Genomic DNA, 55,607 nt, shown 5'->3' with positions numbered 1-55,607 from the left:
CCAGGGGTCGCGCTTCGCCTCGTACTTCGACATCGACTGGGAGTTCGGCCACGGCCGGCTGCGGCTGCCGGTCCTCGGCGACGGCCCGGACGAGGAGGACGCCCTCCGCGTCGAGGACGGCGAACTGCGCTACTACGACCACCGGTTCCCGCTCGCGCCGGGCACCGACGGCGGCACGCCACGCGAGGTGCATGCGCGCCAGCACTACGAGCTCATGTCGTGGCGCCGCGCCGACGCCGAGCTCAACTACCGGCGCTTCTTCGCAGTGACCACCCTCGCCGGCCTGCGCGTCGAGGACCAGCAGGTCTTCGACGACACCCATCGCGAGATCGGCCGCTGGCTGCACGAGGGCCTGGTGGACGGGCTGCGCGTCGACCATCCGGACGGCCTGCGCGACCCCGCGCAGTACCTGGAGCGGCTGCGCGCCCTCGCCGGCGACGCGCCGATCTGGGTCGAGAAGATCATCGAAGGCGACGAGCGGATGCCCGACTGGCCCGTTCAGGGCACGACCGGGTACGACGCGCTTGCTGTCGTGGACCGCGTATTCGTCGACGCGTCCGGCGAGGGCCCGCTGACCGCGTTCGCCGGCGAGATCGACGAGCGCGAGGAGAGCCAGGACTGGGCCGAGCTGACCCACCGCCGGAAGCGGGCCGTCGCCGACGGCATCCTCCGCTCCGAGGTGCTGCGGGTCGTGCGCGAGCTGGGCGAGGGAACCGACGAGGAGACGGCCGACGCCGTCGCCGAGCTCGCCGCGTGGTTCCCGGTGTACCGCAGCTACCTCCCCTACGGCGCGGAGTACCTGGAGGAGGCGCGCCTGGCGGCCGCCGAGTCCCGGCCCGACCTCGTGGAGGTCATCGCCCGCATCACCGACCGCCTCGGCGACCGGTTCGAGCAGACGACCGGCGCCGTGATGGCCAAGGGCGTAGAGGACAACTCCTTCTACCGCTTCACCCGCCTGGTGTCGCTGACCGAGGTCGGCGGCGACCCGTCCGAGTTCGCGATCTCGCCGGAGGAGTTCCACCGCAGGCAGGTCGACCGGCAGCGCCGCCTGCCCGAGTCGATGACCGTGCTCTCGACCCACGACACCAAGCGCGGGGAGGACACGCGAGCGCGCATCCACGTGCTCGCCGAGCTTCCCGGCCGCTGGGAGCGGTTCCTGCGCACGGTGCGCGAGCGCGTCGGCTTCGGCGACGGCTCGCTCGAGAACCTGCTCTGGCAGTCGATCGTCGGCGCCTGGCCCGCGTCGCGCGAGCGGCTGCAGGACTACGCCATCAAGGCGGCGCGGGAGGCCGGCGCCTCGACCACGTGGACCGATCCGGACGAGGAGTTCGAGGCGCGCATGGCCGCCGCCGTCGACGCCGCCTTCGACGACGACCGGGTGCGGGCCGAGGTGGAGGCGCTGTCCGCCGTGATCGACGGACCCGGCGCGAGCAACGGGCTCGGCGCGAAGCTGCTGCAGCTCGCCGCCCCCGGGATCCCGGACGTCTACCAGGGCTCCGAGCGCTGGGAGCGGTCGCTGGTCGACCCGGACAACCGGCGCCCGGTCGAGTTCGACGTGTCGGCCGGGCTGCTCGCCCACATCGACGAGGGATGGCTCCCCGACATCGACTCCTCCGGCGCCGCCAAGGTGCTGGTCACCGCGAAGGCGCTGCGCCTGCGCCGCGACCGGCCCGAGCTCTTCACCGGCTATCGAGCGGTCTACGCGGAGGGCTCGCGCGCCGGGCACCTGGTCGGCTTCGACCGTGGCGGCGCGATCGCGCTGGCCACCCGCCTGCCCGTCGGGCTGTCCGCGACCGGTGGCTGGGCCGACACCACGGTCGACCTCGGGGAGGAACCGATGCGCGACGAGCTGACGGGCCGCGAGTTCCACGGTCGCGTGCGCCTGGCGTCCGTTTTCGAGCGGTACCCGGTCGCGCTGCTGGCGGTCGTCCGATGAGGGCGCGCGACCGCCGGTTCGGCGTCTGGGCGCCGAACGCCAGGAGCGTGGATGTGGTGCTCGGCGACCTCGGCACCTTCCCGCTGACGCCGGTCCCGGCCTCCGACTCCGCCCCCGCCGGCGGCTGGTGGGAGCTCGCCGAGTCCCCTGCGCTGCCCGACGCGCCGCTCGACTACGGCTACGTCGTGGACGGCGACGGGCCGTTCCCCGACCCTCGCTCGCTCCGCCAGCCGGCCGGCGTGCACGAGCTGAGCCGCGAGTTCGACCCGCAGGAGCACGCGTGGACGGACGGCGCCTGGGAGGGACGCGACCTCACCGGCGCGCTCATCTACGAGCTCCACATCGGCACCTTCACCCCGGAGGGCACGCTCGACTCGGCCATCGGCCGGCTCGACCACCTGGTGAAGCTGGGGGTCGAGGCCGTCGAGGTGCTGCCCGTCAACGCGTTCAACGGCACGCACAACTGGGGCTACGACGGCGTGCTCTGGTACGCCGTGCAGGAGCAGTACGGCGGTCCGGCCGCGTACCAGCGGTTCGTGGAGGCCTGCCACGCCCGCGGGCTGGCCGTGATCCAGGACGTCGTCTACAACCACCTCGGCCCCAGCGGCAACTACCTGCCGAAGTTCGGCCCGTACCTCGGGCAGGGCGCGAGCACGTGGGGCGTCAACGTGAACCTCGACGGGCCGCTCTCCGACGAGGTGCGCCGCTACATCCTCGACAACGCGGAGTACTGGCTGCGCGAGCAGCACGTCGACGGCCTGCGGCTGGACGCCGTGCACGCCCTCCAGGACCACGGCGCCACGCACCTGCTCGAGGCCCTCGCCGTGCTCGCCGACGAGCTGGCCGGCGAGACCGGGCGCCCGCGCACGCTGATCGCGGAGAGCGACCTGAACGACCCGAAGCTGATCCGCGCCCGTTCGCACCACGGCTACGGGCTGCACGCGCAGTGGGACGACGACGTGCACCACAGCATCCACGCCAACCTGACCGGCGAGGACACCGGCTACTACGCCGACTTCGCCGACCCGGACGCCCTGGTGAAGGTGTTCCGGCGCGGGTTCTTCCACGACGGCACCTGGTCGAGCTTCCGCGAGCGGTTCCACGGCCGGCCGCTCGACCCCGACATCCCGTTCACCCGCCTCGTCGTCTTCAGCCAGGACCACGATCAGATCGGCAACCGCGCGGTCGGCGACCGCCTGACCGCCACGCTCGACCCCGGCCGGCTCGCCGTCGCTGCCGCGCTGACCCTCCTCGGCCCGTTCACCCCGATGCTGTTCATGGGCGAGGAGTGGGCGGCCTCGACGCCGTGGCAGTTCTTCACCTCGCACCCGGAGCCGGAGCTCGGCAAGGCGACGGCGGAGGGTCGCATCGCCGAGTTCGCCCGGATGGGCTGGGACCCGGCGGTCGTGCCCGACCCTCAGGACCCGGAGACCTTCCAACGCTCGAAGCTCGACTGGTCGGAACTCGACCGCCCCGAGGGCGCCCGGATGCTGGAGTGGTACCGCACGCTGACCGCCGTACGTCGGACGATCCCCGCCGACGTCCCGGCGACGGACGTCGCCTACGCCGAGGGCGTCTTCCGCTTCCGCCGCGGAGACCTGCTCGTCGAGGCGAGTCTGTCGGGCACCGGACTCGGCGAGGCGCCGGCGGGCGCGGTCGCGGCGTTCGGCGAAGCGGTGCGGGTGAGCCGAGACTAGGTGCCACATGGTACAGTCAGGTACCACCTGGTACTAGGAGGCTGGAAATGGCGATGAACCTGCGGTTGGACGCTGCTCATGAGGAGCTGCTCGAGGCGCTTGCGCAGCAGGAGCACCGCACCAAGACAGAGGTCGTGAAGCTCGCACTCGAAGAGCGGGCTGCTCAGCTCGACAAGAGCGCGCGCACTCGAGCGATCATGGACCGCATCCTCGAAGAGGACGCGGCGCTGCTCGACGCTCTCTCCCAGTGACCGAATACCTCGAGCCCCGCGATGTGCTGGGTTTGATCCGACAGCTCGGTTTTCACCTTCGTGACCGGAACCTGCTGCTCTCGGCGCTCGCATCACCGCTGCCCGTCTTCGGCCAGGAAATGTATCCGGGCGACGTCAGTAAGGCAGCGGCACTCTTGATCGCCGTGAACCGGAATCATCCGCTCGCGGACGGCAACAAACGACTCGCGTGGATCGTCGCCAAGACCTTCCTGGCGCTCAATGGCCTCCATCTCGCGAGTGGGCCCGTTGCGGAGGGCGATACGTTCATCCGGAAAGTGGCGGACGGCGGCATCGAACACGATGAGGTTGTCGAGTGGATAGAGGCGCGGATCTCGCTATTGTGACCCGCGCCTAACGGCCGCGCCCCTCCGTGTCAATGCCTGGAGGGGCGCGGCGGATCACAGGTATCGTGGCGGTCTACCGCCGATCGGAGACACCGTGTCCCTGCCCTGTCCCTCGCTCCGCTGCCCGCGTCGCAGCCCCGCCACCGAGGGAGCGGACCGATGACCGCCTCGTCGCCGTACCCGCTCGGGCTGACCCTGAAGGAGGGCGGCGCCAACGTCGCCGTCTACAGCGAGCACGCCGACCGCGTGATCGTCAGCATGTTCGACCACCGCGGCCGCGAGACGCAGACGGCCCTACCGGAGCGCACCGGCCATGTCTTCCACGGCTTCGTGCCCGGCCTCGTCCCCGGCGTCCGCTACGGTCTGCGGGTCGACGGCCCGTGGGATCCCGCGAACGGGCTCCGCTTCTCGCCGGCGAAGGTGCTGCTGCCGCCGCAAGCGCGCGCCGTCACAGGCTCCTGGGACAACACGCAGGCCGTCTTCGGCCACCAGCTCGGCCGCCCCAAGCGACGCAGCGACACGAACGGCGCCCGCCACGTCGCGCTCGGCGTCGTCATCGACCGCCGCGAGTTCGACTGGGGCGACCACGAGCGCCCGCGCACGCCGCTGAGCGAGACGATCATCTACGAGCTCCACGTGAAGGGCTTCACGAAGCTCATGGAGTGGGTGCCGGAGGAGTTCCGCGGCACCTACGCGGGCCTCGCACACCCCGCGGCCATCGAGTACCTCAAGAACCTCGGCGTGACCGCGGTCGAGCTGCTGCCCATCCACCAGTTCGTCCAGGATGCGCACCTCCTTGAGAAGGGGCTCCGCAACTACTGGGGCTACAACTCGATCGGGTTTTTCGCGCCGCACAACGAGTACGCCGCCACCGGCGACACCGGACACCAGGTCGACGAGTTCAAGGGCATGGTGAAGGCGCTCCACGCCGCCGGCATCGAGGTCATCCTCGACGTGGTCTACAACCACACCGCCGAGGGCAACGATCTCGGCCCCACCTACAGCTTCAAGGGCATCGACAACCCGTCGTACTACCGACTGGTGGAAGGCGACGCCGCCCACTACTTCGACACCACCGGCACCGGCAACAGCTGGAACGTCAGCCACCCCGCCGCGCTGCAGGTCATCATGGACTCGCTGCGCTACTGGGTCGAGGACTTCCACATCGACGGCTTCCGGTTCGACCTGGCGACCACGCTGACCCGGCAGGGCGGCGACGCCAGCCTGCACAGCGCGTTCCTGACCCTGATCCAGCAGGACCCGATGCTCGCGCAGGTGAAGATGATCGCAGAGCCGTGGGATGTCGCCGGCTACCAGCTGGGCGGGTTCCCGGCGGACTGGTCCGAGTGGAACGGCAAGTTCCGCGACGACGTGCGCGACTTCTGGCGCGGCGAGCCCGGGGTGCTATCGACGCTGTCGCAGCGCGTGCTCGGCAGCCCCGACATCTACGAGGACTCCCGGCGCGCTCCGCTGTCGAGCGTCAACTTCGTCACCGCGCACGACGGCTTCACCCTGGCCGACCTCACCAGCTACAACGAGAAGCACAACGAGGCGAACGGCGAGGACAACCGCGACGGGGAGTCCGACAACCGCTCCAGCAACTACGGCGTCGAGGGCCCTACCGACGACGAGGGGATCAACGCCTTCCGCACCCGGCAGCGCAAGAACTTCCTCGCCACGGTGCTGCTCTCCGCCGGCGTGCCGATGATCCTCGGCGGTGACGAGATCGGCCGCACCCAGCAGGGCAACAACAACGCCTACTGCCAGGACAACGAGATCTCCTGGTTCGACTGGCAGAACGCCGACTGGGAGCTGCACGAGTTCACGTCGAAGCTCATCCGTCTGCGGCGCAACGAGCCGGCCCTGCGCCCGGAGTGGTACCGGCACGCGCCGGACGTCGGCGGCCCCGACGTCGTGTGCATCGTCCGCGCCGACGGCGAGCCCTTCGCCGACGAGGACTGGTCCGACCCGGAGGCGCGCTCCATCGCGTTCGAGCTGCGGCACGAGGGCGCGGACTCGTTCCTGCTCATGCTGAACGCCGCGGGCAACGGCGTCGAGTTCGTCCTGCCGGACGCCCCGGGCGGCGAGTGGGAGCTGGAGCTCTCCAGCGACCCCGGACTCGCGCTCGGCGACGGCGAGCGCGTCATCCTCGGCGAGTCCGCCTTCGCCCTGCTGCGGTCGCGGAACGGCTGATGCCCGAGTCCACCATCCCGGCGCTGCTCGGTCGCTACCGGCCGCAGCACGTGATCGGCCGCGGCGGCGAGGCGAGCATCTTCCGCGCGACCGACGAGCTGCTCGGCCGCGAGGTCGCGATCAAGCTCTACCGCTCCGGCGGCGAGGAGGAGATGGCGCAGTACCGGACAGAGCAGGCGGCCCTCGCGAGGCTCAGCCATCACGGGATCGTGTCGCTGATCGACGCCGGGATCGACTACACCTCGCCCAAGGACCCGCGGCCCTTCCTCATCGTGGAGCTCGTCTCCGGCACCGACCTCGCGGCCACCCTCGCGCAGCGGGAGCTGTCGCTGGAGGAGATCGCCGAGATCGCCTACGACATCTCCGAAGCGCTGGAGTACGTGCACGCGAACGGGGTCGTGCACCGCGACATCAAGCCGTCGAACATCATGCTGGTCTCCTACGGCACCACCACGTTCCGTGCCAGGGCACGGCTGACCGACTTCGGCATCGCGAGCGGCATCGCCTCGGTGCCGTCGCAGCCGGACGAGGGCAAGACGACCGGCACGGCCGCCTACCTCTCCCCTGAGCAGGCGATGCGGCAGCCGGCGACCTCCGCCAGCGACATCTACTCGCTCGGGCTGGTGCTGCTGGAGTGCTTCACCCGAACCGTGGCCTTCCCGGGCGCCGCGGTCGAGTCCGCGATGGCCCGCCTCGAGCACGAGCCGCCGGTTCCGGACGGGCTCCCCGACGAGTGGACGCGCATCCTCCACGCCATGACCTCGAGCGACCCCGCCGCGCGACCGACAGCGGCGCAACTGACCCCGGTGTTCCGCGAGGCGGTCATCGCGGCGGCCGGCCTTCAGCAGAGGGTATGACGACGAGCGAGACGCAGAGCGCGGAGAGCGCCGCCATCGAGGATCACGCCGCACTGGGCGACGGGCGCACGGTCGCCCTGATCGACCGCTCCGGCACCGTGGACTGGCTGCCGGTGCCCAGTCTCGACTCCCCTCCGGTGTTCGCCGCGCTGCTCGACCTGGACCGGGGCGGGCGGATGGTGCTGCGTCCGGTCGCCGACTTCACCACGCGCCGGCACTACCTGCCGGGCACGAACGTCCTCGAGACCACCTTCACCACCGCGAACGGCGCCGTCCGGGTCACGGATGCGCTCGTCACCGGCGTGGCCGGCCGGCTGCCGTGGCTGGAGTTCGCCCGGCGCATCGAGGGCGTCTCCGGCACCGTGGTCATGGACTGGTCGGTCGAGCCGGGCTCGATGCTCGGGACCTCGAGCCCGTGGGCCGAGCACGTCGACGGCAGCCGCATCCTGCGCATCGGGACCGTCAACATTGGCGTCACCGGCCTCGCGGACGCGGAGGAGGACGCCGACGCGCCTCGGTTCGGCGGCCGCATCCGGGTCGTCGAGGGCAGCAGGCGCACCCTCACGGTGGTCGCGACCGACGACGAGCCGCTTCACCTCCCGCAGCCTCACAACGTCGACATCGGCATCGACCGGACCGTGGGCAATTGGGAGCTCTGGTCGCGCACCTTCTCGTACGACGGCCCCTGGGCGGACGCCGTCCAGCGCAGCGCACTCGCGCTCAAGCTCCTGCTCTACGCGCCGACCGGAGCGATCGCCGCAGCCGCGACGACCTCGCTCCCGGAGACTCCGCGCGGCGGCAAGAACTGGGACTACCGCTTCGCCTGGGTGCGCGACACCGCGTACACGCTGCGCTCCCTCGCGCGGTTCGGGCTGCGCGAGGAGACGCACGCCGCGGTCTCCTGGCTGCTGCGGGCGGTGAAGGGCGACCCCGGGGGCCTGCGCATCCTCTACGGGCTGCGGGAGGCGTCGTCGGCCGAGCCGCAGGCGCACGACGTGCCCGGCTGGCGCGGCATCGGGCCGGTGGTGACAGGCAACCGCGCCGCCGATCAGCTGCAACTCGGCGTCTACGGCGACCTGCTCAGTGTCGCGCTCGCCTACGCGTCGGCCGGCAACGTGCTCGACGTACCCACAAGGCGCCTGGTGTCGGACGTCGCCGACCACGTGTGCGACGTCTGGCGGCAGCCGGACTCCGGGATGTGGGAGCTCACCGAGCTCCGCCACCACACCTCGTCGAAGATGGGATGCTGGCAGGCGCTCCAGGCCGCACAGCAGCTCGCCGCCCTTGGCCAGGCCGACGGCAACCCGGAGCGCTGGCGGCGGGAGGCGGACCTCATCCACGACTGGGTGGAGGAGCACTGCTGGTCGGAGCGCCTGGGCGCCTACACCATGGTGGCGGGGGAGGACGAGCTGGACGCGTCGGTGCTGCTGCACGCGCCCAGCGGGTTCGACCGCGGCGAGCGCATGCGGTCGACGATCGAAGCGCTGCGGCGCGAGCTCGGCCGTGGTTCGCTGCTCTACCGCTTCACGGGCGCGGAAGCCGAGGGCGAGCGTCCGTTCGTGGCGTGCTCGTTCTGGCTGGCGTCGGCGCTCGCCTGCATCGGCGACATCCCGGCCGCCGCGGAGCTGATGGACGACCTGGTCGCCCGCGCCAACGACGTCGGGCTCTACGCCGAGATGATGGACGAGGACGGCACCTTCTGGGGCAACTTCCCGCAGGCGCTCTCGCACCTCGGGCTCATCGACGCCGCCCTGACGATCGCCGACCTCCGCCGCTGACCCGCCGCGCCTCGTGACGAACGGGCCCGATTCGTGGCGAACGGCGACGATTCGTGACGAACGGGCGACGATTCGTGACGACCGGCGGGTCAGCGCGAGCGGGTCTCGAGCGTCGCGGCGATGGCGTGCGGGACGGTCTCGTCCTGCAGGGAGGTCGTGTCGCCCAGCGGACGGCCGTCGAAGAGGTCGACCAGCAGGCGGCGCATGATCTTGCCCGAGCGCGTCTTCGGGAGGTCGCCCACCACCACGACGTGCCGCGGCTTCGCGATCGCGCCGATCTCGCGGGTGACCTGCTCGCGCAGCTCCGCCTCCCCCGGCGCCACGCCCGACGGCACGACGAACGCCGCCACCGCCTGCCCGGTCGTCGCGTCGCCCACGCCGACCACGGCCGCCTCGGAGACACGGGGATGCGCGACGAGCGCCGACTCGATCTCGATCGTGGAGAGGCGGTGGCCCGAGACGTTGATCACGTCGTCGAGCCGGCCGAGCAGCCAGAGGTAGCCGTCCTCGTCCACAGCCGCGCCGTCGCCGGCGAGGAAGTAGCCGCGGTCGGCGAACGGCCGCCAGTACGAGTCGCGGTAGCGCTCCGGGTCGCCCCACACCGTGCGCGACATGGCCGGCCACGTCCCGTCGATCACGATGGAGCCGCCGGACCCGCGCGCCACATCGTCGCCGCGCTCGTCGACCACCCGCACCGTCACTCCCGGGATGGCGTTGGTCGCTGAGCCCGGCTTCAGCGCGGTCACGCCGGGCAGCGGCGCGACGATGGCGGCGCCCGACTCCGACTGCCACCAGGTGTCGACCACCGGCGCGCGTCCGGCGCCCAGCTGCTCGCGGAACCAGACCCAGGCCTCCGGGTTGATCGCCTCGCCGACGGTGCCGAGCAGGCGGATGCTGGACAAGTCCCACCCGTCTCCCACACCCTCCGGGAACCACGTCATCAGCGTCCGGATCAGGGTCGGCGCGGTGTAGTACGTCGTCACCCCGTAGCGCTCGATGATCTCGAAGTGCCGCCCGGTGTGCGGGGTGTTCGGGGTCCCCTCGTAGATGACGGAGGTGGCGCCGTTCGAGAGCGGGCCGTAGAGCACGTAGGTGTGCGCGGTCACCCAGGCGAGGTCGGCAGTGCACCAGTAGACGTCGTCGTCCTTCGCGTCGAACAGCGCCCAGTGGCTCCACGACGCCTGCGTCAGGTAACCGCCGGTGGTGTGCACGACGCCCTTCGGCCGGCCGGTCGTGCCCGAGGTGTAGATGATGAACAGCGGGGTCTCGGCGTCGAAGAACTCGGGCTCGTGGACGCTGGACGCGGTGTCCACCACGTCGTGCCACCAGACGTCGCGGCCGGGCGTCCACGGGATGTCGGGGGTCAGCTCGCCGGTGCGCCGCACCACCAGCACGTGCTCGATGGCGTTGTCGCCCGCGACGGCGGCATCCGCGTTCGCCTTCACCGGCACGGCGGCGCCGCGACGGAACTGCCCGTCGGAGGTGACCAGCAGCTTCGCTCCGGTGTCCTCGACGCGGAAGCGCAGCGCCTCCGCCGAGAAGCCGCCGAAGACGAGCGAGTGGATGGCGCCGACGCGCGCGATCGCGAGGGTGATGACGACGGTCTCCGGGATGACGGGGAGGTACACGACGACACGGTCGCCCTTCCCGATCCCGAGCGCCGTGAGCGCGTTCGCAGCCCGCGCCACCCGCCGCTGGAGGTCCGCGAAGGTGATCGTCTCGCGGTCGCCCGGCTCGCCCTCGAAGTGCAGCGCCACCCGGTGGCCGCGGCCCGCCGCGACGTGCCGGTCGACGCAGTTCACGGCGGCGTTCAGCCTTCCGCCCGCGAACCACTCGGCGCGCGGGATGCTGAGCTCGCCGTCCGCCCCGACGGTCGCCGGCTCCCAGGTGTGCGCGGTGTGCCACGGCTCGGCCCAGTCGAGCCGCGCCGCCTGCCGCTCCCAGAACGCGACCGGGTCGGCGGCCGCCTCGGCGTACACCGACGCATCCACGTTCGCCTGCGCGGCGAACTCGGGCGGCGGCGCGTACAGCCGGTTCTCGCGGCCGAGGTTCTGGATGGGCGTGCTCACCCTCCGACGCTACCCAGCCTCGTGCGCGTGCTCCTCCCGTCGCGCAACGATCCGTAACTCAGCCATCGACTCCGCGAAGACTTCACGCGACACGCCGCTGGGCCGTTCAGTTTTGGTGGACTCGACGGTTGCGGGAGCTCAGGCGCCGACGTAACGAGCGAGGTGCTCGCCGGTGAGGGTGGAGCGGGCGGCGACGAGGTCGGCGGGCGTGCCCTCGAAGACGATGCGGCCGCCGTCGTGGCCGGCTCCGGGGCCCAGGTCGATGATCCAGTCGGCGTGGGCCATCACGGCCTGGTGGTGCTCGATGACGATCACGGACTTGCCGGAGTCGACCAGGCGGTCGAGCAGGCCGAGCAGCTGCTCGACGTCGGCGAGGTGCAGGCCGGTCGTCGGCTCGTCGAGCACGTAGACACCGCCCTTCTCGCCCATGTGCGTCGCCAGCTTGAGCCGCTGCCGCTCGCCGCCGGACAGCGTGGTGAGCGGCTGGCCGATCGTCAGGTAGCCGAGCCCGACATCCGACAGCCGCTCCAGGATGGCGTGCGCGGCGGGCTGCTTCGCCTCCCCGGCGGCGAAGAACTCGACCGCCTCGGAGACCGGCATGGCCAGCACCTGGCTGATGTCGCGGCCGCCGAGCGTGTACTCGAGCACGGAGTCGTCGAAGCGGCGGCCCTCGCAGACCTCGCACACGGTCGAGACGCCGGCCATCACACCGAGGTCGGTGTAGATGACGCCCGCGCCGTTGCAGTTCGGGCAGGCGCCCTCGGAGTTCGCGCTGAACAGGGCCGGTTTGACGCCGTTGACCTTCGCGAACGCCTTGCGGATCGGCTCCAGCATCCCGGTGTACGTCGCCGGGTTGCTACGCCGCGACCCGCGGATCGCGGCCTGGTCGACGGCGACGACGCCCTCGCGCGGTGCGACGGAGCCGTGGATGAGCGAGCTCTTGCCCGACCCGGCCACCCCGGTGACCACCACCAGCACGCCGAGCGGGATGTCGACGTCCACCCCCTGCAGGTTGTGCTCGTCGGCGCCGCGCACCTCGAGGGCGCCGGTCGGCGTCCGCACCGCGTTCTTCACCCGCGCGCGGTCGTCGAGGTGCCGCCCGGTGAGGGTGCCGCTCGCGCGCAGCCCGTCGACCGTGCCCTGGAAGACGACCTCTCCTCCGCCGGCGCCCGCCCGCGGCCCGAGGTCGACCACGTAGTCGGCGATCGCGATCGCCTCCGGCTTGTGCTCGACGACCAGCACGGTGTTCCCCTTGTCGCGCAGCTGCTGCAGCAGGCCGTTCATCCGCTGGATGTCGTGCGGGTGCAGCCCGACCGTCGGCTCGTCGAACACGTAGGTGATGTCGGTGAGCGACGACCCGAGGTGGCGGATCATCTTGGTGCGCTGGGCCTCCCCGCCCGAGAGCGTGCCGGAGGGCCGGTCGAGCGACAGGTAGCCGAGCCCGATCTCGACGAACGAATCGAGCAGGTGCTGCAGGTTGCGCAGCAGCGGCGCCACGGACGGCTCGTCGAGCGACCGCATCCAGTCGGAGAGGTCGGTGATCTGCATCGCGCAGGCGTCGGCGATGCTCACGCCGCCGATCTTCGACGAGCGCGCGGCCTCGCTGAGCCGGGTGCCGCCGCACTCCGGGCAGGCCGTGAAGGTGACGGCCCGCTCGACGAAGGCGCGGATGTGCGGCTGCATCGCGTCGACGTCCTTCGAGAGCATCGACTTCTGCACCTTGGGCACCAGGCCCTCGTAGGTGAGATTGATGCCGTTGATCTTCACCTTCACCGGCTCGCGGTAGAGGAAGTCGTGTCGCTCGGTCTCGGAGAACTCCCGGATCGGCTTGTCTGCAGGCAGGAAGCCGGACTCCGAGAACATCCGCACGGACCAGCCGTCGGCGGTGTAGCCCGGGATGGTGATGGCCCCCTCGGTCAGCGACTTGCTGTCGTCGAACAGCTGGCCCAGGTCGATGTCGCTCACCGTGCCCATGCCCTCGCAGCGCGGGCACATGCCGCCCAGCTGGGAGAACTCCCGCTTCTCCGTCTTGCCCCCGACCGTGATCGCGCCGGCCCCGGTGACCGACGGGATGTTGAACGAGAAGGCCCGCGGCGAGCCGATGTGCGGCTGCCCCAGGCGGCTGAACAGGATGCGCAGCATCGCGTTCGCGTCGGTGACCGTGCCGACGGTGGAGCGCGCGTTGGCGCCCATCCGCTCCTGGTCGACGATGATGGCGGTGGTCAGCCCCTCCAGCACGTCGACGTCGGGACGCGCCAGCGAGGGCATGAACCCCTGCACGAACGCGCTGTAGGTCTCGTTGATCATGCGCTGCGACTCGGCGGCGATGGTGCTGAACACGAGCGAGCTCTTGCCCGACCCGGAGACTCCGGTGAACACGGTGAGCCGCCGCTTCGGAAGCTCGACGCTCACATTCTTCAGGTTGTTCTCGCGCGCCCCCTCGACGCGGATCAGGTCGTGGCTGTCGGCCGCTGCCGTCATGTCGATTCCCTCCCTCGGGCGCTGACCACGCTATCTCAGGAGGAGGACGCTGCGGGGCGGACGCTGTACCGCAGCCGGGCGAACTGGCCGACCGCCGACGCCTCCTCGAGCCGGAGCCGGTCGGACTCGACCCGCCGCGGGAAGAGCGGTGCGCCCGCTGTGAGCGCCACGGGCGCGAGGGAGATCGCCAGCTCGTCGAGCGCGTCGGCATCGAGGAACTGACCCGCCAGATCGCCGCCGCCGACCACCCAGATGTCGCCGTCGCCCGCCGCCTCGCGAATCGCCGGAAGGCTGTCCGCAACCGAGCCCGACACGAACCGGATGTCCGCGCCCTCCGGCGCCGGCAGCTCCCGGTGGGTGAAGACGAACGTCGGCCGGTCGCCATGGAACTCCCGCCATTTCTCCGGCTGCTCCAGGATGCCGGTCTCGCGCAGCACCCACTCGTAGGTCGTGCGCCCCTCCACCATCACCGACGCGTTCGCCGGGACCAGCCCCTCGGCCGGCTCCTCGCCTCCCTCCACCGCGAAGAGCCAGGCGAGCGAGTCGTGCTCGTCCGCGATGAATCCGTTGATGGTCGCCGCCGTGTCGAAGATGATCCGCCCCATGCCCAGGACGGTACCGGGCACCACCGACACGGTGGGAGCATGGGGCGCATGGATGCCGTCGACGCCCTGAACGAGATCGCCTTCTGGCTGGAGCGGGAGCTCGCTCCGAGTTTCAAGGTGCAGGCCTTCCGCCGCGCCGCCGCCACCATCGACGGCCTCGGCCAGGAGGAGCTCGTCGCCCGCGTCGCCGACGGGCGCCTCAAGCGGACCAAGGGGATCGGCGACCGCACCTTCCAGGTGATCGCGCAGGCCGTCGACGGCGAGGTCCCGAGCTACCTCGCCGATCTCCGCGAGCGCAACGCCGCGCCGCTCGACACCGGCGGCACGGAGCTGCTCGCCCTGCTGCGCGGCGACCTGCACAGCCACACCGAGTGGTCGGACGGCACGGTCCCGATCGAGGTGATGGCCGCAGCGGCCGCCACGCTCGGCCGCGAGTACCAGGCGATCACCGACCACTCCCCCACCCTCACGGTGGCGAGCGGCCTCAGCGCCGAGCGGCTGGAGGAGCAGCTGGACGTCATCGCGGGCCTCGACACCGGCGAGCTGACCCTGCTCACGGGCATCGAGGTCGACATCCTGGAGGACGGAACGCTCGACCAGACGCCGGAGCTGCTCGACCGGCTCGACGTCGTCGTGGGCAGCGTCCACTCGAAGCTCCGCTCCGACCGCCGCACGATGACCAAGCGGATGCTCGGCGGCATCCGCGACCCGCGCACCAACGTGCTCGGGCACTGCACCGGCCGTCTGGTGCAGGGGTCACGCGGCACCCGGCCGCCGTCCGAGTTCGACGCGAACGCCGTGTTCGCCGCGTGCGTCGAGAACCAGGTCGCGGTCGAGATCAACTCGCGGCCGGAGCGGCAGGACCCGCCGGACGACCTCATCCAGCGCGCCCTCGACGCCGGATGCTTCTTCTCGATCGACACCGACGCGCACGCCCCCGGCCAGCTCGACTTCCTCGCCTACGGTGCCGCGCGCGCCGCCGCCAACGGCGTCCCCGCCGACCGCATCATCACCACCTTCCCCCTCCCCCGCCTCCAAACCTGGCTAACCAAGTCCTGACCCGGCCGCCGAGTTGCACCTTGTGGCGAAAAAAGGGCGGAAATAGCCGCCACGACGTGCAACTCGGAGGGGGTCAGAAGCCCCAGGCGGAGGCCGGGGCCTGCACGATCTCGACCGGACGCGTGCTCCAGTGCGTGCCGTTGCCATAGTGGCTCGTGGCCCACGGGCTCGCCCAGATGGCCGCGGCGGTGGTGTCGGCGGAGGTGCCCGCCTGCAGGCCGGCGACGATGCCGGGGTAGCCGCGCTGCAGGTTCTTGGCGCAGTACTCCGCAGCCGTGATGAGGTCGGGGTAGCTGCCGAGGCCGGCTCCGCCGCCGGATCCGTAGCCGTTGTTCAGCGGGTTGTTGCGGTTCCACCAGTCGGGCGGGCCGTTCTCCTGCCGCATCCAGCGCAGCATCACGGTCACGTTCGCGTCGGTCTGCGGCCAGCCGCCGAACTTCAGCACGAGCTTCGCCCAGGACTCGTTCGTCCCGATCCGGGCGAGAGACTGGATCCCGTCCGTCGCCCCGATGTTCTCCCGGCTCACGACCGGCGCGGCGATCGTCGCGTCCACCAGCAGGTGCTGGTCCGGCGGGGAGACCTCGGCGGGCGCGACCGTCGTGGACGGGGCGACCAGCAGCGTCGAGGCGAGCGCTTCGTCCGTCGGCACGATCGAGAAGCCGCACACCAGGCCGATGACCGCGAGCGTCACGCCGACCCGGTGATGCAGCGGCAGCAACGGCCGCCGAGGGCGCCTCGGCAGCCGGATGCGCACCCGCTGCGTCGGCACGGCGGCACGACGGCCTGCCGAGCGGCGGCCGCGGGGGCGGAGGGGGGCGGATGCGGGCTGCATACCCGAGGAAGGGTACCAGCGTCCCGCTGAATCGCCACCCTGAGGCCGGCTACCTGGCGACCTCGTTCAGCCGCTCCAGGAGCTCGGCGAGCCGCCGGACGTCGTCCTCGCCCCAGCGCCGCAGGCTGCGGTACAGGTTGGCCTGGTCGGCCGCGCGCACCTCGTTCACCCGCTCGATCGCCTCCGGCGTCGCCGCAAGGAAGCTCGCGCGCCGGTCGGCCGGATCGGCCTTCCGCTCGACGAAGCCCATGTCTTCGAGGATCTTCACCTGCCGGCTGATCACGCTCTTGTCCGTGTACAGCATCGCCGCGAGCGCACCGGCGTGGATGGGGCCGCTGCGCACGATCGTGCTGAGCAGCTTGTAGCCGACCGGCTGCAGGTCGGGGTGGATGCGCGACGCGCGCTCCCGCATCGAGGTGCCGACCTGGTTGAACAGCCGGGTGAACTGCTCCTCCACCTCGGCGATGGCCGCGTCGGTGCCCGCACCCGCGGGCGGAAGGGTGGCGGCGTCGGCCGCCGCCACCCGTCCCGTGTTGTCCATGGCCGCGATCATAACGCGATCGGCTAGCGGCCGTTCTCAGGGGCGGTGGCGTCGCCGCCCGCCCGGATCGCGGCGACCGAGCCGGTCGCGGGCGCGCCGATCAAGGCCTCGGCGACCTCGACCGCGTTCTCCTCCGCGGCCTCCAGCCGGCCCTCGCCCGCCTCCTTCTCCTTCATCCGCTCGATCGCGGTCTTCGTGCCGAGCTTCACGTTCGGCAGGAAGGCGATCGCGATGATGCTGACGATCGCGAGCGGAACGGCGATCAGGAAGATGTCCGCGACCGCCTGGCCGTACACCGACTCGACGATGGTGCGGATGCCGGCCGGCAGGTGGTTCACCTGGGGCAGCTGGCCGCTCTGCAGCGACTTGAGCGCCTCGATCCCCTTCGCGCCGTACTTGGCCGCGGCGGTGAGCAGGTCGCCCTTGCGGTCGCCCATCGAGTTCACGACGGTCGTGCCGAGCACGCTTCCCATCACGGAGACGCCGATGGTGCCGCCGAGGCTGCGGAAGAAGGCGACGTTGGAGCTGGCCGCGCCGAGCTGCTCGGGCTGGACCGTGTTCTGCACGATCAGCACGAGGTTCTGCATGACCATGCCGACGCCCGCGCCGAGGATCAGCATGTAGACGGAGACGAGGACGTAGTTCGTGTCGAACTCGATCGTGCTCATCAGGTACAGACCGACGGCCAGCAGCACCGAGCCGGCGATCATGTAGCCCTTCCACCGGCCGAACCGGCTGATCAGGTTACCGACCACCATCGACGACAGCAGCAGCCCGAAGATCATCGGCAGCGTCAGCAGACCCGACTCGGTCGGGGTCGCCCCACGCGCCAGCTGCATGTACTGGCCGAGGTAGACCGACGTGCCGAACATCGCGACGCCCACCGAGATGGAGGCGATCACCGCGAGCGTGAAGGTGCGGTTCTTGAACATCCCGAGCGGGATGATCGGCTCCTTCACCACGAGCTCGGTGATGACCATGCCGATCAGCAGCGCGACGGCGATGCCGACCATCCAGAACGTCTGCGCGCTCCACCAGTCGAAGTCCTTGCCCGCGAGCGACACCCAGATGAGCAGCAGCGAGACGCCGCCGGCCAGCAGGACCGCGCCGAGGTAGTCGATGCGCACCGTGCGTGCGGGGCGCTTCGGCAGCTTCAGGGTGAACTGGAGCAGGATGATCGCGATGATCGCGACAGGCACGCCGACGAAGAAGTTCCAGCGCCAGCCGATGGAGTCGGTGAGCAGGCCGCCGATGAGCGGCCCGCCGACGGTTCCGACCGCCATGATGCCGCCGAAGAGGCCCATGTAGCGGCCTCGCTCGCGCGGGCTGATGATGTCGGCCATGATGATCTGGCTCAGCGCCGTGAGCCCTCCGGCGCCGAGGCCCTGGACCACGCGGAAGCCGATGAGCATGTTGGTGTCCTGCGAGAACCCGGCGAGCGCCGAGCCGAGGACGAAGAGCACGAGCGCGAGCTGGATGAGCAGCTTGCGGTTGAGCAGGTCGGCGAGCTTGCCCCAGATCGGGGTGGAGACGGTGGTGGCGAGCAGCGTGCTCGTCACAACCCAGGTGTAGGCGGTCTGGTCGCCGTGCAGTTCGGAGATGATCCGCGGCATCGAGGTCGAGACGACCGTGCCCGCGAGGATCGAGACGAACATGCCGAGCAGGAGCCCGGAGAGGGATTCGAGCACCTGGCGATGCGACATCGCCGCGGGTGCTTCGTCTCTGGTGAGAGTGGTGGACATATGGATCCTTCGCGCAATTGGTTGACGATGATCAACCATATATAATTAGGTGACCATAGTCAACTAACAGAGTGCGTCGCTGCAAAATTTCCGATCATGCAAACTTTTCTCTCCCCCTCTGAAAGCCTCCGCGACCGCAAGAAGGCGCAGGTCAGAGCCGACCTCGAACGCGCCGCGCTGGAGCTCGCCCTCGAGCGCGACCTCGACGAGGTGACCGTCGATGAGATCTGCGCCCGCATCCCGGTCTCGCACCGCACCTTCTTCAACTACTTCGACACCAAGGAGGACGCGCTCTTCGACGTCCGACGCGCCTGGGGCGACCCGGAGTGGTTCGCCCGGCGCCTGGCCGAGGCGTATGAGGGCAGCGTCGTCGGCGCCGTCGTCGCCGCGCTGTTCCCCCACGAGGAGACGGGAGGCGACCAGAGGATGCGCGAGGCGCGCATGCTCATCGCCGCGCGGCATCCTGGTCTGATCCGGCGCAAGGCGGGCCGGCTCGAGGAGTTGCGCGCCGGCCTCGTCGAGGTCGTCGCCGCGTTCGTCGCCGAGCGCGACCCCGCCTCGGCGGAGGCCGCGGCGGCTCTGGGCATCGACCCCGACGCCCAGGCGGAACTGCTCGTCGTCGCGTGCGTCGGCGCCGTCCGCATCGCGGTCCGCGAGTGGGCGGAACAGGGCGCGAACGCCACGGAGGAGCAGGTGAAGACGCGCGCGGTGGCCGTCGCCCGCGCGCTCGCCCCGGCGCTGGGCTGAGCATCCTCACACCCGAAACGGGTTCATCTCCAGGCTGACGGGCCCGGTGTTCCGTACTCTCGGAGGATGCAGACCCGTCGTGACCGAGCCTGGGCACTCAGCCGACCCGTCCACTGGATCATCTGGACCGTCGTGCTCTTCGCACTGACGATCGCCCTCGGGTTCGCGGCGAAGGCACTGCCGGCGCTCCGCTTCGCCGGCCTCGACGCCGCGGTCAACCGGGTCAACTCCCCGCTGCTCGACACGGCGGCCCTCCTGCTCGACCGGCTGGACCACCCCGTGGTGGTCGCCGTCATCCTGGTGGTCGTGTTCGTCGTGCTCCTGCCGCTGGCGGGCTGGCGCAGGGCGCTCGGGGTCTGCGTCGTCACCGGCGCCGCGTGGCTCACCACCCTCGTCGTCAAGTACGTCGTGGCGCAGCCGCGGCCGTCGACGGGCGACCTGACCCACCTGCTGCACGTCTCCCCCGCCACGCTGAGCTATCCGAGCGGCCACGTCGTCTTCGCGACCGCTCTGGTCGCCGCGCTCGCAGCGGTGTGCCGCACGACCACCGCGCGGGCTCTCGTGCTCGTGATCGGCGGCCTCCTCGTCGTGGCGGTCGCGTGGTCGCGGCTGTACGTCGGCGTGCACTACGGCACCGACGTCGTGGGCGGCGTGCTGAACGGCGTCGCGGGCGCCGTGCTCATGGCCGGGCTCTGGGACCTGGCCACGCGGCGCCTGGCGCCGGGCCGCGCCGCCTGAGGCAGGCGGCGCACGCGCTGACCAGCCCCGGCGGGGCGCAGCGCAAGGACTACGCAGTGCGTAGGTAGTCCGACGGTCTTCGTCGGCATGTTCGGGACGGGATCGTGGTCGCACACGATCCCGTGCGTCGTTTTTTCTCCGGAACGCGTCATGATCCGCGATCGCGTTCGTCCACGTAGTTAAAACGCCCGCACTGCCGTAAGGACCCGAAACCTTATGAACTGTCGACTCGACGACCTCTCCGACGCCGAACTCCTCGCGCTCGCACGCGAGGGGGACGGCCCCGCCTACGGGGTCCTGTTCAAGCGCCATTGGCACGCCGGCCGCGCCATGGCGGCCTCCGTCACCAGCCGGTTCGAGGCCGACGACCTCGCCTCCGAGGCCTTCGCCCGCATCCTCAAGGCGGTCGAGAAGGGCAACGGACCGAAGACCGGCTTCCGCTCCTACCTCGCGACCACCATCCGCAACGTGGCCATCGACTGGTCGCGCCGCAAGAGCACGCCAAACATCGAAGACGCCGACGTCATCGAGGACTGGACCTACAGCGAGGTCACGGCGCTCGAGCGCATGGAGCGCGAGACGATGGCGAAGGCCTTCTACGCGCTGCCCGACAGCTGGCAGGAGGTGCTCTGGTACACCGAGGTCGAGGACATGGCCCCGCGCGAGGTCGCGCCGCTGCTCGGCCTCACACCCAACGCGGTCTCGGCCCTCGCCGTCCGTGCCCGCGAGGGCCTCCGGCAGTCGTGGATCAATGCGCACCTCGCCGAGGTCTCCGACGAGGAGCCGGAGCACGCATGGGTGCTCTCCAAGCTCGGCTCGCACGTGCGGGGCAAGCTCTCCCGCACCGACCGCGCGAAGGTCGAGGAGCATCTCGACGCGTGCCCCTCCTGTGCCGACGCGGCCGAGGAGGCCGGCCGGGTGGGGTCGCGGCTCGCCATGGGCATCCTGCCGCTGTTCCTCGGGATCGCCGGAGCCGTCGCCTACTCGGCGTGGACGAGCGAGCGCTCCGGCAGCGCCGTCGCCGCGACGCTGTCCGGCACGCACGCCGCCCATGCCCCGGCCGCGCACGCAGTGAGCGCAGGCCCGTCGGGCGTCGTCCACGCCGTGCGCGGAGCCGGCCGCCTGCGCACCCTGCTCAGCGCCGGGGCCTCCGCCTCGAGCTCGGGCGCCGCCGCCGTCGCCGCGGTCGTCGCCGCCGCGGTGCTGACGACCGGCGCCGTCATGGCCGCGCCCCAGTCGAGCATCGCGGGCGGGCAGACCACGAGCGAGCCGGTCTCGAAGACGGCGGACCGGCCCGCGGAGAAGCGGCACGGCTCCGGCACCCCCGAGGCCCCGGTCGCCCAGGAGGCGCCTGCCGATGAGGAGAACCAGCAGGGCAGCGTCACCACTCCGTCGTCGCCGGTTCCGGCACCGACGGCGGAGGCCTCCCCTGCCCCTGCCCCTGCGGTCCCGACGCTCCCGGCGGTCGAGGCTTCCTCGCCCACCGCCACGCCCCCCGCCGAGCCGGAGCCGCCGGCCGCCCCGGAGACGCCGGGACCGTCGCCGTCCGCCACGCCCGCGCCGCCGGAACCTCGAGAAGACGCGTGCGAGGCGGCGATCCGTCTCGTGCCCGCCGATCAGACGGTGCTCGGGTACCGGCTCGACGACCCGGCTGGCTCCGCCTCGGCGGTCGACCTCATCCACGGCGCCGTCGGCCGCTATGCGGGCTCGCCGGGTCAGCCGGGCTGGACCCTGGCCGACTCGACCCTCCGTCCGTCGACAGACGAGTTCACCATCCAGATCCGCTTCAAGACCGCCGTCGGCGGCGGCCGCCTGATCGGCTTCAGCTCGGCCATGGAGGGGGACTCGCCCAGCTTCGACCGGCATCTCTTCCTGACCGACGACGGCCGGATGGCGTTCGGCGTCTGGCCGGGCACCGTCCACGTCATCTCGTCGCCGCAGAGCTACCTCGACGACTCCTGGCACCAGGCCACGGCGACCCTGTCGGCCGACGGCATGAAGCTGTACGTCGACGGCGCCCTGGTCGCTCACGATCCGTCGGTGACGCGGGCGCAGCAGTTCTCCGGGTACTGGCGCATCGGCTACGAGAGCATGTTCAACTGGGGCCCGCTGGAGCCGACCAACTGGGTCTTCGGCGGGACGCTCACCCACGCCGCCGTCTACAGCACCGCCCTGACGCCGGAGCAGATCTCCGCGCAGTGGCGGCGCTGCTCCGCGTCATAGCGGGGGCCGAGCCTCGTCTATCTCAGTAGGAACGCATTTTCGGGTTTCGCGTTTCCCCGGAGCAACTCCTTATCTCTAGTTGTCTCCCGAGTGGCCCGGCCGGCTCGTCCACATCCAGCCGCCGGGTCACTCCCTCCCGCACCGCCGCCGCAGAGGCGGCCGCCACATCCGACGATCGAGAGGACGAGATGAGGGCCACCTGGAATCCCCGCGAACGCGCGATCGGGCTCGTCAGCGCGACCACCGACGGCTGGCGCGGCGAGCTCGTCACCCCCCTCATCCCGCGCGACCCGTCCTCTCCCCTGAGGTCGGCGCTGCTCAACGAGCGGGCCGAACGGCTCGGGGAACTCCGCGCCCTCGACTTCCGCGTCTACGACACGGTGCGCATCGAGGAGGTCGGCTCCGGCGACACGTACCGCATCATCGACCGCTTCAAGGCGGCGGTGGAGGCCGTGAACCGTTCCGCCTGATCAGCCGTTCCCCAGCGTGACCGTCGTCCTGTCGGTCTTGCCGTCGCGCACGTAGGTGATCCTGACCGTGTCACCCGGCTTGCTGGTGAGCTGCTTCGCCGTCAGGTCGTCCACGCTCGCCACCGGCCGGCCGTCGACCTTCGTGATGATGTCGCCGGCCTGCAGCCCCGCCTGCTCGGCCGGACCGCCCGGCACCACCGCCTGGACGTACAGCCCGGGCTCGCCCTCACCGTTCTGACCGGGCACGACGGGGCTCACCGAGAGCCCGAAGGTCGGGTAGACGACCTTGCCCGTCCGGATGATCTGCTGCGCGATGGGCATTGCGACCGCCTGCGGAACCGCGAATCCGATGCCGACGCTTCCGCTGCTCGCGGCCCCCGAGGCCCCCGGAACGGTCGCGATGGCCGAGTTGACGCCGACCAGCCGGCCGTCGCAGTCCACGAGCGCCCCGCCCGAGTTGCCGGGATTGATGGACGCGTCGGTCTGGATGGCGTCGGCGAGCACGGCGTTGCGGTCGCTGTCGCTCTGCACCGGCACCGTCCGCCCGAGCGCACTCACCACGCCGGTCGTCACCGTGCTGGAGAGCCCGAGCGGTGCGCCGAGGGCCACGACCGGCTGCCCGACCTTGAGCTCGGTGGAGTCGCCCTGCCGGATCACCGGGAGGCCCGATCCCTCGACCTTGATGACGGCGATGTCGGCCCGCGGCGAGCGACCGACGAGCTTAGCCGGGTGCGTGCTGCCGTCGTTGTAGAGCACCACGACCTCGGCACCGTCCGCGGCGGGGGCGATCACGTGGTTGTTGGTCAGGATGTAGCCGTCGGCGGTGATGATCTCGCCACTGCCCGTCCCGCCGGAGCCGTCGCCTGCATGGACGCCGATGGTGACGATCGACGGCAGCACATCCTCTGCGACCTTCTCCGCGTCGCACACCGAGCGGGAGTCGGCCGACACCGACCCCGACAGCCCGCTGCCGGACGCCGAGGTCGCGTTGCGCAGGGTCAGCCCGCCCAGCACGCCCGCCCCGGCCAGGACGACCGCGCCGAGGACCGCGAGGACCACGATCGCCCAGGCCGGGAACCTCCCGGCGCGTCCCCCTGTGTGCCCGCCCGTTGACGACATCGAATCCCCCTCCACGCAGTGCTGCGACAAGGGTGGGGGCTGTCGGCCGCCGTTGGCTAGACACTTGAGCGCTCCGTCGTGGATGACGGGAAAAGCGGCGGATGGACGTGCCGATGTGACCGGGCCTCACTAATGTGAACGCATGGATTCCGGCATGGGAGTGTTCACCGCATATCTCGTGCACACCGATCCAGGCGCGGAGGACCGCACCGTCGAGCTCCCGCTGGTCACCCCCTTGCCGCCGTCGCGCGTGCGGCTTCCCGACCCCGAGGACCCGGGCAGGGTGCTGGTCTACGAGCTCGTGACTGCCGAGGACTGGCCGCGCGAGGCGACGTACCGGTTCCGAGGCCCGGAACAGCGCTGACACACTCGCCGACGGCTGCCTAGCCAGCGCGGCCTCCCGGACGACAAGCTGAGCCGGAGACTGAGCTCTCGACGGCTGGGGGAAGAGGTGCTGCGTGGTGACAGAAGACGACGCGACGCCCCCGGAGCCGCGGAGGGGTCCTGAGCAGGAGTGGTGGAGGAACGCCCTCAGCCACCCGGACGTCGAAGGCGTCGACATCGTGGAAGACCTCGTGCGCGTCCGGCTGCGGTCGGGGATCGAACTGGAGTGGTCGCGCGACGACGGCTGGTGCCGGCCGCATCTGTAGCGGCTGTCTTTCGCTGACCGGCGCGCACTGCGAGCATCGCAGCGCAACACAAAAGGGGTGCCGGCCTGAAACAACCTGACGACGACCAGGGCCGGCGCCCCGCCCGCACCCGGGCCGGCGCTCGGGGGACGAGGTGGAGGGCCCGCCTGCGCGAAACCCGAAACGCGGTCGCGGCCCTCCACCCCAATGGGAGGGAAGCTCTCGCCCGAAGAGCTTCCACTAGAAGAGACGCGGGGGCTCCTGCTTTCGTGATGCGACAGGCGGAGGAATGAGCGGGACGGTCGGACACGGCGGGGGCGCATCCCACGGTCTCCCCGTGCGCTTCGACGTGCTGGTGGGTCGCCGCGAGGAGGTGTCGCTCATCCGCCGGCTGCTGCTGTCGTCCGCACGTCTGGTCACGGTCACCGGTGCGGCCGGGGTGGGCAAGAGCAGGGTGGCGATCGCGGCGGCGGAGGGCCTGGCCCGCTCGGTGCACGGCATCTGGTACGTGGACGCGCGGGGCCGCGGCGACGACGTCGCGGCGACGATCGCGTCCGAGCTCAAGGTCGACGCCGGCACCGATCCTCTCTCCGCCGTGGTCGCCGCGCTCTCCGGGGCGGACGCGCTGCTGCTGCTCGACGACGTCGACGAGGTGGTCGGGGAGACCTCCGCGGCGGTGGATGCGCTGCTCGCCGCCTGCCCGGGCGTCAAGGTCCTCGCCACCACCCGGGAGCCGCTGAGCTCGACGGCGCAGACCCTCGTCGCGATCGGCCCGTTCGCCGACCGCGGGCTGACGGCGGCGAGCGATGCCGTGCGTCTCTTCGCCGAGCGCGCCGCGTCCGGGGACGCGCACTTCTCGGTCGACGGCGCCACTCTCCCCGAGGTGGTCCGGATCTGCGAGGCGACCTCCGGCGTCCCGCTCGCGATCGAGCTGGCCGCAGCCCAGCTGCAGTTCATGGATGCGGGGACGCTCGCGCGCCGCATCGACGACCAGCTCGCCGCGCTCGAGCCCGCGGATTCCGCATCCCGTTCGCTGAGGGCCGCCGTCGAGGACAGCTGGGCCCGCTGCGGGCCGGTGGAGCGGAGGGTGTGGTGCGACCTGTCGGTGCTGGCACCCGGCTGGGACCTGGACCTGGGCGAGGCTGTGGCCGCCCTCGCCGCGCCGGACCCCCGCGAGGCGACCGCAGCGGTGAAGCAGCTGATCCGGCGGTCGGTGGTGCATCGCCGCCGGGTGGGCGAGACCGTGCGCTACGAACTGCTGCCCGCGCTCCGCGAGTTCGGCGCCGAGCATCAGCAGCATCCCGACGACACGCGTCGGCACTTCGTCGGCTGCATGATCGCGCGGCTGCACGACGCAGAGGACGGCTGGTTCTCGGCGCGGCAGCGCGAGATCATGCTCCGCCTCGGGGGCGACCTCCCCAACCTCCGCCGCGCGGTGGCCATGGCGGCCGGGCTCGGCGACGCTGACCGGGCGGTCGAGACGGCGGTGACGGCCTGGCGTCAGGCCTGGACCATCCACGGAAGCACGGACGAACTGGCGCGGTGGCTCGGCCGTGCGCTCGAGTCGGGGACGCCGTCCCCGCTCTGGGAGACCCTCGGCCGGTCCCTCCGGGCGGCGGTCTACAGCCAGACCGTCAAACCGGGTCTCGCCCGCCTTGAGCTGTCGCAGGCTCTCCTCGCGCGGGCTGCCACGGTCGCGGCCGGCGATCCGGGCGCGGCCCGCGAGGCCGACATCGCCGTGAGGAGCGCTGAGGAGACGCTCGAACCGGACGACGCGGTGGCGGTGGCGATCCTCCGCGCGCTGATGGACGACCTCGGCGAGGAGGCCTACCGCTTCGGCCGGATCAACACACCTCAGCGCCTGGCCGCCCGGCTCCGGGCACTGGGCGAGAACGAGGAGGCCGCGGGGGTGGAGGCCGCGATCACGGAGCGGGCGCTCGTGGCGGGCGACCGCTATGAACGGTCGTTCCTGCGGACCGCCCGGGCGACGGCCGCCGCCGCGGCCGGCGACTACGACGCGTGCGAGCTCGACGCGCGCGACGCACTGGTGCTCAAGCGCGGCCTCGGCAACGGCCTCGGCGTCGCCCAGGCGCTGGAGCTGCTCGCCGACGTGGCACGTGAGCGGGCGGAGGCTGCGCGCGGGGCGACCCTGCTCGGCGCGGCTGCCCGCGCGGTGGCGCGACGCGGGGGCCGTCCGGGCGAACTATCCGCCGTACTTCCGCGACTCCGCCTCCACCGAGCGGGCGCTGCGCCGCAGGCTCGGCGACGCGGCGTTCGGCCGGGCGTTCGACTACGGCGCCGCCCTGACCGAGGACGAGAGCATCGGCTTCGCGCTCCATGGGATCGTCGAGACGCGCACCCGCACCGCCGTGCCCCTCGCCGCCCGCTCGATCCTGACGCCACGGGAGACCGAGGTCGCGTCGCTCGTCGCCGACGGCGAGACCAACCGCTCGATCGCCCGGCGGCTGTTCGTCTCCATCCGCACGGTCGAGACGCACGTGCAGAACGCCCTCGTGAAGCTGGGACTGCGTTCGCGGACGGAGTTGGCGGTGTGGTTCCGGGAGCAGCCGGAGACCGCTCGCCCGGAGGGCGCGGCCTGAGCGCGCGCCCTCCGGGGCGGACACTCAGGCGGCGAGCGCCAGCCGCAGCCCTGCCCTCGCGCGGGCGGCCAGCGCCGTCGCGCCGCCCACGGTCACCCCGAGCTGCTGGGACACCGTCGTGAGCGGCAGCTGCTGCAGCACGGTCAGAACGAGCACCTTCTGCCAGCGCTCCGGCAGGCTCCGGAACGGGCGCTCGAGGTCGCCGAGGTCGTTCAACTCGAACCGGTAGCTGCCCACCGCGCTGTCCTCCGGCAGCGGCACCAGGGTGGCCCTGCCCTCGCGGGCGCCCCAGGTGGCGGCGACGGTGCGGATGGCCGTCCGGAGGTAGTGGGCGAAGCCCTCGGTCGGGCCTTTGCCGTTCCGAAGCGAGGCGAGGACTTTGGCGAACGCCTCCTGCACGATGTCGTCCGCGTCGAAACGCGACGTGGTGCGGCGGGCGACGTGGTGCGCCCAGCCCTGGTAGCGCGTCCACAGGTCGCCGAGCGCGGCCCGATCTCCCGCGCGCACGCGGTCCAGGAGCTCCAGATCGGTGGGGCGGGTGGCGCTGGCGGTCATTCTCACTCCTCGGCTGGTGGATGACCTCAGGCTCTTTCTCATGCCCGCCCCGCCTGATCCGCGCGACTACCGAGCCGCTACCGGTTCCCGCCGGAGCGGCGTCACGAAGTCCGGCAGCCGCGTCCCGCAGCCGAGCAGCTCGGCCAGGGCCGCGACGACGCGCTCGGCGGCGCGCCCGTCGCCGAAGGGGCTCGGCGCGCCGGCCATGGACGCGTGCCGCACCGGATCCGCCAGCAGGCCGGACGCCTCCTCGACCATCCGCTCCACCCGGGTGCCCATGACCGCGGACGTGCCGGCGAGCACCCCCTCAGGCCGCGCCGTGGTGTCGCCGAGGACCAGGACAGGCACGTCGCAGCTGGGCGCGACCTCCTCGATCCGGGTGCAGTCGGTCAGCACCAGCGCCGAGCGCCCGATCAGCTCCAGAAGCACCTCGAACCGCGGCTGCGCGAGCGAGTGGATGTTCGCAGCGCGCCCGAGCTCCGACCCGAGCCCGGCGTGCACGGCGAGGTCCGGGTCCGCCGAGAGGACGAACGCGTGGCCGGGGAAGCGGGCCGCGAGGATGCGGACCGCAGCTCCCAGCCGGCGCACCGGCGCACCGGCGTGCTGCGGCCGGTGCGCGACCACGAGCACGATCGGCTGGGCTCCGGCGGGCGACGGGACACGCGGGTGGGAGAGCACGGTGTCGATCAGCGGGTCGCCGGTCACGACGATCCTGTGCTCCGGCACGGAAGCGGCGAGCAGCACCCTCGCGGCGTGCTCCGTCGGCGCCAGGTGGAGCCGCGAGAGCCGGTCGAGCTCCCGGCGGCCGGGCTCCTCCGCGACGCCGTCCGCCCGGTCGCCCGCGCGCCGACCGGCCGAGAGGTGGGCGACGGGCAGGCCGAGCCGGGAAGCCGCGCGCGCGGCGGCGAGCGCACGCGGCGACGCCGACTCCACCAGCACCGCATCCGGGCGCAGCGCCTCGACCAGCGACTCCACGTCGTCTCGCGGCTCGGCCCCCGTGCCGCGGACGGGCCGGAGCAGAGCCGACGCGTGCAGGGCGCGGACGACGGGCTCCATCCTGATCCAGTCGTCGGGCGATTCGTGGACGGTCATGACGGTGGGCATGGGCGGGCTCCTCTCGGCGAGAGCGACGACGCCCTCACCAGTAGAGACGTGCGTCTACCCCTCGACCTGACGCGACCGGCATCCGGGGTAGCGTTGCGGCATGAGCCTGAGCGTCGAGAACCAGCCGGACCAGTCCCGCTACGCCCTCCTCCAGGACGGCGAGGTGATCGGCATCGCGGAGTACGACCTGCGCGACGACGCCATCGTCTTCACCCACACCGAGGTCGACGAGGCGAAGCGCGAGAAGGGCATGGCGTCGACCCTCGTGCAGACAGCGCTCGACGACGTGCGCGACCACTCGGACCGGCGGGTGATCGCCTCCTGCCCCTACGTGCGGAGCTGGCTCAGCGAGCACCCCGACTACGCGGGGCTGCAGAAGCGGTAGCGCGCCCGTCCTCGCTCGGCGCCCGGCCCTCGACGCGCCGGCCGTTGCCCTCGCCGCCGAGGTCGAGCGTGATCTTGCCGCCCTGCCAGCCCTCGTCGCCGCGGTCGCCGGGCAACGGAGCGGGCGCCGGGAGGAGGGACTGGCGGTCCATCTCCTGCTGCGCCTCGTGACGGGCTGGTGCGAAGATCTCGTCGAACGAGCCGCCGATCGCCCCGCTCATCGTGCCCGAGCCGCGCTGCGCCTTGTTGGAGAGGTCGATCCAGCCGAGCTTCACCGCCACGACGATGGCGGCGATGAACGCCGCCACGATCCCCACGACCCACCAATTCACGCCCTCCAGGGTACCGGAGGGCCTGTGGAGTGGCTGAGTGCCGCTGGCGAACTGCCCCTCAGGGCACCCGGTAGAGCCACTCCTCGGTGTCGAACTTCTCGGCGACCAGCTTCTCGGCGGCCGCGTACTCGGCGTCGGTGAGGTCGCCCTCCGTCGCGCCGTACAGGTTCTTGAAGGTGAGCTTCATCTGCTCGATGATCTCTGCGCGGCTGAGGCCGGTCTGGCTGCGCAACGGGTCCACGCGCTTTGCCGCGCTGGTGATGCCCTTGTCGCTGATCTTCTCGCGGCCGATGCGGAGCACCTCGGTCATCTTCTGGCCGTCCATGTCGTAGCTCATGGTGACGTGGTGCAGCACGGCGCCGGAGCCCAGCCGCTTCTGAGCGGCCCCGCCGATCTTGCCCGACGGGCTCGTGATGTCGTTGAGGGGCTGGTAGACGGCGTCGATGCCCAGCGACTTGAGCGCCACGATCGCCCACTCGTCGAGGAACGCGTAGCTGTCGGCGAAGCTCATGCCCTGCACGAGGTCGGCCGGCGCGTAGATCGAGTAGGTGACGACCGATCCGGCCTCCATGAACATGGCGCCGCCGCCGGAGATGCGGCGGACGACCTGGATGCCGTACTTGGCGGCGTTCTCCGGGTCGACCTCGTTCTTGACCGACTGGAAGCTGCCGATCACCACGGCCGGCTCGTCCCACTCCCAGATGCGCAGGGTCGGCCCGCGGCGTCCCTCCCCCACCTCGGTCGCGAGCACCTCGTCGAGGGCCAGGTGCATCTGCGGGGAGACGGCCTTCGCGTGCACGATCTGCCAGTCGTAGTCGCGCCAGCTGGTCGCCTTCGCCAGCGCCCGGCGCACGGTCACGGCGACCGCCTCAGGCGAGAAGCCGAGCAGGCTGGCGCCTTCCGGCAGCGCGTCCTTGACGGCCGCGGCGATCGTCTTGGCGTCCGCCTCGGCGGGCAGACCGTTCACGGCGCTGTTGATCGCCTCGAGCGCCGTGTCCGGCTCGAGGAAGAAGTCGCCCGCGAGCTGGAAGTCCGCGATCCGGCCGTCGACCACCTCGAGGTCGACGACGACGAGCTTGCCACCGGGGACCTTGTACTCACCATGCATACGCCCACCCTACGTCCGCCGGCGGGCGCGGTGCTCAGTGCGGAGGCGGGCTCCCCTTGTCGTCGCCGAACTCGTCGATCATCTTGTCGGGCCGGTGCGCGAGGGTCACCCCGAACCCGATGAGCAGGATGACGAGGATGAGGCCGACGATGAAGATGAGGCCGGTGAGCAGGTTCGCGTTCCCGCCGACGGTGGCCGGGTTGTCGATCGGCGCGAAGCGCGACAGCCCGAGCAGGATGGTGATGTCCATGACGATCCTCCCGACCCCAGTGTCCGCGCCCCGACCCGGCCGCGCTAGACAGCTTCCGCCACGGCGACTGCGGCCTCCCGGAACATTTGCGCCCGCTCGCGCACCCGCAGTCGTTCCGGGAGGCCGCAGTCGCAGAGCCGGCGACCGTCAGTCGCGGGCGGGGAAGCGCTCTGCGAGCCAGGCCGTGAGGTCGGCGAAGACCTCCTCGCGGTTGGTCTCGTTGAAGATCTCGTGACGCGCTCCGTCGTAGACGATGGTGGTCACGTCGCTCAGCTTCGACCGCGTCCGGTACGAGTGCTCCAGCTTGCGGGCGCTCGCGGGGCCCCCGAGCGGGTCCTCCGAGCCGACCTGGATGAGCAGCGGCAGGTCGTTCGGGAGGTCACGGGCCGGGCGCCCGAGCAGGCGCGCGGCGTCCGCCATCCCGAACAGCTTCTGCAGCGGCGTGAGCGTGGTCAGCGGGTCGTCCATGAAGGCCTGCGCCACCGCGGTGTCGCGGCTGAGCCACTCGGCGCCGGTCGTGCCCAGGTGGGCGTGACGCTTGTTGAGGTCGCCGCCGTTCATGGAGCCGAGGACGCGGTAGGCCGTGCCCGAGAGGACCGCGGCGTCGTAGTCCTCGCTGTGGTGGTTGAGCAGCATCTGGCCGATCAGCGAGCCCCAGCTGTGGCCGACGTAGACGAGCGGCAGGTCGGGGTTCTCGTCGCGGATGAGCGCCGTGAAGGCGTGGACGTCGCGCACGGCGGCGCGCAGCCCTCCCGGCCCGAGCCTCCCGAGCTTCGTCGCGTCGCCGTTCCACTGCTCGAGGCCGGTGCGGCCGTGCCCGAGGTGGTCGTCCGCGTAGACGGCGTAGCCGTTCGCCGCGAGGTGCTCGGCGAGCGGCCGGTAGCGCCCGGCGTGCTCCCCCACCCCGTGCGCGAGCTGCACGACGGCCGCCGGCCTTGTGCCGTCCGGGGTGGGCGCGTACACATCGAAGTAGATGCGGGTGCCGTTCTCGTCGTCGAAGGTCCGGCCCTGCTGAGTCTGCACGGGCTCATTCTGGCGTACGCGCTGAGCGAAGGGGGTTTAGTTAGCAAGGCTAATTTGTTAGGCTAACTATGTATGACTGCACGACTGTCGACCCATGACCTCAGCGGCGCGCTGCGCATCGCTGTGGCGCGCCTCTCCCGGCGCCTGCGCGCCGAGAAGGAGGACCACGAGCTCAGCGACGCGCAGACCGCCATCCTCGGCTTCCTCGCCCGTGAGGGGTCCGCGACCATCGGCGGCCTCAGCGAGTTCGAGCGGGTCAAGCCGCCGTCGATGAACCGCACGGTCAACCGGCTGGAGGAGGCCGGCTACGTCGCACGCACGGCCGACGACGCCGACGGCCGCAAGGTCGTCGTGGTGCCCACCGAGCGCGGGCTGGAGCTGGTCGCCGAGACGCGCAGGCGGCGCGACGCCTGGCTGCACCAGCGCCTGCGCACGCTCACGGCCGAGGAGCGCGCCACGCTCGCCGAGGCCGCACGGATCATGCGGGAGCTCGCCGACTCGTGAGTTCCATGTTCCGCTCCCTCGCCGGCGTCAACTACCGCATCTGGGCCGCGGGCGCGATCGTCTCCAACGTCGGCACGTGGATGCAGCGCACCGCCCAGGACTGGATCGTCCTGACCCAGCTCACCCACAACAACGCGTCCGCGGTCGGCCTGGTCATGGCGCTGCAGTTCGCTCCGCAGCTGATCCTGCTGCCGGTCACGGGATGGGCGGCCGACCACCTGGACCGCCGCAAGCTCCTGATGGCCACGCAGGGCGCGATGGGGGCGCTCGGTCTGGGGCTCGGCATCCTGACCGTCACCGGCGCCGTGCAGCTCTGGCAGGTCTACCTGTTCGCCCTGCTGCTCGGCATCGTGGCCGCCTTCGACGCACCGGCACGGCAGACCTTCGTCTCCGAGCTCGTCGCCGGGCCCAACCTGTCGAATGCCGTCGCCCTCAACTCCGCCTCCTTCAACGCGGCCCGCCTGATCGGCCCGGCGGTCGCTGGACTGCTCACGGCGGCCGTGGGCGCAGGCTGGGTGTTCCTCATCAACGCGGCGACCTTCGGCGCCGTGCTGATCTCCCTCTCACTGCTGCGGCGCGAGAAGCTGTACCGCACCGAGCGGGCGAAGCGCTCCCGCGGCAGCCTGGTGGACGGCTTCCGCTACGTGAGGCGGCGTCCCGACATCCTCGTCATCCTGATCATGGTCTTCCTGATCGGGACGTTCGGCCTCAACTTCCCGATCTTCATCTCGACCATGTCGGTGAGCGTCTTCCATCAGGGCGCCGGCGAGTACGGCATCCTGTCGTCGATCATGGCGATCGGCTCCGTGATCGGCGCGCTGCTCTCAGCACGCCGCGACCGGCCGCGCATCTCGCTGCTGTTCGCGGGCGCCGCGTTCTTCGGCTTCGGCTGCGCGCTGGCGGCCGTGATGCCGACGTACTGGCTGTTCGCGATCGCGCTGATCGTCATCGGGGTCTCGTCGCAGACGCTGATGACCACGGCGAACGGGACCGTGCAGCTGACCACGGACCCGAAGCTGCGAGGCCGCGTCATGGCCATCTACATGGCGATCTTCATGGGCGGCACCCCGATCGGCGCGCCGATCGTCGGCTGGGTGGCCGACGCCTTCGGCCCGCGCTGGGCGCTGGGCGTGGGAGCGGCGAGCGGGTTCGCCGCGGCCCTCGTCGGCGTGTTCTACCTCGTGAAGTACCGCGGGATGCGCGTCCGCTTCACCGGTCTCCGGCCGCGTGTCACCCTCGCGCCGCGGGAGACCGTGCGCGAGGAGCTGGAGGAGACCGAAGTGACCGCGACCCGCACGTCCTGACCGCCGTGCGATACGGTTCCGGGATGTTCCCCGTGACCCCGCCCTACGCGCACGGCTTCGTGCGGAACCCCGACGGCGACCGCATCTACTGGGAGACCAGCGGCGCACCGGATGGCCTTCCCGCGCTCTGGCTGCACGGCGGCCCCGGCTCGGGTCTGAAGACGGGCAACTACCGCAAGCGCTACGACCCCGAGGTCTTCCGCATCGTCGGCATCGACCAGCGCGGCTGCGGGCGCAGCACCCCGCTCGTCGTGGACGCCCTTGACCGGTTGCCCGCCAACACGACAGACGGCCTGATCGCCGACATCGAGCTCGTCCGGGAGGAGCTGGGCATCGACCGCTGGCTCGTCACCGGCGGCTCGTGGGGCTCGACGCTCGCGCTGGCGTACGCGTTGGAGCATCCGGAGCGGGTGGCCGGCATCGTGCTCGGCGCGGTGACGACCACCGGCCGCGACGAGGTGGACTGGATCACCGAGACGATGGGCCGCGTGTTCCCCGAGGCGTGGGAGGCCCTGGAGCGCGCATCCCAGCGCCGCCCTGGCGAGCGGGTCGTGGAGGCGTACGCGCGCGTCCTCGCCACCGGCACACCCGAGGAGCGCACGCGCGCCGCCGAGGCGTGGGAGGCCTGGGAGACGACCCACGTCTCCCTCGACCCGAACTTCGTGCCCGGCCCGATGTTCGACGACCCCGTGGAGCGCGAGGTCTTCGCCACCCTCGTGACGCACTACTGGGCGAACCTCGCCTTCCTCCCCGGCGAGCGCGCCATCCTGAACCGGGTGGACGAGCTGGCCCACATCCCCGCCGTCCTCATCCACGGCCGCCACGACGTCAGCGGGCCGGTGATCACGCCGTGGCTGCTGCACCGGCGCTGGCCCGCCAGCCGGCTCGTCGTCGTCGAGGGCGAGGGCCACGGCGGCCCGGAGTCGATGCGGATCATGGCGGAGGCGATCAGCGGGTTCGCGCGGCAGGGACAATGGGAGGCGTGACCTCCTCCCCCGGCCTGACCCCGCTCGCCGAGCGCGCCCTCGCGCTCATCCCGGAGGGCGGTCGCGCGATCGTCGGCGTCGCCGGGAGCCCTGGCTCGGGCAAGACGACGCTGGCGCGCTCGGTGGCGCACCGCGTGAACGAGCTCGCGGACGCGGGCACCGCCGTGCACCTGCCGATGGACGGCTTCCACCTCGCGAACGCCACCCTCGACGCACTCGGCCGCCACGACCGCAAGGGCGCGATCGACACGTTCGACGGCTGGGGCTTCGCTGCGCTGCTGCAGCGGGTGCTCGCCGAGACGGCGAACCCGGTGTACGCCCCCGCGTTCGAGCGCACCGTCGACGAGCCCGTCGCCGGATCCATCGCGGTCGAGCCGGGGACGCGCCTGGTCGTCGTGGAGGGCAACTACCTGCTCGTCGACGCCGACCCGTGGACGCGCATCCCGCCGCTCCTCGCCGAGTCCTGGTTCGTGGCGACGCCGGAGGAGGAGCGGATGCGCCGCCTCGTCGACCGGCACACCCGCCACGGCCGCACACCGGAGGCCGCGGCCGCCTGGGCCAGGGACGTCGACGGCGCGAACGCGGTGCTCATCGAGGCGTCGCGCTCCCGCGCCGACCTGGTCGTCGACGGCACCACCGGACTCCCAGCCGGCGACGCCTAGCCTGGAGGGATGACCTCCCCGACCCCCACGTTCGACCGCGTCACCGTGTTCGGCGCCGACTGGTGCCGCGACTGCATCCGCTCAAAGTCCCTCCTCGACCGCCTCGGCGCCGACTACGAGTACATCGACCTCGTGGCCCGCCCCGACGAGGCGGACCGGGCGCGCGAGATCAGCGGCCGCACCAACATCCCGGTGATCGTCTTCCCCGACGGCCGCCACCTGGTCGAGCCGACCGACCCGGAGCTGGAGGCCGCGCTCCGCGGCTGAGGGAGGCTACCGGTCGTCTTCCGGCCGTTCGGGCAGCACGCGAACCCGGTCCGCCTGCACCCGGCTCGACGCTCCGCGGCGCGTGGCCGCGCACCTCTCGTCGTTGCCGAGCTGCTCCCGCACCCGGTACGGGCACCGACGCAGGTGGGTCACGCTCACGACGCGAACGGGCGGCGACTCCTCGGACATGAGCGCGATCGTAGCCAGCGTGCGCTCGGCCGACGTACCGCCTGACCGCTATTCGAGCCGCCCCGGCGCCCCGTGGCCGGGCAGCACCAGACGTGGACGCGATGCGGCGATCGCGGTCAGCGTCGCGTCGGCCTGCGCTCGGTCGGAGATGAGGAAGCCCGGGAAGTGCACGAGACGCCCGTGCGAGAGCCGGGCGGCGTCGCCGATGAACGCGACCCCGCGCCAGCGCACCAGGTGGTGCCCGGGCGTGTGACCCGGCGCCGGCACCGCGACGACCCCAGGGACCACCTCGGTCTCCGCGTCGTCCGGGAGCTCCGTCAGCTGCGGCAGGTCGGCCCGTCCCAGCCAGCCGACCCGCATCATGGCGCGGCGCGTCCGCGTCGGCGGGGGCACCTCGCCGCGCAGGATCCGCGCGTCCGCAGCACCCAGCCACACGGTCGCGCCGGTCGCGCGCTGAACGGCGGCCGCCGCGCCCACGTGGTCGGGGTCGTAGTGCGTGAGCACCACGTCCGTCAGCCGCGGGATGCGCGCCCCGGACAACTCCGCGACCACCTTCGCCGCGCCCGACGCCAGGCCGCTGTCGACGAGCACCGACCGGTCGCCGCCCTCGAACAGATAGGCGTTCCCGGCCCGCGCCGCCTCCACCCGGTACAGCCCCTCGATGACCTCGCGCATGGTGGGATGCTAGTCCCGCCGCCGCGCCCCAGGAAGCTGAGGCGATTCATCGTCGGCTCCGCGTAATCCCATCCACATCCCCTGTTGGACTTCCGCCGGATCACGGCGGAGAGTGACGAGCATGGAGTACACACATCTGGGCCGGTCCGGCCTGAAGGTCTCGCGCATCGTCCTCGGCACCATGAACTTCGGGCCGCAGACGAGCGAAGAGGATTCCCACCGGATCATGGACGCGGCGCACGAGGCCGGCGTCAACTACTTCGACACGGCGAACGTCTACGGACAGCACCGCGGCCGCGGCGCGACCGAGACGATCGTCGGCAACTGGTTCGCGCAGGGCGACGGGCGCCGCGAGCGCACCGTGCTCGCGACCAAGCTGTACGGCGACATGGGCGACTGGCCGAACGAGGGCAGGCTCTCGGCGCTCAACATCAGGCGCGCACTCGACGCGAGCCTGAAGCGGCTGCAGACCGACTACATCGACGTCTACCAGTTCCACCACATCGACCGGGACACCCCCTGGGACGAGATCTGGCAGGGCATCGAGACCGCGATCGCGCAGGGCAAGATCCTTTACGCCGGCTCCAGCAACTTCGCCGGCTGGCACATCGCCACCGCGCAGGCGGAGGCCCGCAGGCGCAACCTGCTCGGGCTGGTCAGCGAGCAGTCCATCTACAACCTGCTCACCCGCCAGGTCGAGCTGGAGGTGCTGCCCGCCGCCCAGGCGAACGGCGTCGGCGTGATCGCCTGGTCGCCGCTGCAGGGCGGCCTGCTCGGCGGCGTCATCCGGAAGCAGAACGAGGGCAAGCGCCGCCTGGAGGGTCGCGCTGCGGAGACCCTGGAGAAGCACCGCGATGCGATCGAGGCGTACGAGGCGTTCGCCGACGAGCTCGGTCACGAGCCGGGCGACCTCGCGCTCGCCTGGCTGCTGACCCGCCCGGGCGTGACCGGACCGATCATCGGGCCGCGCACGCACGAGCAGCTGGAGGGCGGCCTGCGCGCTCTCGACATCCACCTCGACGAGGCGGCGCTCGCCCGGCTCGACGAGATCTTCCCTGGCCACAAGCCGGCCCCCGAGGACTACGCCTGGTGACCCCGGGCACACGGAACGCGAAAGGACACGCATGAGGACACGCACCATCGGCGACATCGAGGTCTCGGCGATCGGACTCGGCGGGATGCCGATGTCGATCGAGGGGCGCCCCGACCGGGAGCGCTCGATCAAGACCATCCACGCCGCCCTGGACGAGGGCGTCACGTTCATCGACACGGCGGACGCGTACCACCTGCACGCCGACGAGGTCGGCCACAACGAGGAGCTCATCGCGGAGGCGCTGCGCACCTGGGACGGCGACGCATCGGCGGTGCTCGTGGCGACGAAGGGCGGCCACCTGCGGCCGGGCGACGGCTCGTGGACCCTGAACGGCCGTCCCGAGTACCTGAAGGAGGCCGCGAAGGCGTCGCTGCGCCGGCTCGGCGGTGACGCGATCGGCCTCTACCAGTTCCATCGACCCGACCCGGAGGTGCCGTACGCGGAGTCGGTCGGCGCGATCCGCGACCTGCTCGACGAGGGCGTCATCCGGATGGCCGGGATCTCCAACGCGAACCCCGACCAGATCCGGGAGGCGAACGACGTGCTCGGCGGCCGCCTGGTGTCGGTGCAGAACCAGTTCTCGCCGGCGTTCCGCTCCAGCGAGCCGGAGCTGCGCCTCGCCGACGAGCTCGGCATCGCGTTCCTGCCGTGGAGCCCGCTCGGCGGCATCACCTCGGCGGGCGATCTCGGCAGCCGGTTCGAGCCGTTCAAGGACGTCGCCGACGCCCGCGGGATCAGCCCGCAGGTGGTGGCGCTGGCCTGGCACCTCGCGCAGAGCCCGCACGTGATCCCGATCCCCGGCTCGTCGCGTCCGGAGACGATCCGCGACTCGGTGACCGCCGTCGACGTCGAACTCACCGCGGAGGAGCTCGCCGCCCTCAACGCCGCCTGACCCGGCCGCCCCCAGCCATCAGCTCCTGAGTTCTTCGCCCGTTTCCCGGCGATTCGGTCGAAGAACTCAGGAGCTCTTGGCCTGGGGGCGCAGCTGCGCGAGGAACGCGGAGGCGGCCGGACTGGGCTGGTCGGAGACCGCGACGGCGACGGTCCAGTCCGGAGCGCCCTGCAGCGGCACGGCCCGGAGCGCGTCCGGCCGCTTGCGCGCGAAGCTCGTGGGAACGACCGCGACACCGAGGTTGTAGCCGACCAGGTCCAGGAGCGGATGGACGTCGTTGACCTCCATCGCCGCCCGGTAGTCGAACCCGGCGGCCGCGAACGCCCGCCGCGCCAGCGCCTGCGCGCCCCAGCCCTCCTGGAAGCCGACCAGCGGCTCGCCGCGCAGGCTCTCCAGCGGGATGCTCTCCCTGCTCGCGAAGCGGTGCTCGGGATGGCAGAGCACGAGCATCTCCTGCGTGCTCAGCCGGCGCAGCCGGACGCCGGGCGGCGTGTGCCCGGTGTCGACCACCAGCGCGACGTCGATGCGCCCGCCCGCCACATCGTCCACCAGCTCTTCGGAACCCGAGTAGCGCAGCCGCACCTCCACTCCGGGATTCGCGGTGCGGAAGGACGCCAGCTCGGCCGGAAGGTCCACCGAGCCGAGGCACGGCTCCGCGCCGATCGTCAGGCGCCCGCGCAGCAGGCCGCGCACGGCGGCGACGGCGTCGCGCGCGGCCGCCGCGCTGGCGAGCGTGCGCACCGAGTCGGCGAGCAGTGCCTGGCCCGCGGCGGTCAGCTCGACCCGGCGCGTGCTGCGGACGAAGAGCGAGGTGCCCAGCTCCTGCTCGAGCGAGCGGATGGAGGCCGACAGCCCGGACTGGGAGATGCGCAGCAGCTCGGCGGCGCGGGTGAAGTGGCGCTCCTCGGCGACGGCGACGAAGTGCTGCAGTTGACGCAGTTCCATTGAGTGATCGTACTGCTCAATGGCCGCTCGACGATAAGCGGGACCTCTCAGGCCGCATGGGCTGCAGGCGAGGACTCGACGCCGGGCAGCGGCTCGATGTGGAACGTTCGGCGGAAGCGGTCGACCAGCTCGTGCCTCCCGGCCAGCACGACGACCGCCGGCTCGCCTGCGCCGAGCAGGTCGGCGAGGCTCTCCAGCGGGATCTGGAACTCGACGACGTCCTCCGGCGCACCGATGTCGAGCCGGCGCTGCGGCTGGGGAAGAGCGTCCGCGCCGATGTCCATCACATCCAGCGCCCGGCCGACGACCAGCGCGCTGACGGAGGTGCCGCCGGCGTGGACGACGTACTCGGTGGGCGGCAGCCGCTCGGCTTCGTGCCCGCGGAAGGCCGCGCGGAGCGTCACCCCCAGGGCGTCGGCCGTGAGCACCTCCCCCTCGGCGGGCTCGGCCGAGGCCGCCCAGCCCCAGCGCTCCAGCTCCAGCACGACGGGCTCGAGCGCGCGCCCGAGCGGGGTGAGCTCGTAGCCGCCGCGCACCGCCGGTACGCGGCGGATGACGCCCGCCGCCTGCAGCTCCTTCAGCCGGTCACTGAGGATGTTGGTCGGGATGCGCGGCAGCCCCGTCTTGAGGTCGCTGTATCGGCGCGCGCCGCCGAGAAGGTCTCGGACGATGAGCAGGGCCCACCGCTCGCCGACCTTCTCGACGGCGCGGGCCAGTCCGCCGTACTGACCGAAGCCGCGGGGAGTGCGCGTCGCCATCCGGGTCAGGCCGTCGCCTGAGCGCCGGCCCCCTGCTCGGTCATGAACGCCTCCGGCCCCTTCTCGACGGCGGCGGGCTCCATGAAGAGGAAGGAGAGGAGGTTGCCGTCCGGGTCCTCCAGGTCGCGCGAGTACATGAAGCCGTAGTCCTGCGCCGGCCGCGGCTCGGAGCCGCCGGCCTCGAGGCCGCGGGCGACGATGGCGTCGACGGCCTCGCGCGAGTCCTGGCTCAGCGCGACGGAGGCGCCGGCCTGGGTGTGCGGGTCGATGATCTGCTTGTCGGTGAAGGTCGCGTAGAACTCGCGCGTCTGCACCATGAAGTAGATGGTGTCGCTGAGGACGACGCAGGCCGCGTTGTCGTCGGTGAACATCGGGTTGATGCTGTAGCCGAGGGCCTCGTAGAAGGCCTTCGAGCGGTCCAGGTCGTCGGTCGTGAAGTTGACGAAGATGTTGAGTGACATGGTCTGCTCCCGTAGTCGAGCGGTTCGAATACGCTTAGCTTGCTCTTTGCAAGTTCACTTGTCAAGAACAAGTAATCGACGTTTGCGGATCTTCGCGATCACCTCGTGGATCTCCGGCGCGAGCCGCAGCGCCCCCTCCCGTTCCGCCGCTTCGAGCGCGTCGGCCTGCGCTGCGTCGGCCCCGGTGAAGAACGACTCGACCGTGACGCCGTGGCCGGGACGCGACAGGACGCGGACCTCGTCCCCGGCCCCCACGCCGCCCGACTTCACGACCGAGAGGTATGCGCCCGTCCGGCCCTCAGCGGCGAACCGCTTCACCCACTGCGGCTCCCGCATCCTCCGCTGGAACGTCGCGCACGGCGTCCGCGGGCAGGTCACCTCGACCACGAGTTCGTCGCCGATGGCCCACCGCTCGCCGATCTCGGCGCCGTTCACATCGAGCCCCGAGGTGCGCAGATTCTCGCCGAACAGGCCGGGCGGGATGTCGCGACCCAGTTCCGCCGCCCAGAACGCCGCATCTTCGTCGGCGTACGCGTAGAGCGCCTTCGTTGCGCCGCCGTGGTGCTTGCGGTCGGCCTGGACGTCGCCGTACAGCCCGAGCGGACGCACGTGGAGCCGCCGCTCCACCGGACGCTTGTCGATCGCCGTGACGCCGATGCCGCCCGCGTCCTTCAGCAACTGCTCGACCCGGCACACCGCGAGAATCTCTGCCATCGGCCCAGTATCTCAGCGCACGCCGCGCATCATCCGCAGCACCCACGGGCTGATGAGTGCCAGCAGCAGCCCGATGACGACCGCGACCCCGCCGATGACGCTGAAGTACACCGCCTCGGTCTCGGGCGTGTACAGCTTCGCCAGCTGCCCGGCCATCGCGGTGCCGAGCGCGACCGACAGGAAGTACAGCGCCACCATCTGTGCCTGGAACGGACCCGGCGCGAGCTTGGTCGCCGCCGACAGACCGGGCGGGGAGATCAGGAGCTCGGCGACCGTGAACACGAACAGGATGCCGACGACCCCGAGCAGCGGCGTGCTGTTGCGGCCGCCACCGGCCCAGATCAGGAACAAGAAGAACGCCAGCCCCATCAGCACCGTGCCGGCTGCGAACTTGATCGGCGTCGAGGGCTGCTTCTCACCCCACTTCGTCCAGATCGCCGCGAAGGCGCCCGACAGCACGATGATGAAGATCGGGTTGATCGACTGAACCCACGAGACCGGGAACTCCCAGCCGAACAGGTTGCGGTTCAGGCGCTCGTCGGAGTAGATCGTCACCACGGTGAACTGCTGCTGGTACAGCGACCAGAACGCCGCGTTAGTGATGAACAGCGGGATGAACGCCACCAGCCGACTCCGCTCCACCCCGTTGACCAGCCGCGACGAGAACATCACGACGAAGTACACGATGGCGGCGACGATGGTGACGCCGATCACCCACAGCGCGAGGTTGAATGCGTTGATGACGTTCGTCAGCACCAGTGCGAGGATGACCACCACTCCGGCGATTCCGATGCCGATCACCAGTGGATACCGCGAGCGCTCCAGCGGGTGCGGAACGTGCCGCGCCTCATCGGGCAGCCGCTTGCGCCCGAGCGAGTACTGGATGAGGCCGATCGCCATGCCGACGGCGGCCAGCGCGAACCCCCAGTGGAATCCGAGGGTCGACTGCAGCAGACCGGTGAGCAGCGGCCCGAACAGCCCGCCCAGGTTGATGCCGAGATAGAAGAGGGAGAAGCCGGCGTCGCGACGCGGGTCCTTCTCCGAGTACAGCGTGCCGACGATGCGGGTCGCGTTCGCCTTCAACCCGCCGCTGCCGAGCGCGACCAGCAGCAGGCCGACCAGCACGCCGCCGACGCCCGGGATGAGCGCGAGCGAGATGTGGCCCGCCATGATGACGACCGCGCTCCAGAACAGCACCCTCTCCGAGCCGAACAGCCGGTCGGCCAGCCACGCGCCGAGGATCGTCGAGAGGTAGACGGCGCCGCCGTACGCCCCCACGATGCCGGCGGCCGTCGGCTGGTCGATGCCCAGGCCGCCCTGCTCCACCGAGTAATAGAGGTAGATGAGCAGGATGCCCTGCATGCCGTAGAACGAGAACCGCTCCCACATCTCGACGCCGAAGATGTTGGCGAGCGCCCGCGGCTGACCGAAGAAGCCGTGACTGCTCTCGTCGTCGCGTGGTTGACGCACGTCGGTTTGGCTCATGCGGACCATGCTCCCACCGGGCCGGCGCGAGGTGAACGACGATCGCGAATCTGTGGACAACCTCGCCAGACGCCAGGTTTGTGCAAAACCGCGCACGATTCGGCCGGTTGTCTCGCTTCGACGCAACGATCCACCGTAAGCTCGCAGCGTGGACAACCTCGATCGCAGCATCCTCGACCTGCTCCGCCAGAACGCGCGCGCCGGCTACGGCGACATCGGCTCGGTGGTCGGCCTGTCGGCGTCCGCGGTGAAGCGCCGCGTCGACCGGCTCGTCGCCGACGGCGTGATCCGCGGGTTCACCATCCAGGTCGACCCGGCGATCGACGGCATGAGCACCGAGGCGTACGTGGAGTTGTTCTGCCGCGGCACCGTCTCGCCGGAGGAGCTGCTGCGCATCCTGTCGGCCGTGCCGGAGGTCGTCGACGCCGGAACCGTCACGGGCAGCGCCGACGCGATCGTCCACATCCGCTCGCGCGACATCCCGAGCCTGGAGGCGGCGCTCGAGAAGGTGCGCCTGGCGCCGAATGTCGACCACACACGCAGCGCCATCGTGCTCTCGCGCCTCATCACCCGCGGCAGCTGAGCGTCGCGAATCTTCAAGACCGCACCCACGGCACCGGCGAGACTGGCCGCATGACCACGACAGCACGAGCCGAACTCCGCGTCGACGCGTCCCGCGAGCGCCTCTGGCACGCCCTGACCGATCCCGAGACGATCAGCCGCTACCTGTTCGGCAGTCGCGTCGAGACGGACTGGCGGGAGGGGAGCCCCATCCTCTACCGAGGCGAGTGGGACGGCCGGCCGTACGAGGACAAGGGGACCATCCTCGAGATCGTGCCGGGCGACCGCCTCGTCACGAGCTACTACAGCCCGCTCAGCGGGAAGCCGGACGAGCCGGCGAGCTACCAGACCGTCTCGTACCTGCTCGCCGAGGAGGGCGACGGAACCCTCGTCACCATCACCCAGGACGGCTGCGCCGACGATGCGGAGGCGGAGCGGTTGAGCGGCAACTGGGCCGCAGTGCTGGAGTCGCTGAAGCGCGTCGTCGAAGAAGGCTGACCCTCTCCTGCGAGAACGTTCAGCGATCCCTGGGCGCGCGAGGGCCCGGTCCGAGCGCCGGCACGGCCAACAGTGGCACGATGGGCGCATGAAGCTGCTGGTTGTCGAAGACGATCCGGACATGGGGGGCCTCGTCGAGCGAGGGCTCGCAGCCGAGGGATACGACGTGACGCTGGTCACGAACGGCGTGGATGCGCTCATCGCGCTCCGCAGCGACGCCTACTCGGCGGCCGCGATCGACGTGATGCTGCCCGGGATGAGCGGGTTCGAGCTGTGCCGGCACATCCGCGAGGCCGCCAACCCGATGCCGATCCTGCTGCTGACCGCGCGGGACGCGATCGAGGACCGCGTGCACGGCCTCGACTCCGGTGCCGACGATTACCTCACGAAGCCGTTCGCGTTCGCCGAGCTGGCCGCGCGCGTCCGCGCGCTGCTGCGCCGGGAGCCCACCGGGATGCGCCCCCAGGTGACCGTCGGCCGTCTCACGATCGACTCGCACGAGCACCAGGCGCTCGTCGCCGGGCACGAGATGCCGCTCAGCCGCCGGGAGTTCACGCTGCTGCGGCTGTTCGCGACCAACCCGGACAAGACGCTGTCCCGCTCCGACATCCTCGAGTCAGTCTGGGGCACCACCGAGAACATCGGCACCAACGTCATCGACCAGTACGTCTCCTACCTGCGCAAGAAGCTGGACGCCGCCGGCGCCGGCCTGTCGATCGTCACCGAGCGCGGGCGCGGCTACCGGCTCGACGCCCGCAACGCCGCAGACGCCAAGCGGTCGGGCACGGCCGACGAGACGGCGCAGAGCACCCCCGACACCGCATCCGCCCCGTGAACGCGCTGCGGCGTCTGTCGATCACGGCGCGCATCACGATCGGCAGCCTGATCGTCGCGGCCCTGTTCGCCCTCGTCGCCGTCGTCATCATCCGCATCGGCGTCTCGTCGATCCTGCACAACGCCACCCTCACGCTCCTCAGCAACGACGTCGCCGCACCGGCGCAGTCGCTCGCGACCAAGCCGACCGGACCGTTCGACCTTCCCGGCGGCGGGCAGGAGCTGGCGATCGTCGACGATCAGGGCGCCATCCTCGCGTCGACCATGCCGGAGGGGCTCGAGGACCGGATGCCGTCGCTCGTCGACCGCGGACCCGGCGTGCGCGATGTCCAGGTCGGCGACGAGCACTACGTGGTGCTCACCCGTGACGTCGAGACCCCGAACGGGACCATGCACGTGGTCGCGGCCCGCAACGAGGAGACCACCGCCCTGCTGCTCGACCGGCTGACCGCGGCCCTGCTCGCGGGGGCCGGCGTGCTGATCTTCGCGTTCGGCGGCGCGTCGTGGCTACTGACCCGCACAGCGCTGCGGCCGGTGAGCCGGATGCGCGAGCAGGCGGACCGCATCGCGGCGTCGACACCGGACGAGGCGGGCCTGCTGCCGGTCGGGCCGGCCCAGGACGAGCTCTCGGAGCTCGCGACGACCCTCAACGACCTCATCCTGCGTTTGCGCGCCTCGGCGGACCGCGAGCGCCAGATGGTGTCGGATGCCAGCCACGAGCTGCGGACGCCGCTGGCGGTGCTGCGCGGACAGCTGGAGCTGGCCGAGCTGGACGCGGGAGATCCGGAGGCGCTGCTGCACGACATCCGCTCGTCGCACTCGACCGCGATCCGCCTCGCCCAGCTGGCCAACAACCTCCTCGAGCTGTCCCGCATCGAGGCCGGCCCGTCGAGCGGACGCATCGACTGGCGCACGCTCGTCGACGAGCTCACCGACGCCATCGACCGCGCGCGGCTGCTGGTGAGCAGCGACGACGAGGCGACCGGCATCTCGGTGGATTTCGACTACGACCCGCGCCGACGCCCCGACGCGGGCTCGCGCGTCGCGCTGTCGCCGACCGACTTCGGCCGCATCCTGGACAACCTGCTCGGCAACGCGATCACCGCGATCCGCACCTCACCCGAGAGCCACCCGGAGGACACGGTCACGGCCACCCTCGCCCTGGCGGACCGCGAGGGCGAGGGCGGCGAGGGCGGCCAGGAGGTCGTGCTCACCGTCCGCGACACCGGCCCTGGCATGCCGGAGGAGTTCATCCCGGTCGCCCTCGACCGTTTCACGCGCGCGGACGGCGCGCGCACGACCGGACGGTCCGGTGGCGGGCTGGGGCTCGCCATCGTCGCGGCGCTGGCCGGTGCGGCCGGCGGCCGGGTGATCCTTGCGAACGCGAAACCGTCGGGCCTCACGGTGACGGTGAGGCTGCCCCTGCGCCACGACTGACGGGCTCAGCCGGCGGTCGGTCGAGGTCGGCTGAGCGTTCTGCGGGTCAGTGCCCGCTGCGGTCGGAGTCGACGCCCGCGTCCGGTCCCTGGTCGAGTGTGTCGAACGCGGCGAGGTCGTCGGCGTCGAGCGCGAAGTCGAACACGGCGAGGTTCTGCGCCATCCGCTCGGGGTCGCGCGACTTCGGGATGGCGACCAGGCCGTTCTGCACGTGCCAGCGCAGCACGACCTGCGCGGGCGTGCGGCCGTGCTTGTCGGCGACCCGGACGACCTCCGGCTGCGCCAGTAGGTCGCTCCCGGCGCCGATGGGGCTCCACGACTCGGTGACGATGCCGTGCTCTGCGTCGTACTCGCGCTGGGCCCGTCGCGGGATCGCCGGGCTCAGCTGGACCTGGTTGACCGCGGGAACGACCCCGGTCTCGGCGATCAGCCGGTCGATGTGGGCCGGCTTGAAGTTCGAGACGCCGATCGCGCGCGCCTTGCCCGCCTCGCGGAGGCGGATGAACGTCTCCCAGGTGGACACGTACTGGTCGCGCTGCGGGAGCGGCCAGTGGATGAGCAGCAGGTCGACGTAGTCGAGCCCGAGTCGCGCCAGGCTGTCATCGAGGCCGCCGACCGCCCGCTCGTCGCCCTGGTAGGTGCCGTCCAGCTTGGTGGTGACGAACCACTCCTCGCGCGGCACCCCGCTCGCGGCGAGTCCGCGCCCGACGCCGGTCTCGTTGCCGTACTTCACCGCGGTGTCCACGTGCCGGTATCCCGCCTCCGCGGCCGCCACGACGGCTCGCTGCACCTCGGCGTCATCGAGGGGCCACGTGCCCAGGCCGAGCTGCGGGATGCTGCCCCCGCCGGTGAGCGGAAGCGAGGGGATGGAGGTCGTCATGGGTCTCACAGTACGCGTGCCGGGATCGGCGCGGGGCGGCTCGGCGGCGTCAGATGACGCCGTCGGAGAGCTTCGTCGGGTTGCCGAACCGGTGGTTGGTGATCGAGATGGCCTGCTCGCGCACGAAGGTCAGCACCTCGACCCGCCCCGAGGGCGTGACCGGCCCGTGGTGGATCGCCACGTCGGGGCTCCCGCCGAGTGCGGCCGCGAGCGCCGCCGGGTCGCCGCCGATGAGGCGGATGCGATGCGCCGCGATCCTCCTGGCGCGCACGCGCGAGAGCCAGTGGGCGTCGGACTCGACCGTCACCTCGACCTCCCGCTCGCGGAGCAGCGCCTGCATGGCGCGCGGCAGCTTCACCGGGGTGCTCACCGTGAACGGCGAGCGCGCGACGGTGCCGGCGGCCATCACCCGGAGGAGCTCCGGCAGCGAGCTACCCTCGGAGAGCCGGATGGCGACGGGGACCGGGCGGTAACGGAACAGATTGCGCTCGACGCCGAGCCCGGAGACGTCGGTCACGCGGTGGTACTCGGTGGCGACCGCGATCGCATCGCTCAGTGCGGACCGGCGCACGAGGTCGAAGGACGGGTAGTCCATCGACGACTGTCCGGACTCGATGAGGTCGGACACGCGCTGCTCGAGGCCGCGCAGATGGAGGCTCGAGCTGGAGTGCCCGGCCTCAGGCTCCCACGAGCCGAGTCCGAGCAGGTAGTTGGGACCGCCCGCCTTGGTCCCGGCTCCGACCGAGGAGCGCTTCCAACCACCGAACGGCTGACGGCGGACGATCGCCCCGGTGATCCCTCGATTGACGTAGAGGTTGCCCGCCTCGACGGTGTCGAGCCACAGCGCGAGCTCGTCCGAGTCGAGCGAGTGCAGGCCCGCGGTGAGGCCGTACTCGACGGCGTTCTGGAAGCGGATGGCCTCCTCCAGGTCGCGCGCCGTCATGATGCCGAGCACCGGCCCGAAGAACTCGGTGAGGTGGAAGTAGGAGCCGGGCTGGACTCCCGTGCGCACGCCGGGAGACCAGAGCCGCCCCGTGTCGTCGAGGGGCTTCGGCTGCACGAGCCACTCCTCGTCGGCGCCGAGGGTCGTCAGAGCATGCAGCAGCTTGCCCGAGGCGGGCTCGATCAGGGGACCCATCTGACTGGTCGGATCCCACGGGTAGCCGACCCGGAGACTCGCCACGGCGTCCAGAAGCTGATTGCGGAACCGCTCGGACTTCGCCACCGACCCGACCAGGATGACGAGGCTCGCCGCGGAGCACTTCTGGCCTGCGTGCCCGAACGCGCTCTTCACGATGTCCGAGACGGCCAGGTCGTAGTCGGCGCTCGGTGTGACGATGATCGCGTTCTTGCCGCTGGTCTCGGCGAGCAGGGGAAGGTCGGGTCGCCAGGAGCGGAACAGCTTCGCCGTCTCGTACGAACCGGTGAGGATGACCCGGTCGACCCGCGGATCGGAGATCAGCTGCTGTCCGAGCTCGTTCTCCGCGACGTCGACGAGCGCGAGCAGGTCGCGCGGGATCCCCGCCTCCCACAGCGACTCCACCATGACCGCCGCCGAGCGCCGTGCCTGCGGCGCCGGCTTGATCACGACGCCGCTTCCCGCGGCGAGCGCAGCCAGCACCGAACCGGCCGGGATCGCGACCGGGAAGTTCCACGGCGGCGCGACGACCGTGAGGGCGGAGGGCACGAAGCGAGCACCCTGCACCACGTCGAGCTCGCGGGCACGCGTCGCGTAGTAGTGGGCGAAGTCGACGGCCTCGCTCACCTCGGGGTCGGCCTCTGCGATGGTCTTGCCGGTCTCCGCCGCCATCACCTCGATGAGTCGGTCGCGGTTGGCCTCCAGCGCATGACCGGCCCGGTCGAGCACCGCGGCTCGGTCGTGACCGGTCCGGGCTCCCCAGGCGGCGCCGGCCTGGGCGACTCCGGTGATGATCTCGTCGAGGCGCTCGGCATCGGTGATGACCGACGCAGCGATGGTCTCGACGCCGAGGGCCGAGCCCTGCGACCTCGCGAGGATGCGCCGGCCCCAGAGCCGGTTCGCCGCACGCGACGGGTCGGTGTCGGGCGCGTTGCGGAACCCCTCCTCCTGCGCTGCGATCGCCGGCGCGGCCGCCGCCGGCCCGGGTGCCGCCTCCGGCATCAGATCGATGCCGCCCGAACCGCGGGTGAGCCCGAGCACGACGCTCGTCAGGCCCTGATCCTCCTCGGCCGGGACGGCGGCCGGCGCAGGCGGCCGGGTGAATGCGGGCGCCGACGCCTCCTCCCACTCGCGCGTGCGGTCCTGCTGACGGTTGGGCAGCGGAGCGGCCCCGCGCGGCCCGGAGTCGGCCTCGAACTCGGCCACGGACGCCAGGAACCGCTCCCGCTCGCGCTCGAACAGCTCAGGGTCGCTGTCGAGCCGGAACACCGCCGACATGAAGTTCTCGTGGCTCGCGTTCTCCTCCAGGCGCCGGATGAGGTACGAGATCGCGACGTCGAACTCGCGCGGATCGACGACCGGCGTGTACAGGAGCAGCTGCCCGACGGTGCCCTTGACCGCCTCCGCCTGTCGGGTCGCCATGCCGAGCAGCATCTCGAAGTCGATGCGGTCGGTGACACCGCGGCGCGAGGCGAGCAGCCAGGCGAACGCGATGTCGAACAGGTTGTGTCCGGCGACGCCGATCTTGACGGCGTCGGTGTGCTCGGGCGTCAGCGCCCAGTCGAGCACTCGCTTGTAGTTGGCGTCGGTCGCCTGCTTGCTGCCGTAGGTGGCGAGCGGCCAGTCGTGGATGGTCGCATCCACCCGCTCCATCGCGAGGTTGGCGCCCTTCACCACCCGGATCTTGATCGCCGCACCGCCCTGGATGCGCCTCTGCGTCGCCCACTCAGTGAGCGTCTGCAGCGCGTCGAGCGCATCCGGAAGGTACGCCTGCAGGACGATCCCCGCCTCGAGGTTCAGCAGCCGCGGCTGTTCCAGGATGCGCATGAAGACCGCCATCGTGAGGTCGAGGTCGCGGTACTCCTCCATGTCGAGGTTGATGAACTTAGGGGTAGGCGACGCCGCCGCCAGCTCGTACAGCGGCGTGAGCCGCTCCACCACGCGATCGACCGTCTCGTCGAACGCCCACATCGACAGCTGCGACGCGATCGACGAGACCTTGATCGACACGTAGTCCACGTCGTCGCGGGCGAGCAGCGCACGCGTGCCCTCGAGGCGGCGCAGCGCCTCCTTCTCGCCGAGCACGGCCTCGCCGAGCAGGTTGAGGTTGAGCCGGGCACCGTGCCCCTCAGGGTCATCGGACCGGCGCAGGCGCTCGATCGCGGGGCCGAGCTTCTCGGGCGTCGCATCGACGACCAGGTGACCGACCATGCGCCGCAGCACCAGTCGTGCGATGGGGATCACCACCCACGGAAGCACCGGGCCGAACACGCCGCCGAGCCAGATGGCGATGCGCTGATACCAGGGCAGGAAACGCGGGATGCGGCGCGCGAGCCGCTGCAGGTTGTACCCGGCGACGAACAGGTCTTGCGGACGTGCGACTCCGTCGACGAACCCGACCGCGAAGTCGAGGCCGCCGGGGTCGCTGAGCACGCCCGCCAGCCTCCGCGCCGCGGGGTCTTCCTTCGGCGCGTCTCCGTCGCCGCTCTGCGCGCTCTCGGCCAGCCAGCGCTGCACCAGCTCGACCGCCTCGTGAGCGATCTGCGCCGGGCGCACCTCGGCGCCGTCCTTGGTGTTGTCGACCATGGAACGACACTATTACCCGAGGCCGGGCGGCCACCGGCACGACCTGAGATTGTGGATAACTCCCCGGCTAGAGTCGAGACATGACCGACCGCGCCGCCTCGTCCTCCGCCGCAACTCACGACGTCGTCATCGTGGGAGGGGGACACAACGGCCTCACCGCCGCCGCGTACCTGGCGCGCGCAGGGAAGTCGGTCATCCTGCTCGAACGGCTCGACGACGTGGGAGGCGCGGCCGTCAGCGCCCAGGCGTTCCCCGGCGTCGAGGCCCGGCTGTCCCGCTACTCGTACCTCGTCAGCCTGCTCCCGCAGCGCATCATCGACGAGCTCGGTCTCGACATCCGGCTCGCACGCCGCCGCTACTCCTCCTACACCCCCGTCCCGGGCGACCCCGCCGGCGCCGGACTGCTCGTCGACAACACCGACGCGACGGCCACCGCGGCCTCCTTCGCCCGCATCGGCGCGGCGGCCGACGCCGACGGGTTCGACTCGGTCTACCGAAGCACCGGCGAGCTCGCCCGTGCCCTCTGGCCGACCGTGACCGAACCGCTCCTCACCCGCTCGGAGGCGAAATCGCTGGTCGCCGACGACGAGCTGTGGGACGCGATCGTCGAGCGCCCGATCGGCGAGTTCATCGAGTCGCGCGTCGAGAACGACCTCGTCCGCGGCGTGGTCGCCACAGACGCGCTGATCGGCACGTTCGCGAGCGTCTCCGACCCGGGGCTCGCCCAGAACCGCTGCTTCCTGTACCACGTGATCGGACAGGGCACCGGCGAGTGGGATGTCCCCGTCGGCGGCATGGGCGCGGTCACCGGAGAGCTCGCGCGCGTCGCCCGCGAGGCCGGCGCCCGCATCGTCACCGGCGCCGAGGTGACCCGCATCGACCCCGACGGCACCGTGGAGTACCGCCGCAACGGTCACGAGCGGCGGGTCGAGGGAGCGCACGTGCTCGCCAACGTCGCCCCGGAGGTGCTCGACCGCCTGCTCGGCGAGACCCCGGAGCCACCGCGCGAGAAGGCGGAGGGAGCACAGGTCAAGGTGAACCTGCTCCTGAAGCGGCTGCCCCGCCTGCGCGACGAGAGCATCGACCCGAAGGCCGCGTTCGGCGGCACCTTCCACATCAACGAGACCTACACGCAGCTCGAAGAGGCCTACGCGGGGATGAGCCGCGGCGTCATGCCCGAACTGCTGCCGTGCGAGATCTACTGCCACACGCTCGCCGACCCGAGCATCCTCGACCCCGAGCTCGCCGAATCGGGGGCCCAGACCATCACCGTCTTCGGCTTGCACACCCCCGACCGCTGGCTCACCGACGAGAACAACGACGAGACGCGCCGGCGCCTCCAGGATGCGGTGCTCGCCTCCCTGAACTCGGTGCTGGCGGAGCCGGTGGAGGACCTGCTGCTGACCGACGGCGACGGCAACCCGTGCATCGAGACCAAGACGACGCGCGACCTGGAGCAGGCGCTCAACATGCCGGGCGGCAACATCTTCCACGGCCCGCTCTCCTGGCCGTTCGCCGAAGACGGCGACGCGCTAGACACGCCGGCGCAAAGGTGGGGAGTCGCGACCGCGCACCCGCGCATCCTGCTCTGCGGCTCCGGCGCGCGGCGCGGCGGCGCTGTCAGCGGCCTCGGAGGGCACAACGCCGCCATGGCCGTGCTCGAGGGCTGAGAGCACTCGCAGAGGCCTACTGCCGATTCCGGGCGGGCGTGACTAAGGTGTGGATCACCAGAGGCTGAGCCGACGGAGGTCACCATGATGCCGCAGCCGTCAGGAAGACTGGTCCGCAAGGACGACGGGGTCTACCTCGTCCTCGACCGGATGTTCAAGGCGCCCATCGAGGAGGTGTGGACGTACTTCAGCCGGTCGCCGCGGCTCAGCTCATGGCTGGGCGAGTACACCGGGACGGGCTCGACCGGTGCCGTCCGGTTCCGGATGACCGCCGACCGGGACGACGCGAACTGGGAGGACGTCTCGATCCTGGAGTGCTCCCCGCCCCATCGGCTGCACGCCGACGTCGGGCCGGCGGGCGGTTCCCACCGGATGTTCGTGCACCTGACCGAGGCGAGCGGCCACACCACAGTGACGGTGGGCCGACGGCTGCGCTCGCTGGTCGAGGAGGCGGACGAGGGACCCCGGTGGGACTACTACCTCGACCGGCTGGTCGCGGCCCACGACCACAAGCAGCCTCCCGAGCCGGCCGCGTACGGACCCTCGATGACGGAGCACTACCGGATGCTGTGCCGCGAGCTCGACCGCGATCTGCGCTCGGAGGCCGCCGCCGCACGGACGGCGGCCGCCGAGGGCTGAGACCGGATCAGGCGCGGGGCAGCTTGCGCGCCTTGACCTCGCGGAAGTACTCGTTGGCCGGCTTCAGGAAGATGAGCACGGTGGCGATGACCCCGACCACGAGGCGGGCGGCACCGAGGCCGAAGCCGTCCAGGATGCCGAAGAGCGACAGCACCGTCACGACGAGCAGCACGATGCGCGCCCAGTTCGCTCCGCGGCGCATGAACACCGCGAAGAGCACGTAGGCGGCGATGTAGAGGATGCCGAAGACGATGGCGATCGTCACGGACACCGCCAGCGTGGCGTTCAGCGCGCTGTCGGACAGCTGCTGGCCCTGTGCGGCGAGCTGGCGCTGCAGCGTGTCCTTGAGCGAGCCGATGGTGACCAGGGACACGATCAGCGAGATGAGGCTCAGCGCCGCTCCGACGATGTAGAGCCAGAAGGCGATGTTCACCTGCTGAGGAGGCGTCACCGGGCCGCTCGCGGCGGGGGCCGGGGACGACGAGGCGGGGTAGCTCGGGGGCAGGTTGGAATCACTCACGACGGGTCTCCTTTTTGACGCTGATGGATGCGAACGGCCGCTGGGCCATTGCTCTTTTGGCGCCGCCACGCTATCCCATAACCGCGGTGAGGGCAATCACCCGCGGCTCACCGCCCCATCGACGGCTCAGTGCCCATCGACGGCTCAGTGCCAGCGGTGGTCCTGCAACGTCACCCGCGGCCCGCGACGCTGGAAGCGGAAACCGCTCGCGAAGATCAGCCGCACGACGCGCTGCCGGTGGCCGGCCCACGGCTCGAGGAGCTCCAGCATCCCGTCGTCGTCCACGCGCCGGCCGATGAGCGCTTCGCCGACCTGATGCGCGAGGTGGTAGTCGCCGACGCTCACGAGGTCGGGATGCGCGTGCGAACGCTGCAGCGTCTCGGCGGCGGTCCACAGTCCGACCCCGGGGATCGTCTGGAGCGCGGTCTCCGCCGCCGCGAGGCCCGCCGAGTGCTCGACGGCACGCTCGAGCGACGTCGCGACGGCCAGCACGGCCTGCACCGCCCGCGCACGCCGCGGGTCGACGCCGGCGCGGTGCCACTCCCACGACGGGATGCCGCGCCACTGCTCGAGCGTCGGGCTCACGCGCATGCCCTCGGGAGCGGGGCCGGGCGCCGGTTCGCCGTACCAGCGCAGCAGGCGGGACCACGACCGGTACGCCTCGAGACTCGTCACGCGCTGCTCGATGATGGCGGGGAGCAGCGCCTCCAGCATCCGTCCCGTCTTCGCCAGGCGGAGTCCGGGGTTGCGGTGGAGGCTGTCGCGCAGCAGTGGATGGCGGCCCGCGTCGAGCCCGGACCAGTCGTCGTCGCGCCCGAGCAGCTCGGGCACCTGCGCGATCGCCCAGCCGGCGCCGGGACCCCACGCGGCAGCGGCGATGCCGCCCTCGGCGGGCGCGCGACGGATGCGGATGGTCGCCGCGCCCTCCGGGGTGCGCCACGTGCGCCACAGGCCGCCGATGTCCCACGTGGTGGTCGGGTCGTACGGGCCCCTGCCGAGCGGAGCCAGCGTGCCGGCGAGGTCGATCGGGACCGCGGGCCGGTACACGGTCTCCGCGTCGGGCGCGGTGCTCGCCGCCCCGGCGCCGGAGGCGCGGGAGGGCAGCACGGCGGTCATGCAGGCATGCTACGTCACGCACCTGACGTTCATGCCTGGGGGCTACCCGCATGTCGGCGGTCTCCCCTACATTTCCGCCATGGGAATCGAACTCGACACCGAGGCCGTCGCGCGCCTGCGCGACGCCGTCACAGGAACCGTCTACGTGCGCGGCGATGCGGGGCTCGCCGCAGAGGTCGCCTGCTTCAACCCGGCGATCCGCCACGACCCCGACGTCGTCGTCGCCGTCGCCTCCGAGAGCGACGTCGCGGCGGCCGTCCGCTTCGCCCGCGAGGCCGGCATCCCGGTGCGGGTGCAGTGCACCGGCCACGGCGCTGAAGCGCCGATCGTCGGCGGCATGATCCTGTCGACGCGGGGAATCGACGGGCTGACCATCGACCCCGACAGCCGTGTTGCCAGGATCGGCGCGGGCCTCCGCTGGGCGCCGGTCATCGTGGCCGCGGCCGAGCACGGCCTCGCACCGATCACCGGCTCGTCGACGAGCGTCGGAGCGGTCGGCTACAGCCTCGGCGGCGGCGTCGGCCCGCTCGCGCGGACGTACGGCTTCACGGCCGACTGGATCCGCGGGTTCCGGGTGGTCACCGCCGACGGCGAGATCGTCACGGCCGACGCCGAGACGAACCCCGACCTGTTCTGGGCGCTCCGCGGAGGCAAGGGCGGCCTGGCCGTCGTCACCGAGATGACGCTGGAACTCGTGCCCCTGAGATCCCTCTACGGCGGCAGCGTCTTCTTCGAGGGACCGGCGATCGAGCCCGCGCTGCGAGCCTGGATCGACTGGTCCGCCGGGCTGCCCGATGAGGCGACGACCTCCGTGGTGCTCCTCGCGGTTCCTGACGTCGACGGACCGCCCCCGCCGCTGCGCGGCCGCACCGTGCTCAGCGTCCGCTTCGCCTACCCCGGAGACCCGGCAGAGGGCGAGCGGCTGTTCGCGCCGATCCGTGCAGCCGCTCCTCTGTACCTCGATTTCGTGGCCGAGATGCCGGCGACGGCCGTCGCCAGCATCCACAACGACCCGGAGGAGGGCGGGCCGACCTGGATCCGCGGTTTCATGCTCGACACGTTCGACCAGGACGCGGGCGATGTGATCCTCGAACTCGCCGGCCCG

General features: G+C 71.5%; 54 protein-coding genes (2 of these 54 cut by a window edge). 30 read left to right on the top strand and 24 right to left on the bottom strand.

Features of this window, described 5'->3' with window-relative positions; genetic code table 11:
- The 7 genes from treY to P5G59_RS13890 all read left to right on the top strand — a co-directional run.
- Positions 1 to 1,936: the 3' portion of a malto-oligosyltrehalose synthase gene (treY, locus tag P5G59_RS13920; protein ID WP_301219582.1), read on the top strand. 320 nt of this gene lie to the left of the window's left edge; 1,936 of the gene's 2,256 nt are visible here — the last part of the coding sequence; its start codon lies off the left edge, out of view; it ends in the stop codon at positions 1,934 to 1,936.
- The gene (gene treZ / locus P5G59_RS13915; protein WP_301219581.1) at positions 1,933 to 3,633 is read left to right on the top strand and encodes a malto-oligosyltrehalose trehalohydrolase; all 1,701 of its coding nucleotides are present in this window, start codon (positions 1,933 to 1,935) and stop codon (positions 3,631 to 3,633) included. The genes treY and treZ overlap by 4 nt, the downstream gene beginning before the upstream one ends.
- A gap of 47 nt (positions 3,634 to 3,680) precedes the next feature.
- Complete coding sequence (locus tag P5G59_RS13910; RefSeq protein ID WP_301219580.1) at positions 3,681 to 3,884, top strand: hypothetical protein; 204 nt, start codon at positions 3,681 to 3,683, stop codon at positions 3,882 to 3,884.
- Entirely contained in the window at positions 3,881 to 4,249 is a 369-nt protein-coding gene (locus tag P5G59_RS13905; RefSeq protein ID WP_301219579.1) for a type II toxin-antitoxin system death-on-curing family toxin, read from the top strand. Before P5G59_RS13910 ends, P5G59_RS13905 begins: the two co-directional genes overlap by 4 nt.
- A 159-nt stretch (positions 4,250 to 4,408) precedes the next feature.
- Entirely contained in the window at positions 4,409 to 6,442 is a 2,034-nt protein-coding gene (gene glgX, locus P5G59_RS13900; protein WP_301219578.1) for a glycogen debranching protein GlgX, read from the top strand.
- Positions 6,442 to 7,299, top strand: coding sequence for a serine/threonine-protein kinase (locus P5G59_RS13895; protein ID WP_301219577.1), 858 nt, complete (start codon positions 6,442 to 6,444; stop codon positions 7,297 to 7,299). Before glgX ends, P5G59_RS13895 begins: the two co-directional genes overlap by 1 nt.
- Positions 7,296 to 9,077 (top strand): glycoside hydrolase family 15 protein, encoded by a 1,782-nt coding sequence (locus tag P5G59_RS13890; protein ID WP_301219576.1) that lies wholly within the window; start codon positions 7,296 to 7,298, stop codon positions 9,075 to 9,077. Before P5G59_RS13895 ends, P5G59_RS13890 begins: the two co-directional genes overlap by 4 nt.
- Positions 9,078 to 9,166: 89 nt before the next feature.
- Here P5G59_RS13890 and acs read toward each other — a convergent pair whose 3' ends face one another.
- The 3 genes from acs to P5G59_RS13875 form a co-directional block, all read right to left on the bottom strand.
- Positions 9,167 to 11,146: an acetate--CoA ligase gene (gene acs / locus P5G59_RS13885; RefSeq protein WP_301219575.1), complete on the bottom strand. Its 1,980-nt coding sequence runs from the start codon at positions 11,144 to 11,146 to the stop codon at positions 9,167 to 9,169.
- Positions 11,147 to 11,284: 138 nt separating this feature from the next.
- Positions 11,285 to 13,627 (bottom strand): ATP-binding cassette domain-containing protein, encoded by a 2,343-nt coding sequence (locus P5G59_RS13880; protein ID WP_301219574.1) that lies wholly within the window; start codon positions 13,625 to 13,627, stop codon positions 11,285 to 11,287.
- A 35-nt stretch (positions 13,628 to 13,662) separates the two neighbouring features.
- Positions 13,663 to 14,232, bottom strand: a complete 570-nt coding sequence (locus tag P5G59_RS13875; RefSeq protein WP_301219573.1) for a dihydrofolate reductase family protein — start codon at positions 14,230 to 14,232, stop codon at positions 13,663 to 13,665.
- A gap of 48 nt (positions 14,233 to 14,280) precedes the next feature.
- Here P5G59_RS13875 and P5G59_RS13870 point away from each other — a divergent pair, with 48 nt between their 5' ends.
- On the top strand, positions 14,281 to 15,291 hold the full coding sequence (locus P5G59_RS13870) for a PHP domain-containing protein (protein ID WP_301219572.1): 1,011 nt from the start codon (positions 14,281 to 14,283) through the stop codon (positions 15,289 to 15,291).
- 73 nt (positions 15,292 to 15,364) lie between these two features.
- Here P5G59_RS13870 and P5G59_RS13865 read toward each other — a convergent pair whose 3' ends face one another.
- From P5G59_RS13865 to P5G59_RS13855, 3 genes are read right to left on the bottom strand one after another with little or no spacing between them, the layout of a single operon-like run.
- On the bottom strand, positions 15,365 to 16,123 hold the full coding sequence (locus P5G59_RS13865; protein ID WP_301219571.1) for a hypothetical protein: 759 nt from the start codon (positions 16,121 to 16,123) through the stop codon (positions 15,365 to 15,367).
- 49 nt (positions 16,124 to 16,172) lie between these two features.
- On the bottom strand, positions 16,173 to 16,664 hold the full coding sequence (locus P5G59_RS13860) for a MarR family winged helix-turn-helix transcriptional regulator (RefSeq protein ID WP_301219570.1): 492 nt from the start codon (positions 16,662 to 16,664) through the stop codon (positions 16,173 to 16,175).
- A gap of 23 nt (positions 16,665 to 16,687) precedes the next feature.
- Positions 16,688 to 18,367 (bottom strand): MDR family MFS transporter, encoded by a 1,680-nt coding sequence (locus tag P5G59_RS13855; protein ID WP_435871267.1) that lies wholly within the window; start codon positions 18,365 to 18,367, stop codon positions 16,688 to 16,690.
- A gap of 135 nt (positions 18,368 to 18,502) precedes the next feature.
- Here P5G59_RS13855 and P5G59_RS13850 point away from each other — a divergent pair, with 135 nt between their 5' ends.
- The 4 genes from P5G59_RS13850 (at position 18,503) to P5G59_RS13835 (ending at position 22,584) form a co-directional block, all read left to right on the top strand.
- Complete coding sequence (locus P5G59_RS13850; RefSeq protein WP_301219568.1) at positions 18,503 to 19,153, top strand: TetR/AcrR family transcriptional regulator; 651 nt, start codon at positions 18,503 to 18,505, stop codon at positions 19,151 to 19,153.
- A 66-nt stretch (positions 19,154 to 19,219) separates the two neighbouring features.
- Positions 19,220 to 19,891 carry a phosphatase PAP2 family protein gene (locus P5G59_RS13845; protein WP_301219567.1) on the top strand — a complete coding sequence of 224 codons (672 nt, stop codon included), beginning with the start codon at positions 19,220 to 19,222 and terminating at the stop codon, positions 19,889 to 19,891.
- 216 nt (positions 19,892 to 20,107) lie between these two features.
- Positions 20,108 to 22,114 carry a sigma-70 family RNA polymerase sigma factor gene (locus tag P5G59_RS13840; RefSeq protein ID WP_301219566.1) on the top strand — a complete coding sequence of 669 codons (2,007 nt, stop codon included), beginning with the start codon at positions 20,108 to 20,110 and terminating at the stop codon, positions 22,112 to 22,114.
- Between the two features lie 188 nt (positions 22,115 to 22,302).
- The gene (locus P5G59_RS13835) at positions 22,303 to 22,584 is read left to right on the top strand and encodes a hypothetical protein (protein ID WP_115695612.1); all 282 of its coding nucleotides are present in this window, start codon (positions 22,303 to 22,305) and stop codon (positions 22,582 to 22,584) included.
- Here the strand turns inward: P5G59_RS13835 and P5G59_RS13830 are convergent, their stop codons facing one another.
- A complete protein-coding gene (locus P5G59_RS13830; protein WP_301219565.1) occupies positions 22,585 to 23,703 on the bottom strand; it encodes a S1C family serine protease in 1,119 nt (372 codons plus the stop codon). It lies immediately after the preceding gene.
- Positions 23,704 to 23,845: 142 nt separating this feature from the next.
- Here P5G59_RS13830 and P5G59_RS13825 point away from each other — a divergent pair, with 142 nt between their 5' ends.
- From P5G59_RS13825 to P5G59_RS13815, 3 genes are all read left to right on the top strand, one after another.
- Positions 23,846 to 24,067, top strand: a complete 222-nt coding sequence (locus P5G59_RS13825) for a hypothetical protein (RefSeq protein WP_301219564.1) — start codon at positions 23,846 to 23,848, stop codon at positions 24,065 to 24,067.
- 94 nt (positions 24,068 to 24,161) lie between these two features.
- Entirely contained in the window at positions 24,162 to 24,353 is a 192-nt protein-coding gene (locus P5G59_RS13820) for a hypothetical protein (RefSeq protein WP_301219563.1), read from the top strand.
- Between the two features lie 1,934 nt (positions 24,354 to 26,287).
- The gene (locus P5G59_RS13815) at positions 26,288 to 26,932 is read left to right on the top strand and encodes a helix-turn-helix transcriptional regulator (RefSeq protein ID WP_301219625.1); all 645 of its coding nucleotides are present in this window, start codon (positions 26,288 to 26,290) and stop codon (positions 26,930 to 26,932) included.
- 24 nt (positions 26,933 to 26,956) lie between these two features.
- Here the strand turns inward: P5G59_RS13815 and P5G59_RS13810 are convergent, their stop codons facing one another.
- Together P5G59_RS13810 and P5G59_RS13805 are read right to left on the bottom strand one after the other, a co-directional pair.
- Positions 26,957 to 27,487: an RNA polymerase sigma factor gene (locus tag P5G59_RS13810; RefSeq protein ID WP_301219562.1), complete on the bottom strand. Its 531-nt coding sequence runs from the start codon at positions 27,485 to 27,487 to the stop codon at positions 26,957 to 26,959.
- Positions 27,488 to 27,553: 66 nt separating this feature from the next.
- Positions 27,554 to 28,591, bottom strand: coding sequence for a UDP-N-acetylglucosamine 2-epimerase (locus P5G59_RS13805; RefSeq protein ID WP_301219561.1), 1,038 nt, complete (start codon positions 28,589 to 28,591; stop codon positions 27,554 to 27,556).
- 100 nt (positions 28,592 to 28,691) lie between these two features.
- Between P5G59_RS13805 and P5G59_RS13800 the strand changes: the two genes are divergently transcribed.
- Positions 28,692 to 28,976, top strand: a complete 285-nt coding sequence (locus P5G59_RS13800; protein WP_301219560.1) for a GNAT family N-acetyltransferase — start codon at positions 28,692 to 28,694, stop codon at positions 28,974 to 28,976.
- On the opposite strand, the gene P5G59_RS13795 is transcribed toward P5G59_RS13800, so the two are convergent.
- The 4 genes from P5G59_RS13795 to P5G59_RS13780 all read right to left on the bottom strand — a co-directional run bounded on the left by P5G59_RS13795 (position 28,936) and on the right by P5G59_RS13780 (position 31,688).
- Complete coding sequence (locus P5G59_RS13795) at positions 28,936 to 29,307, bottom strand: hypothetical protein (protein WP_301219559.1); 372 nt, start codon at positions 29,305 to 29,307, stop codon at positions 28,936 to 28,938. The genes P5G59_RS13800 and P5G59_RS13795 overlap by 41 nt on opposite strands.
- 58 nt (positions 29,308 to 29,365) lie before the next feature.
- Positions 29,366 to 30,415: a lipoate-protein ligase LplAB gene (lplAB, locus tag P5G59_RS13790; protein ID WP_301219558.1), complete on the bottom strand. Its 1,050-nt coding sequence runs from the start codon at positions 30,413 to 30,415 to the stop codon at positions 29,366 to 29,368.
- Positions 30,416 to 30,449: 34 nt separating this feature from the next.
- Positions 30,450 to 30,665 carry a hypothetical protein gene (locus P5G59_RS13785; protein ID WP_301219557.1) on the bottom strand — a complete coding sequence of 72 codons (216 nt, stop codon included), beginning with the start codon at positions 30,663 to 30,665 and terminating at the stop codon, positions 30,450 to 30,452.
- Positions 30,666 to 30,812: 147 nt separating this feature from the next.
- Entirely contained in the window at positions 30,813 to 31,688 is an 876-nt protein-coding gene (locus tag P5G59_RS13780; protein WP_301219556.1) for an alpha/beta hydrolase, read from the bottom strand.
- Positions 31,689 to 31,760: 72 nt separating this feature from the next.
- Here P5G59_RS13780 and P5G59_RS13775 point away from each other — a divergent pair, with 72 nt between their 5' ends.
- Genes P5G59_RS13775 through P5G59_RS13755 form a run of 5 tightly spaced genes read left to right on the top strand, consistent with a single transcriptional unit; the run spans position 31,761 to position 35,411 of the window.
- A complete protein-coding gene (locus P5G59_RS13775) occupies positions 31,761 to 32,192 on the top strand; it encodes a MarR family winged helix-turn-helix transcriptional regulator (protein ID WP_301219555.1) in 432 nt (143 codons plus the stop codon).
- 5 nt (positions 32,193 to 32,197) lie between these two features.
- On the top strand, positions 32,198 to 33,496 hold the full coding sequence (locus tag P5G59_RS13770) for an MFS transporter (RefSeq protein ID WP_301219624.1): 1,299 nt from the start codon (positions 32,198 to 32,200) through the stop codon (positions 33,494 to 33,496).
- A 23-nt stretch (positions 33,497 to 33,519) separates the two neighbouring features.
- Positions 33,520 to 34,482 (top strand): prolyl aminopeptidase, encoded by a 963-nt coding sequence (gene pip, locus P5G59_RS13765; RefSeq protein WP_301219554.1) that lies wholly within the window; start codon positions 33,520 to 33,522, stop codon positions 34,480 to 34,482.
- Positions 34,470 to 35,144 (top strand): nucleoside/nucleotide kinase family protein, encoded by a 675-nt coding sequence (locus P5G59_RS13760; RefSeq protein WP_435871261.1) that lies wholly within the window; start codon positions 34,470 to 34,472, stop codon positions 35,142 to 35,144. The genes pip and P5G59_RS13760 overlap by 13 nt, the downstream gene beginning before the upstream one ends.
- A gap of 9 nt (positions 35,145 to 35,153) precedes the next feature.
- Positions 35,154 to 35,411, top strand: a complete 258-nt coding sequence (locus tag P5G59_RS13755; RefSeq protein WP_301219552.1) for a glutaredoxin family protein — start codon at positions 35,154 to 35,156, stop codon at positions 35,409 to 35,411.
- A gap of 6 nt (positions 35,412 to 35,417) precedes the next feature.
- Here P5G59_RS13755 and P5G59_RS13750 read toward each other — a convergent pair whose 3' ends face one another.
- Together P5G59_RS13750 and P5G59_RS13745 are read right to left on the bottom strand one after the other, a co-directional pair.
- On the bottom strand, positions 35,418 to 35,600 hold the full coding sequence (locus tag P5G59_RS13750; protein WP_301219551.1) for a hypothetical protein: 183 nt from the start codon (positions 35,598 to 35,600) through the stop codon (positions 35,418 to 35,420).
- A 48-nt stretch (positions 35,601 to 35,648) separates the two neighbouring features.
- On the bottom strand, positions 35,649 to 36,275 hold the full coding sequence (locus tag P5G59_RS13745) for an MBL fold metallo-hydrolase (RefSeq protein WP_301219550.1): 627 nt from the start codon (positions 36,273 to 36,275) through the stop codon (positions 35,649 to 35,651).
- A gap of 121 nt (positions 36,276 to 36,396) precedes the next feature.
- Here P5G59_RS13745 and P5G59_RS13740 point away from each other — a divergent pair, with 121 nt between their 5' ends.
- Positions 36,397 to 37,368, top strand: coding sequence for an aldo/keto reductase (locus tag P5G59_RS13740; RefSeq protein ID WP_301219549.1), 972 nt, complete (start codon positions 36,397 to 36,399; stop codon positions 37,366 to 37,368).
- Between the two features lie 31 nt (positions 37,369 to 37,399).
- Positions 37,400 to 38,260: an aldo/keto reductase gene (locus tag P5G59_RS13735; protein WP_301219548.1), complete on the top strand. Its 861-nt coding sequence runs from the start codon at positions 37,400 to 37,402 to the stop codon at positions 38,258 to 38,260.
- A 66-nt stretch (positions 38,261 to 38,326) separates the two neighbouring features.
- Here P5G59_RS13735 and P5G59_RS13730 read toward each other — a convergent pair whose 3' ends face one another.
- From P5G59_RS13730 to P5G59_RS13710, 5 genes are read right to left on the bottom strand one after another with little or no spacing between them, the layout of a single operon-like run.
- Positions 38,327 to 39,205 carry a LysR family transcriptional regulator gene (locus P5G59_RS13730; protein ID WP_301219547.1) on the bottom strand — a complete coding sequence of 293 codons (879 nt, stop codon included), beginning with the start codon at positions 39,203 to 39,205 and terminating at the stop codon, positions 38,327 to 38,329.
- Positions 39,206 to 39,252: 47 nt separating this feature from the next.
- Positions 39,253 to 39,963: a winged helix-turn-helix transcriptional regulator gene (locus P5G59_RS13725; protein WP_301219546.1), complete on the bottom strand. Its 711-nt coding sequence runs from the start codon at positions 39,961 to 39,963 to the stop codon at positions 39,253 to 39,255.
- Positions 39,964 to 39,968: 5 nt separating this feature from the next.
- Positions 39,969 to 40,424 carry a VOC family protein gene (locus tag P5G59_RS13720; RefSeq protein ID WP_301219545.1) on the bottom strand — a complete coding sequence of 152 codons (456 nt, stop codon included), beginning with the start codon at positions 40,422 to 40,424 and terminating at the stop codon, positions 39,969 to 39,971.
- Between the two features lie 54 nt (positions 40,425 to 40,478).
- Complete coding sequence (locus P5G59_RS13715; RefSeq protein WP_301219544.1) at positions 40,479 to 41,138, bottom strand: MOSC domain-containing protein; 660 nt, start codon at positions 41,136 to 41,138, stop codon at positions 40,479 to 40,481.
- A 12-nt stretch (positions 41,139 to 41,150) separates the two neighbouring features.
- Complete coding sequence (locus P5G59_RS13710) at positions 41,151 to 42,632, bottom strand: peptide MFS transporter (RefSeq protein ID WP_435871260.1); 1,482 nt, start codon at positions 42,630 to 42,632, stop codon at positions 41,151 to 41,153.
- Between the two features lie 139 nt (positions 42,633 to 42,771).
- Here P5G59_RS13710 and P5G59_RS13705 point away from each other — a divergent pair, with 139 nt between their 5' ends.
- From P5G59_RS13705 to P5G59_RS13690, 4 genes are all read left to right on the top strand, one after another.
- Positions 42,772 to 43,206 (top strand): Lrp/AsnC family transcriptional regulator, encoded by a 435-nt coding sequence (locus P5G59_RS13705; protein WP_115695636.1) that lies wholly within the window; start codon positions 42,772 to 42,774, stop codon positions 43,204 to 43,206.
- A gap of 50 nt (positions 43,207 to 43,256) precedes the next feature.
- Positions 43,257 to 43,682, top strand: coding sequence for an SRPBCC family protein (locus P5G59_RS13700; RefSeq protein WP_301219542.1), 426 nt, complete (start codon positions 43,257 to 43,259; stop codon positions 43,680 to 43,682).
- A gap of 88 nt (positions 43,683 to 43,770) precedes the next feature.
- Positions 43,771 to 44,517 carry a response regulator transcription factor gene (locus tag P5G59_RS13695; RefSeq protein ID WP_301219541.1) on the top strand — a complete coding sequence of 249 codons (747 nt, stop codon included), beginning with the start codon at positions 43,771 to 43,773 and terminating at the stop codon, positions 44,515 to 44,517.
- Complete coding sequence (locus P5G59_RS13690) at positions 44,514 to 45,953, top strand: sensor histidine kinase (RefSeq protein ID WP_301219540.1); 1,440 nt, start codon at positions 44,514 to 44,516, stop codon at positions 45,951 to 45,953. The genes P5G59_RS13695 and P5G59_RS13690 overlap by 4 nt, the downstream gene beginning before the upstream one ends.
- A 46-nt stretch (positions 45,954 to 45,999) precedes the next feature.
- On the opposite strand, the gene P5G59_RS13685 is transcribed toward P5G59_RS13690, so the two are convergent.
- Entirely contained in the window at positions 46,000 to 46,833 is an 834-nt protein-coding gene (locus P5G59_RS13685; RefSeq protein ID WP_301219539.1) for an aldo/keto reductase, read from the bottom strand.
- 49 nt (positions 46,834 to 46,882) lie between these two features.
- Positions 46,883 to 50,557 (bottom strand): proline dehydrogenase family protein, encoded by a 3,675-nt coding sequence (locus P5G59_RS13680; protein ID WP_301219538.1) that lies wholly within the window; start codon positions 50,555 to 50,557, stop codon positions 46,883 to 46,885.
- Positions 50,558 to 50,637: 80 nt separating this feature from the next.
- Here P5G59_RS13680 and P5G59_RS13675 point away from each other — a divergent pair, with 80 nt between their 5' ends.
- Both P5G59_RS13675 and P5G59_RS13670 read left to right on the top strand, forming a co-directional pair.
- Positions 50,638 to 52,227 (top strand): phytoene desaturase family protein, encoded by a 1,590-nt coding sequence (locus P5G59_RS13675; protein ID WP_301219537.1) that lies wholly within the window; start codon positions 50,638 to 50,640, stop codon positions 52,225 to 52,227.
- Positions 52,228 to 52,311: 84 nt separating this feature from the next.
- Entirely contained in the window at positions 52,312 to 52,866 is a 555-nt protein-coding gene (locus P5G59_RS13670; RefSeq protein WP_301219536.1) for an SRPBCC domain-containing protein, read from the top strand.
- A 7-nt stretch (positions 52,867 to 52,873) separates the two neighbouring features.
- On the opposite strand, the gene P5G59_RS13665 is transcribed toward P5G59_RS13670, so the two are convergent.
- Complete coding sequence (locus tag P5G59_RS13665; protein ID WP_301219535.1) at positions 52,874 to 53,386, bottom strand: hypothetical protein; 513 nt, start codon at positions 53,384 to 53,386, stop codon at positions 52,874 to 52,876.
- A 144-nt stretch (positions 53,387 to 53,530) separates the two neighbouring features.
- On the bottom strand, positions 53,531 to 54,502 hold the full coding sequence (locus P5G59_RS13660; protein ID WP_301219534.1) for a DNA-3-methyladenine glycosylase family protein: 972 nt from the start codon (positions 54,500 to 54,502) through the stop codon (positions 53,531 to 53,533).
- Between the two features lie 79 nt (positions 54,503 to 54,581).
- Between P5G59_RS13660 and P5G59_RS13655 the strand changes: the two genes are divergently transcribed.
- Positions 54,582 to 55,607, top strand: partial view of an FAD-binding oxidoreductase gene (locus P5G59_RS13655; RefSeq protein WP_301219533.1) — the 5' portion only. 345 nt of this gene lie beyond the right edge of the window; only the first 1,026 of its 1,371 coding nucleotides appear in the window; the start codon lies at positions 54,582 to 54,584; its stop codon lies beyond the right edge, outside the window.

Origin of the sequence: Leifsonia virtsii, from assembly GCF_030433675.1 — a bacterium.
Lineage (GTDB): Bacteria > Actinomycetota > Actinomycetes > Actinomycetales > Microbacteriaceae > Leifsonia > Leifsonia virtsii.
The sequence above is the reverse complement of the archived record's forward strand: the minus strand, read 5'-3'. Positions and strand labels throughout refer to the sequence as shown.

Bases quoted from the DNA above. Each gene is read 5' to 3' on its own strand.
- treZ (WP_301219581.1), top strand. From the start codon at position 1,933: ATGAGGGCGCGCGACCGCCGGTTCGGCGTCTGGGCGCCGAACGCCAGG.
- P5G59_RS13910 (WP_301219580.1), top strand. From the start codon at position 3,681: ATGGCGATGAACCTGCGGTTGGACGCTGCTCATGAGGAGCTGCTCGAG.
- glgX (WP_301219578.1), top strand. From the start codon at position 4,409: ATGACCGCCTCGTCGCCGTACCCGCTCGGGCTGACCCTGAAGGAGGGC.
- P5G59_RS13895 (WP_301219577.1), top strand. From the start codon at position 6,442: ATGCCCGAGTCCACCATCCCGGCGCTGCTCGGTCGCTACCGGCCGCAG.
- P5G59_RS13890 (WP_301219576.1), top strand. From the start codon at position 7,296: ATGACGACGAGCGAGACGCAGAGCGCGGAGAGCGCCGCCATCGAGGAT.
- P5G59_RS13880 (WP_301219574.1), bottom strand. From the start codon at position 13,627: ATGACGGCAGCGGCCGACAGCCACGACCTGATCCGCGTCGAGGGGGCG.
- P5G59_RS13875 (WP_301219573.1), bottom strand. From the start codon at position 14,232: ATGGGGCGGATCATCTTCGACACGGCGGCGACCATCAACGGATTCATC.
- P5G59_RS13870 (WP_301219572.1), top strand. From the start codon at position 14,281: ATGGATGCCGTCGACGCCCTGAACGAGATCGCCTTCTGGCTGGAGCGG.
- P5G59_RS13865 (WP_301219571.1), bottom strand. From the start codon at position 16,123: ATGCAGCCCGCATCCGCCCCCCTCCGCCCCCGCGGCCGCCGCTCGGCA.
- P5G59_RS13860 (WP_301219570.1), bottom strand. From the start codon at position 16,664: ATGGACAACACGGGACGGGTGGCGGCGGCCGACGCCGCCACCCTTCCG.
- P5G59_RS13855 (WP_435871267.1), bottom strand. From the start codon at position 18,367: ATGTCGCATCGCCAGGTGCTCGAATCCCTCTCCGGGCTCCTGCTCGGC.
- P5G59_RS13850 (WP_301219568.1), top strand. From the start codon at position 18,503: ATGCAAACTTTTCTCTCCCCCTCTGAAAGCCTCCGCGACCGCAAGAAG.
- P5G59_RS13845 (WP_301219567.1), top strand. From the start codon at position 19,220: ATGCAGACCCGTCGTGACCGAGCCTGGGCACTCAGCCGACCCGTCCAC.
- P5G59_RS13840 (WP_301219566.1), top strand. From the start codon at position 20,108: ATGAACTGTCGACTCGACGACCTCTCCGACGCCGAACTCCTCGCGCTC.
- P5G59_RS13835 (WP_115695612.1), top strand. From the start codon at position 22,303: ATGAGGGCCACCTGGAATCCCCGCGAACGCGCGATCGGGCTCGTCAGC.
- P5G59_RS13830 (WP_301219565.1), bottom strand. From the start codon at position 23,703: ATGTCGTCAACGGGCGGGCACACAGGGGGACGCGCCGGGAGGTTCCCG.
- P5G59_RS13825 (WP_301219564.1), top strand. From the start codon at position 23,846: ATGGATTCCGGCATGGGAGTGTTCACCGCATATCTCGTGCACACCGAT.
- P5G59_RS13815 (WP_301219625.1), top strand. From the start codon at position 26,288: ATGAACGGTCGTTCCTGCGGACCGCCCGGGCGACGGCCGCCGCCGCGG.
- P5G59_RS13810 (WP_301219562.1), bottom strand. From the start codon at position 27,487: ATGACCGCCAGCGCCACCCGCCCCACCGATCTGGAGCTCCTGGACCGC.
- P5G59_RS13805 (WP_301219561.1), bottom strand. From the start codon at position 28,591: ATGCCCACCGTCATGACCGTCCACGAATCGCCCGACGACTGGATCAGG.
- P5G59_RS13800 (WP_301219560.1), top strand. From the start codon at position 28,692: ATGAGCCTGAGCGTCGAGAACCAGCCGGACCAGTCCCGCTACGCCCTC.
- lplAB (WP_301219558.1), bottom strand. From the start codon at position 30,415: ATGCATGGTGAGTACAAGGTCCCCGGTGGCAAGCTCGTCGTCGTCGAC.
- P5G59_RS13785 (WP_301219557.1), bottom strand. From the start codon at position 30,665: ATGGACATCACCATCCTGCTCGGGCTGTCGCGCTTCGCGCCGATCGAC.
- P5G59_RS13775 (WP_301219555.1), top strand. From the start codon at position 31,761: ATGACTGCACGACTGTCGACCCATGACCTCAGCGGCGCGCTGCGCATC.
- P5G59_RS13770 (WP_301219624.1), top strand. From the start codon at position 32,198: ATGTTCCGCTCCCTCGCCGGCGTCAACTACCGCATCTGGGCCGCGGGC.
- pip (WP_301219554.1), top strand. From the start codon at position 33,520: ATGTTCCCCGTGACCCCGCCCTACGCGCACGGCTTCGTGCGGAACCCC.
- P5G59_RS13760 (WP_435871261.1), top strand. From the start codon at position 34,470: ATGGGAGGCGTGACCTCCTCCCCCGGCCTGACCCCGCTCGCCGAGCGC.
- P5G59_RS13755 (WP_301219552.1), top strand. From the start codon at position 35,154: ATGACCTCCCCGACCCCCACGTTCGACCGCGTCACCGTGTTCGGCGCC.
- P5G59_RS13750 (WP_301219551.1), bottom strand. From the start codon at position 35,600: ATGTCCGAGGAGTCGCCGCCCGTTCGCGTCGTGAGCGTGACCCACCTG.
- P5G59_RS13745 (WP_301219550.1), bottom strand. From the start codon at position 36,275: ATGCGCGAGGTCATCGAGGGGCTGTACCGGGTGGAGGCGGCGCGGGCC.
- P5G59_RS13740 (WP_301219549.1), top strand. From the start codon at position 36,397: ATGGAGTACACACATCTGGGCCGGTCCGGCCTGAAGGTCTCGCGCATC.
- P5G59_RS13735 (WP_301219548.1), top strand. From the start codon at position 37,400: ATGAGGACACGCACCATCGGCGACATCGAGGTCTCGGCGATCGGACTC.
- P5G59_RS13730 (WP_301219547.1), bottom strand. From the start codon at position 39,205: ATGGAACTGCGTCAACTGCAGCACTTCGTCGCCGTCGCCGAGGAGCGC.
- P5G59_RS13725 (WP_301219546.1), bottom strand. From the start codon at position 39,963: ATGGCGACGCGCACTCCCCGCGGCTTCGGTCAGTACGGCGGACTGGCC.
- P5G59_RS13720 (WP_301219545.1), bottom strand. From the start codon at position 40,424: ATGTCACTCAACATCTTCGTCAACTTCACGACCGACGACCTGGACCGC.
- P5G59_RS13715 (WP_301219544.1), bottom strand. From the start codon at position 41,138: ATGGCAGAGATTCTCGCGGTGTGCCGGGTCGAGCAGTTGCTGAAGGAC.
- P5G59_RS13710 (WP_435871260.1), bottom strand. From the start codon at position 42,632: ATGGTCCGCATGAGCCAAACCGACGTGCGTCAACCACGCGACGACGAG.
- P5G59_RS13700 (WP_301219542.1), top strand. From the start codon at position 43,257: ATGACCACGACAGCACGAGCCGAACTCCGCGTCGACGCGTCCCGCGAG.
- P5G59_RS13695 (WP_301219541.1), top strand. From the start codon at position 43,771: ATGAAGCTGCTGGTTGTCGAAGACGATCCGGACATGGGGGGCCTCGTC.
- P5G59_RS13685 (WP_301219539.1), bottom strand. From the start codon at position 46,833: ATGACGACCTCCATCCCCTCGCTTCCGCTCACCGGCGGGGGCAGCATC.
- P5G59_RS13680 (WP_301219538.1), bottom strand. From the start codon at position 50,557: ATGGTCGACAACACCAAGGACGGCGCCGAGGTGCGCCCGGCGCAGATC.
- P5G59_RS13675 (WP_301219537.1), top strand. From the start codon at position 50,638: ATGACCGACCGCGCCGCCTCGTCCTCCGCCGCAACTCACGACGTCGTC.
- P5G59_RS13670 (WP_301219536.1), top strand. From the start codon at position 52,312: ATGATGCCGCAGCCGTCAGGAAGACTGGTCCGCAAGGACGACGGGGTC.
- P5G59_RS13660 (WP_301219534.1), bottom strand. From the start codon at position 54,502: ATGACCGCCGTGCTGCCCTCCCGCGCCTCCGGCGCCGGGGCGGCGAGC.